General features: G+C 65.7%; 56 protein-coding genes and 4 pseudogenes (2 of these 60 running past the window's edge). 43 read left to right on the top strand and 17 right to left on the bottom strand.

Annotated features, from left to right (window positions below):
• The 6 genes from ACVWZ8_RS07950 to ACVWZ8_RS07925 all read left to right on the top strand — a co-directional run.
• Window positions 1–928, top strand: partial view of an IS1380 family transposase gene (locus ACVWZ8_RS07950; RefSeq protein WP_456503408.1) — the 3' portion only. The gene continues 479 nt to the left of window position 1, outside the view; 928 of the gene's 1407 nt are visible here — the last part of the coding sequence; its start codon lies off the left edge, out of view; the stop codon is at window positions 926–928.
• 799 nt (window positions 929–1727) lie between these two features.
• Window positions 1728–3134 carry an IS1380 family transposase gene (locus ACVWZ8_RS07945; protein ID WP_456503408.1) on the top strand — a complete coding sequence of 469 codons (1407 nt, stop codon included), beginning with the start codon at window positions 1728–1730 and terminating at the stop codon, window positions 3132–3134.
• 231 nt (window positions 3135–3365) lie between these two features.
• On the top strand, window positions 3366–3545 hold the full coding sequence (locus ACVWZ8_RS07940) for a hypothetical protein (protein ID WP_456504319.1): 180 nt from the start codon (window positions 3366–3368) through the stop codon (window positions 3543–3545).
• 259 nt (window positions 3546–3804) lie between these two features.
• Window positions 3805–5010 carry an IS110 family RNA-guided transposase gene (locus ACVWZ8_RS07935; RefSeq protein WP_456504318.1) on the top strand — a complete coding sequence of 402 codons (1206 nt, stop codon included), beginning with the start codon at window positions 3805–3807 and terminating at the stop codon, window positions 5008–5010.
• A gap of 308 nt (window positions 5011–5318) precedes the next feature.
• Window positions 5319–6506 (top strand): FAD-dependent monooxygenase, encoded by a 1188-nt coding sequence (locus ACVWZ8_RS07930; RefSeq protein ID WP_456504317.1) that lies wholly within the window; start codon window positions 5319–5321, stop codon window positions 6504–6506.
• Between the two features lie 220 nt (window positions 6507–6726).
• Window positions 6727–7029 (top strand): DUF4193 domain-containing protein, encoded by a 303-nt coding sequence (locus tag ACVWZ8_RS07925; RefSeq protein WP_211882386.1) that lies wholly within the window; start codon window positions 6727–6729, stop codon window positions 7027–7029.
• Window positions 7030–7262: 233 nt separating this feature from the next.
• Here ACVWZ8_RS07925 and ACVWZ8_RS07920 read toward each other — a convergent pair whose 3' ends face one another.
• The gene (locus ACVWZ8_RS07920) at window positions 7263–7790 is read right to left on the bottom strand and encodes a DUF421 domain-containing protein (RefSeq protein WP_211882388.1); all 528 of its coding nucleotides are present in this window, start codon (window positions 7788–7790) and stop codon (window positions 7263–7265) included.
• 271 nt (window positions 7791–8061) lie between these two features.
• Here ACVWZ8_RS07920 and ACVWZ8_RS07915 point away from each other — a divergent pair, with 271 nt between their 5' ends.
• The 8 genes and pseudogenes from ACVWZ8_RS07915 (at window position 8062) to ACVWZ8_RS07880 (ending at window position 16435) form a co-directional block, all read left to right on the top strand.
• The gene (locus ACVWZ8_RS07915) at window positions 8062–9321 is read left to right on the top strand and encodes a DUF2254 domain-containing protein (protein WP_456504316.1); all 1260 of its coding nucleotides are present in this window, start codon (window positions 8062–8064) and stop codon (window positions 9319–9321) included.
• A 660-nt stretch (window positions 9322–9981) separates the two neighbouring features.
• Window positions 9982–10125: pseudogene (locus ACVWZ8_RS07910) on the top strand (four-helix bundle copper-binding protein); the annotation flags it as partial.
• A gap of 114 nt (window positions 10126–10239) precedes the next feature.
• Complete coding sequence (locus tag ACVWZ8_RS07905) at window positions 10240–11646, top strand: IS1380 family transposase (RefSeq protein WP_456503408.1); 1407 nt, start codon at window positions 10240–10242, stop codon at window positions 11644–11646.
• Between the two features lie 146 nt (window positions 11647–11792).
• A pseudogene (locus ACVWZ8_RS07900) lies at window positions 11793–12068 on the top strand (four-helix bundle copper-binding protein); the annotation flags it as partial.
• Window positions 12069–12583: 515 nt separating this feature from the next.
• Complete coding sequence (locus tag ACVWZ8_RS07895; protein WP_456504315.1) at window positions 12584–13690, top strand: FAD-dependent monooxygenase; 1107 nt, start codon at window positions 12584–12586, stop codon at window positions 13688–13690.
• Between the two features lie 397 nt (window positions 13691–14087).
• The gene (locus ACVWZ8_RS07890; RefSeq protein ID WP_456504314.1) at window positions 14088–14576 is read left to right on the top strand and encodes a hypothetical protein; all 489 of its coding nucleotides are present in this window, start codon (window positions 14088–14090) and stop codon (window positions 14574–14576) included.
• Window positions 14573–15862 (top strand): ArsB/NhaD family transporter, encoded by a 1290-nt coding sequence (locus ACVWZ8_RS07885; RefSeq protein ID WP_456504281.1) that lies wholly within the window; start codon window positions 14573–14575, stop codon window positions 15860–15862. The genes ACVWZ8_RS07890 and ACVWZ8_RS07885 overlap by 4 nt, the downstream gene beginning before the upstream one ends.
• A 189-nt stretch (window positions 15863–16051) precedes the next feature.
• Window positions 16052–16435 carry a hypothetical protein gene (locus ACVWZ8_RS07880; protein WP_456504313.1) on the top strand — a complete coding sequence of 128 codons (384 nt, stop codon included), beginning with the start codon at window positions 16052–16054 and terminating at the stop codon, window positions 16433–16435.
• Between the two features lie 221 nt (window positions 16436–16656).
• Here the strand turns inward: ACVWZ8_RS07880 and ACVWZ8_RS07875 are convergent, their stop codons facing one another.
• Window positions 16657–18180: a SulP family inorganic anion transporter gene (locus tag ACVWZ8_RS07875; protein ID WP_456504312.1), complete on the bottom strand. Its 1524-nt coding sequence runs from the start codon at window positions 18178–18180 to the stop codon at window positions 16657–16659.
• 172 nt (window positions 18181–18352) lie between these two features.
• On the opposite strand from ACVWZ8_RS07875, the gene ACVWZ8_RS07870 reads away from it, so the two are divergent.
• The 5 genes from ACVWZ8_RS07870 (at window position 18353) to ACVWZ8_RS07850 (ending at window position 20326) form a co-directional block, all read left to right on the top strand.
• Window positions 18353–18733, top strand: a complete 381-nt coding sequence (locus ACVWZ8_RS07870) for a helix-turn-helix domain-containing protein (RefSeq protein ID WP_456504311.1) — start codon at window positions 18353–18355, stop codon at window positions 18731–18733.
• Between the two features lie 419 nt (window positions 18734–19152).
• Entirely contained in the window at window positions 19153–19425 is a 273-nt protein-coding gene (locus ACVWZ8_RS07865) for a universal stress protein (protein ID WP_456504310.1), read from the top strand.
• A 20-nt stretch (window positions 19426–19445) separates the two neighbouring features.
• A complete protein-coding gene (locus ACVWZ8_RS07860; RefSeq protein WP_456504309.1) occupies window positions 19446–19997 on the top strand; it encodes a Crp/Fnr family transcriptional regulator in 552 nt (183 codons plus the stop codon).
• A 27-nt stretch (window positions 19998–20024) separates the two neighbouring features.
• A complete protein-coding gene (locus tag ACVWZ8_RS07855) occupies window positions 20025–20225 on the top strand; it encodes a DUF427 domain-containing protein (protein WP_456504308.1) in 201 nt (66 codons plus the stop codon).
• Window positions 20135–20326, top strand: coding sequence for a DUF427 domain-containing protein (locus tag ACVWZ8_RS07850; RefSeq protein ID WP_456505919.1), 192 nt, complete (start codon window positions 20135–20137; stop codon window positions 20324–20326). The genes ACVWZ8_RS07855 and ACVWZ8_RS07850 overlap by 91 nt, the downstream gene beginning before the upstream one ends.
• Window positions 20327–21030: 704 nt before the next feature.
• Here the strand turns inward: ACVWZ8_RS07850 and ACVWZ8_RS07845 are convergent.
• Complete coding sequence (locus ACVWZ8_RS07845; RefSeq protein ID WP_456504307.1) at window positions 21031–21498, bottom strand: hypothetical protein; 468 nt, start codon at window positions 21496–21498, stop codon at window positions 21031–21033.
• Between the two features lie 955 nt (window positions 21499–22453).
• Here ACVWZ8_RS07845 and ACVWZ8_RS07840 point away from each other — a divergent pair.
• Entirely contained in the window at window positions 22454–22732 is a 279-nt protein-coding gene (locus ACVWZ8_RS07840) for a DUF3040 domain-containing protein (RefSeq protein ID WP_456504306.1), read from the top strand.
• Window positions 22733–23166: 434 nt separating this feature from the next.
• A complete protein-coding gene (locus ACVWZ8_RS07835) occupies window positions 23167–23469 on the top strand; it encodes a LapA family protein (RefSeq protein ID WP_456504305.1) in 303 nt (100 codons plus the stop codon).
• Window positions 23470–23652: 183 nt separating this feature from the next.
• Here the strand turns inward: ACVWZ8_RS07835 and ACVWZ8_RS07830 are convergent, their stop codons facing one another.
• Window positions 23653–23856 carry a cold-shock protein gene (locus ACVWZ8_RS07830; protein ID WP_427005514.1) on the bottom strand — a complete coding sequence of 68 codons (204 nt, stop codon included), beginning with the start codon at window positions 23854–23856 and terminating at the stop codon, window positions 23653–23655.
• 511 nt (window positions 23857–24367) lie between these two features.
• Here ACVWZ8_RS07830 and ACVWZ8_RS07825 point away from each other — a divergent pair.
• The 4 genes and pseudogenes from ACVWZ8_RS07825 (at window position 24368) to ACVWZ8_RS07810 (ending at window position 27684) form a co-directional block, all read left to right on the top strand.
• The gene (locus tag ACVWZ8_RS07825) at window positions 24368–24796 is read left to right on the top strand and encodes a hypothetical protein (protein WP_456504304.1); all 429 of its coding nucleotides are present in this window, start codon (window positions 24368–24370) and stop codon (window positions 24794–24796) included.
• Window positions 24797–24930: 134 nt separating this feature from the next.
• Window positions 24931–25347: pseudogene (locus ACVWZ8_RS07820) on the top strand (3-hydroxyacyl-CoA dehydrogenase family protein); the annotation flags it as partial.
• A gap of 154 nt (window positions 25348–25501) precedes the next feature.
• Window positions 25502–26881 (top strand): MFS transporter, encoded by a 1380-nt coding sequence (locus tag ACVWZ8_RS07815; protein WP_456504303.1) that lies wholly within the window; start codon window positions 25502–25504, stop codon window positions 26879–26881.
• Window positions 26882–26907: 26 nt separating this feature from the next.
• Entirely contained in the window at window positions 26908–27684 is a 777-nt protein-coding gene (locus ACVWZ8_RS07810; protein WP_426975361.1) for an SDR family NAD(P)-dependent oxidoreductase, read from the top strand.
• A gap of 63 nt (window positions 27685–27747) precedes the next feature.
• Here ACVWZ8_RS07810 and ACVWZ8_RS07805 read toward each other — a convergent pair whose 3' ends face one another.
• Window positions 27748–28437: a TetR/AcrR family transcriptional regulator gene (locus ACVWZ8_RS07805; protein ID WP_426975363.1), complete on the bottom strand. Its 690-nt coding sequence runs from the start codon at window positions 28435–28437 to the stop codon at window positions 27748–27750.
• A gap of 197 nt (window positions 28438–28634) precedes the next feature.
• On the opposite strand from ACVWZ8_RS07805, the gene ACVWZ8_RS07800 reads away from it, so the two are divergent.
• Window positions 28635–30083, top strand: a complete 1449-nt coding sequence (locus tag ACVWZ8_RS07800) for a flavin monoamine oxidase family protein (RefSeq protein WP_456504302.1) — start codon at window positions 28635–28637, stop codon at window positions 30081–30083.
• Between the two features lie 120 nt (window positions 30084–30203).
• On the top strand, window positions 30204–31730 hold the full coding sequence (locus ACVWZ8_RS07795; protein WP_456504301.1) for an APC family permease: 1527 nt from the start codon (window positions 30204–30206) through the stop codon (window positions 31728–31730).
• Between the two features lie 26 nt (window positions 31731–31756).
• On the opposite strand, the gene ACVWZ8_RS07790 is transcribed toward ACVWZ8_RS07795, so the two are convergent.
• Window positions 31757–32395, bottom strand: coding sequence for an NADPH-dependent F420 reductase (locus tag ACVWZ8_RS07790; RefSeq protein ID WP_456504300.1), 639 nt, complete (start codon window positions 32393–32395; stop codon window positions 31757–31759).
• On the bottom strand, window positions 32392–33042 hold the full coding sequence (locus tag ACVWZ8_RS07785) for a hypothetical protein (protein ID WP_456504299.1): 651 nt from the start codon (window positions 33040–33042) through the stop codon (window positions 32392–32394). Before ACVWZ8_RS07785 ends, ACVWZ8_RS07790 begins: the two co-directional genes overlap by 4 nt.
• A gap of 147 nt (window positions 33043–33189) precedes the next feature.
• Here ACVWZ8_RS07785 and ACVWZ8_RS07780 point away from each other — a divergent pair, with 147 nt between their 5' ends.
• From ACVWZ8_RS07780 to ACVWZ8_RS07770, 3 genes and pseudogenes are all read left to right on the top strand, one after another.
• Complete coding sequence (locus ACVWZ8_RS07780) at window positions 33190–33570, top strand: VOC family protein (RefSeq protein ID WP_426975368.1); 381 nt, start codon at window positions 33190–33192, stop codon at window positions 33568–33570.
• Between the two features lie 73 nt (window positions 33571–33643).
• Window positions 33644–33808, top strand: coding sequence for a type I restriction-modification system subunit M N-terminal domain-containing protein (locus tag ACVWZ8_RS07775; protein ID WP_456505918.1), 165 nt, complete (start codon window positions 33644–33646; stop codon window positions 33806–33808).
• Between the two features lie 33 nt (window positions 33809–33841).
• Window positions 33842–33952: pseudogene (locus tag ACVWZ8_RS07770) on the top strand (ISAzo13-like element transposase-related protein); the annotation flags it as partial.
• A 168-nt stretch (window positions 33953–34120) separates the two neighbouring features.
• Here ACVWZ8_RS07770 and ACVWZ8_RS07765 read toward each other — a convergent pair.
• Entirely contained in the window at window positions 34121–35425 is a 1305-nt protein-coding gene (locus ACVWZ8_RS07765) for a type II toxin-antitoxin system HipA family toxin (protein WP_456504298.1), read from the bottom strand.
• The gene (locus ACVWZ8_RS07760) at window positions 35418–35645 is read right to left on the bottom strand and encodes a helix-turn-helix domain-containing protein (protein WP_426975370.1); all 228 of its coding nucleotides are present in this window, start codon (window positions 35643–35645) and stop codon (window positions 35418–35420) included. Before ACVWZ8_RS07760 ends, ACVWZ8_RS07765 begins: the two co-directional genes overlap by 8 nt.
• A gap of 231 nt (window positions 35646–35876) precedes the next feature.
• Here ACVWZ8_RS07760 and ACVWZ8_RS07755 point away from each other — a divergent pair, with 231 nt between their 5' ends.
• Complete coding sequence (locus tag ACVWZ8_RS07755; RefSeq protein WP_456504297.1) at window positions 35877–36101, top strand: helix-turn-helix domain-containing protein; 225 nt, start codon at window positions 35877–35879, stop codon at window positions 36099–36101.
• Between the two features lie 26 nt (window positions 36102–36127).
• A complete protein-coding gene (locus ACVWZ8_RS07750) occupies window positions 36128–36904 on the top strand; it encodes a HipA N-terminal domain-containing protein (protein ID WP_456505917.1) in 777 nt (258 codons plus the stop codon).
• Here the strand turns inward: ACVWZ8_RS07750 and ACVWZ8_RS07745 are convergent.
• The gene (locus ACVWZ8_RS07745) at window positions 36901–37509 is read right to left on the bottom strand and encodes an NADPH-dependent FMN reductase (RefSeq protein WP_456504296.1); all 609 of its coding nucleotides are present in this window, start codon (window positions 37507–37509) and stop codon (window positions 36901–36903) included. The genes ACVWZ8_RS07750 and ACVWZ8_RS07745 overlap by 4 nt on opposite strands.
• 150 nt (window positions 37510–37659) lie before the next feature.
• Window positions 37660–38064, bottom strand: a complete 405-nt coding sequence (locus ACVWZ8_RS07740) for a DUF5997 family protein (protein WP_426975374.1) — start codon at window positions 38062–38064, stop codon at window positions 37660–37662.
• Window positions 38065–38144: 80 nt separating this feature from the next.
• On the opposite strand from ACVWZ8_RS07740, the gene ACVWZ8_RS07735 reads away from it, so the two are divergent.
• Window positions 38145–38906 (top strand): LysR family substrate-binding domain-containing protein, encoded by a 762-nt coding sequence (locus ACVWZ8_RS07735; protein ID WP_426975375.1) that lies wholly within the window; start codon window positions 38145–38147, stop codon window positions 38904–38906.
• 29 nt (window positions 38907–38935) lie between these two features.
• Here the strand turns inward: ACVWZ8_RS07735 and ACVWZ8_RS07730 are convergent, their stop codons facing one another.
• The gene (locus ACVWZ8_RS07730) at window positions 38936–39271 is read right to left on the bottom strand and encodes a hypothetical protein (RefSeq protein ID WP_456504295.1); all 336 of its coding nucleotides are present in this window, start codon (window positions 39269–39271) and stop codon (window positions 38936–38938) included.
• 628 nt (window positions 39272–39899) lie between these two features.
• On the opposite strand from ACVWZ8_RS07730, the gene ACVWZ8_RS07725 reads away from it, so the two are divergent.
• The 9 genes from ACVWZ8_RS07725 to mmsB all read left to right on the top strand — a co-directional run bounded on the left by ACVWZ8_RS07725 (window position 39900) and on the right by mmsB (window position 50650).
• A complete protein-coding gene (locus tag ACVWZ8_RS07725) occupies window positions 39900–40157 on the top strand; it encodes a hypothetical protein (RefSeq protein ID WP_456504294.1) in 258 nt (85 codons plus the stop codon).
• 104 nt (window positions 40158–40261) lie between these two features.
• Window positions 40262–41284, top strand: a complete 1023-nt coding sequence (locus ACVWZ8_RS07720) for a LacI family DNA-binding transcriptional regulator (RefSeq protein WP_426975378.1) — start codon at window positions 40262–40264, stop codon at window positions 41282–41284.
• A 111-nt stretch (window positions 41285–41395) separates the two neighbouring features.
• Window positions 41396–43120 (top strand): ribulokinase, encoded by a 1725-nt coding sequence (araB, locus tag ACVWZ8_RS07715; protein ID WP_456504293.1) that lies wholly within the window; start codon window positions 41396–41398, stop codon window positions 43118–43120.
• Window positions 43117–43827, top strand: coding sequence for an L-ribulose-5-phosphate 4-epimerase (locus ACVWZ8_RS07710; RefSeq protein WP_456504292.1), 711 nt, complete (start codon window positions 43117–43119; stop codon window positions 43825–43827). The genes araB and ACVWZ8_RS07710 overlap by 4 nt, the downstream gene beginning before the upstream one ends.
• A 44-nt stretch (window positions 43828–43871) precedes the next feature.
• Window positions 43872–45392: an L-arabinose isomerase gene (gene araA / locus ACVWZ8_RS07705; RefSeq protein ID WP_456504291.1), complete on the top strand. Its 1521-nt coding sequence runs from the start codon at window positions 43872–43874 to the stop codon at window positions 45390–45392.
• On the top strand, window positions 45389–46339 hold the full coding sequence (locus tag ACVWZ8_RS07700) for an aldose 1-epimerase family protein (protein WP_456504290.1): 951 nt from the start codon (window positions 45389–45391) through the stop codon (window positions 46337–46339). The genes araA and ACVWZ8_RS07700 overlap by 4 nt, the downstream gene beginning before the upstream one ends.
• Before the next feature lie 254 nt (window positions 46340–46593).
• Window positions 46594–47718 carry a multiple monosaccharide ABC transporter substrate-binding protein gene (gene chvE, locus ACVWZ8_RS07695; RefSeq protein WP_426975385.1) on the top strand — a complete coding sequence of 375 codons (1125 nt, stop codon included), beginning with the start codon at window positions 46594–46596 and terminating at the stop codon, window positions 47716–47718.
• A 107-nt stretch (window positions 47719–47825) separates the two neighbouring features.
• Window positions 47826–49355, top strand: coding sequence for a multiple monosaccharide ABC transporter ATP-binding protein (mmsA, locus tag ACVWZ8_RS07690; RefSeq protein ID WP_426975386.1), 1530 nt, complete (start codon window positions 47826–47828; stop codon window positions 49353–49355).
• 5 nt (window positions 49356–49360) lie between these two features.
• A complete protein-coding gene (gene mmsB / locus ACVWZ8_RS07685; RefSeq protein WP_426975387.1) occupies window positions 49361–50650 on the top strand; it encodes a multiple monosaccharide ABC transporter permease in 1290 nt (429 codons plus the stop codon).
• Window positions 50651–50698: 48 nt separating this feature from the next.
• Here the strand turns inward: mmsB and ACVWZ8_RS07680 are convergent, their stop codons facing one another.
• The 5 genes from ACVWZ8_RS07680 to ACVWZ8_RS07660 all read right to left on the bottom strand — a co-directional run bounded on the left by ACVWZ8_RS07680 (window position 50699) and on the right by ACVWZ8_RS07660 (window position 55410).
• Window positions 50699–51820, bottom strand: coding sequence for an NAD(P)/FAD-dependent oxidoreductase (locus ACVWZ8_RS07680; protein WP_426975388.1), 1122 nt, complete (start codon window positions 51818–51820; stop codon window positions 50699–50701).
• Between the two features lie 44 nt (window positions 51821–51864).
• Complete coding sequence (locus ACVWZ8_RS07675) at window positions 51865–52908, bottom strand: Gfo/Idh/MocA family protein (protein ID WP_456504289.1); 1044 nt, start codon at window positions 52906–52908, stop codon at window positions 51865–51867.
• Window positions 52908–53684, bottom strand: a complete 777-nt coding sequence (locus tag ACVWZ8_RS07670; RefSeq protein WP_456504288.1) for an amino acid ABC transporter ATP-binding protein — start codon at window positions 53682–53684, stop codon at window positions 52908–52910. Before ACVWZ8_RS07670 ends, ACVWZ8_RS07675 begins: the two co-directional genes overlap by 1 nt.
• Window positions 53681–54469: an amino acid ABC transporter permease gene (locus ACVWZ8_RS07665; RefSeq protein WP_426975393.1), complete on the bottom strand. Its 789-nt coding sequence runs from the start codon at window positions 54467–54469 to the stop codon at window positions 53681–53683. Before ACVWZ8_RS07665 ends, ACVWZ8_RS07670 begins: the two co-directional genes overlap by 4 nt.
• Window positions 54470–54549: 80 nt before the next feature.
• Entirely contained in the window at window positions 54550–55410 is an 861-nt protein-coding gene (locus ACVWZ8_RS07660; RefSeq protein WP_456505916.1) for an ABC transporter substrate-binding protein, read from the bottom strand.
• Window positions 55411–55594: 184 nt separating this feature from the next.
• Here ACVWZ8_RS07660 and ACVWZ8_RS07655 point away from each other — a divergent pair, with 184 nt between their 5' ends.
• Window positions 55595–55853 carry the start of a LacI family DNA-binding transcriptional regulator gene (locus tag ACVWZ8_RS07655; protein WP_426975394.1) on the top strand. The gene runs 809 nt beyond the window's last position, so 259 of the gene's 1068 nt are visible here — the first part of the coding sequence; its start codon is at window positions 55595–55597; its stop codon lies beyond the right edge, outside the window.

Genomic DNA, 55853 nt, shown 5'->3' with positions numbered 1-55853 from the left:
CGGGTACTCCGGGGTCCGCGGCCTGAACGCCCTGCTGGCCACGGTCTCCACCAAAGACACCGCCCCGGTAATCGCGGCCCAGCGGCTGCGCAAGGGCGCGGCGAACTCGGCCCGCGGAGCCAAACGCCTGATCACCGATGCCCTGTCCACGCTCAAAGGCCTCCAGACCGGAGGGCAGAGTCGCGGGCGGGTGCTCTGCCGGTTCGATTCGGCCTTCTATGGCCATGCAGCGGTTTCCGCCGCGCTGGCCGGCGGGGCCGAGGTCTCGGTGACCGTGCGCATGGACCCGGCCGTCAAACGGGCTATCGCCGGGATCCCGGAGACGGCATGGGAAATGATCGAATACACCGACGCGGTCTTCGACGAGACCACCAACACCTGGGTCTCGAAGGCTGAGGTCGCCGAAACCGTGTTCACCGCGTTCTCCTCCCGGAAAAAGGCCGAGCAGGTCACCGGCCGGCTGGTGGTGCGCCGCATCCCGGAACTGAACAAGAAAGCCAGCGACGGACAACCCACCTTGTTTGAAACCCATCGGCACCACGCGTTCTTCACCACCGTGGACGCCAAGGTTCTGGACACTGTCGCCGCGGACCAAACCCACCGCAAACACGCTCAGATCGAGCAGGTGAACGCCGATCTGAAGGACAGTGCGCTGGCTCATATGCCCTCAGGTGTTTTCGCGGCGAACTCCGCCTGGCTGGTTGCCGCGGTCATGGCCTATAACCTCACCCGCGCCGCCGGGCTCCTCGCCGCAGGCCCCTTCGGCAAGGCCCGGACCGGCACGATCCGCCGCAAACTCATCCACGTCCCGGCCCGCATCGCCACCAGCGCCCGGAAAATCCGGCTTCATCTCCCCGAAGCCTGGCCCTGGCAAACAGCATGGCAGGGCCTCTTCGAGCACCTCTACCCGCCGCCACAACCGGCCTGAACCCACACCAACCAGCCACACGGCGCAACCAGGACCACCAGTGGAACACCCCGACAGCGAGGCCGGATGATCCACCATGCCCAAACACCTCACCGCAGCCAGCCCGGAATTACGCCCGGGACCGGCTGCCGATCGGTGGATCAAGGCTAAGGCGCAAGGCACCCATGGGCCTGATCAACCGTGCCGAAGTGCTTCACGTCTGAGGCTGGTTGTTACGGGCGTAAGCCTCGAGTATCTGAAGGAGCCGATCGTGCCGCGCCCTGAGATCCACGGGCCGCCGGCCGCCGGCGCCGGGCAGGGGAGTGACCATCCATGCGGCAAAGGAGTTGTGGGGACTCGCAGTTCCAGAGCACAGTCGAAGAGCTTCAACACGACAAGGTGCAGGCTTCCGTCGGGGCGGAACTGGAAACCGGGGCAGTGAATACCGTCCCGAATGAAGACCCGGACCAGCTGCCGCATCACCGGCTCGGGGTCATTGTGGAGCCTTGCCATCCTCGCCTGCACATCTTCCAGGGACGGTAGCGTGAACTCAACCTCCAAATACCCCCAGAGTGTTTCGTCTACAAGCACCGAAATTCCGTGCGGCTGCAGGCGCCGCGGGTCAGGAGTAGGTCGGCGGGTCTACCGCCTGCTGCTGCGTCGACGGGCTGAACTGTGGCTGCTGCTGCGGTGCCTTAGCCTTGATCCACCGATGTTGATTGGGGCTACGTCGGCGTTTTAAACCGAGAATGGCCGCCTTTTCAAGGAAAATGAAGTTTGTCTAGAACTCATTTTTCACCGAAAAGAGGCCATCTCGTAGATGCAAGTTTCCCACAAACCATCCGCGGTGTCGGTTTCCTTTGACGAGCCCAATCTCGTGTCGGCTGCCGGGCTGCTGCCGGTCATGACGCTGGCCCGGGACGCCGGGCTGCACGAGCTCGCCCAGGACTGGCTGACGGTGCCGACGGATAAGGGCGCGAACGCCGGGCTGAAAGTCGCTTCCCTGGTCGCCGGGATGGTCGCCGGGGCAGACTCGATTGATGACATGACCCTGTTGCGCCACGGCGGGATGAAGCGGCTCTTCACCGCCTGCTACGCGCCCTCGACCCTGGGCTCGTTCCTGCGGTCCTTCACGTTCGGGCACGTGCGCCAACTGGACGCTGTCGCCTCCCGTTTCCTGGCCGGCCTGGGGACCCGGGCCCCGCTGCTCGGGAGCCCCGGGGCGGAGGACTTCGTGTTCGTCGATGTTGACGACACGATCATCGAGGTCCACGGCTACGCCAAGCAGGGTTCCGGCTACGGGTACTCCGGGGTCCGCGGCCTGAACGCCCTGCTGGCCACGGTCTCCACCAAAGACACCGCCCCGGTAATCGCGGCCCAGCGGCTGCGCAAGGGCGCGGCGAACTCGGCCCGCGGAGCCAAACGCCTGATCACCGATGCCCTGTCCACGCTCAAAGGCCTCCAGACCGGAGGGCAGAGTCGCGGGCGGGTGCTCTGCCGGTTCGATTCGGCCTTCTATGGCCATGCAGCGGTTTCCGCCGCGCTGGCCGGCGGGGCCGAGGTCTCGGTGACCGTGCGCATGGACCCGGCCGTCAAACGGGCTATCGCCGGGATCCCGGAGACGGCATGGGAAATGATCGAATACACCGACGCGGTCTTCGACGAGACCACCAACACCTGGGTCTCGAAGGCTGAGGTCGCCGAAACCGTGTTCACCGCGTTCTCCTCCCGGAAAAAGGCCGAGCAGGTCACCGGCCGGCTGGTGGTGCGCCGCATCCCGGAACTGAACAAGAAAGCCAGCGACGGACAACCCACCTTGTTTGAAACCCATCGGCACCACGCGTTCTTCACCACCGTGGACGCCAAGGTTCTGGACACTGTCGCCGCGGACCAAACCCACCGCAAACACGCTCAGATCGAGCAGGTGAACGCCGATCTGAAGGACAGTGCGCTGGCTCATATGCCCTCAGGTGTTTTCGCGGCGAACTCCGCCTGGCTGGTTGCCGCGGTCATGGCCTATAACCTCACCCGCGCCGCCGGGCTCCTCGCCGCAGGCCCCTTCGGCAAGGCCCGGACCGGCACGATCCGCCGCAAACTCATCCACGTCCCGGCCCGCATCGCCACCAGCGCCCGGAAAATCCGGCTTCATCTCCCCGAAGCCTGGCCCTGGCAAACAGCATGGCAGGGCCTCTTCGAGCACCTCTACCCGCCGCCACAACCGGCCTGAACCCACACCAACCAGCCACACGGCGCAACCAGGACCACCAGTGGAACACCCCGACAGCGAGGCCGGATGATCCACCATGCCCAAACACCTCACCGCAGCCAGCCCGGAATTACGCCCGGGACCGGCTGCCGATCGGTGGATCAAGGCTTAGCTTGGCCTGGCCAGTATCCGGGGAGAAAACCGCCGGGGACAGCGATCGGGAGGGCATCAATTTTGACTAGAGCACGGTAGATGCTGACGCTGACCATGATGGACCCGGCAAATGCTATTGCGAAGCCCGCGAGTGCCAAGAGCATGGATTCACTGGAGGCCGATGACCTGCCCATTGTGCCGATAAACATAAACCCGGCGAGGCCGGATCCGCCGATGGCCATGAAAGTACCGGCGAAAAAGATTCCGGCTGACCGCTGAAACGGCATGTGCTGTCCTTATGGTGTTGACGGGTAGTTTTCCGTGGCTGTTGTAGGGTCGTGGCTACCCGGGGGAGGCGGGTATGGCTTTGGTTGCTGTGGCCGGACGACTCGTGCGTGACGGCTTCGAAGGATTGGCCGCCCGCACTCTCCGCGATGACCCGACCGCTGATTGAGAGACGCGACATGATCGCCGGATAAGGACACGACGGCGCGGTTATCTGCTGGGATTTTACCCATCCGACAGACTGGAGGTTGTTTTGGTGCACGTATGGGCCGGTATCGATGCCGGCAAAGCCCATCATCACTGCGTCGTGATCGACGCCGACGGAAACCGTCTGCTCTCGCAGAAAATCCCCAACGATGAACCCGCCCTGCTCGAGCTCATCGCCGCCGTCCTGAAACTCGGCGGCGGGGACGAGGTCATCTGGGCGACGGACCTGAACCACGGCGGCCCGGCGCTGCTGATCGCCATCCTCGTCGCCCACGGCCAGAACCTTCTGTATATTCCGGGCCGGATCGTCCACCACGCCTCCAAGCTCTACCGCGGGGAAGGCAAAACGGACGCGAAAGACGCCTTCGTGATTGCTGACCAGGCCAGGATGCGCCGCGACCTGCAGCCGCTGCGGGCGGGGGATGAGATCAGCACCGGGCTGCGGATCCTCACCGCCCGGCGGGCCGATAAGTCAGCGGACCGGGTCCCGGCGATCAACCGGCTCCAGGCCCAGCTGCTCGAATACTTCCCGGCCCTGGAGCGTGCTTTTGACTACAGCCGCTCCAAAGCCGCACTGTTGCTGCTGACCAAACACCGGACCCCGGACGGGATCCGCCGCACCGGCCAAGCCAGGCTTCAGGCGTGGTTGAAGAAACACGGCGCCCGCTCATCCGCCGCTGTCGCTGCCGCTGCGGTCGATGCCGCGAAGTCGCAACACACCACCGTCCCGGCCCAGCACATCGGGGAACTGATCGTCGCCGCCCTCGCCCAGGAAATCATCACCCTGAACAAAGAACTGGCCGAGCTGGACGCCCTGATCAGCGCGAAGGTCACCGAACACCGGCACACCCGGACCTTGCTCAGCATGCCCGGCTTCGGCCCCGTCCTGGCCGCGGAGTTCCTTGGCGCTACCGGCGGGGACCTGACGGTCTTTGAAACCGCGGACCGGTTCGCCGGCGTCGCCGGACTTGCCCCCGCACCCAGGGATTCCGGCCGCATCAGCGGCAACCACCACCGCCCCAGACGCTACGACCGCAGGCTCCTGCGCGTCTTCTACCTCTCTGGCCTCTCGGCGCTTAAATCCTGCCCGGCATCACGGACCTACTACGACCGCAAACGAGGCGAAGGCAAAACCCACATCCAGGCCATGCTCTCACTGGCCCGGCGCCGCCTCAACGTCCTCTGGGCCATGCTCCGCGACGGCACCACCTACACCCGGCTCCCCGTACCGGCGCCACCATTGGCCGTCTGACCGAGTCGGTCCCGCCCCGAAATCAACGCCGCAGACTCAAGCGACACCGTTTTTCTCCACGATTTCCGAGGTATGGCCCCCTCGAGGCCGCATTGCCGGCCTGGGGTGCTAGCCCGTCCGACAAACCGGGGTCGGACCCGTGGCGGAGCGTTATCTATGGGACCGATAGATGACACCCCTGCGGAATCCTGCGCGCTGGACATCCCGCGAGGAATGAGTCAAGAATGAGCTGGCGGGTGTCTGCGAAACTCCCTGTGCTCCCGGCCGGGCTCGTTCAGCCCGGCGGATCCGATCGTTGGAGGCGGGACATGAAGGCTGTGGTTGTCGGGGCGGGCATTGCGGGCCTCGTCGCGGCCCGCCAGCTCGGTTTGGCCGGCTGGGACGTCGAGGTCCTCGAGAAATCGGCCGCTCCGCGCCCCGATGGCTACATGATGGACTTCTTTGGTCCGGGAGTGGAGGCGGCGGAGTGGATCGGCCTCTACCCGCGGCTCGCCGCGGTGGCCTACCACGTCGAGGCCGCCGAATATGTCGATGCCACAGGACGCCCCACCTCCAGCCTCGATTACGACCAGTTCGCCCGGCTTGCCGGCGGGAAGGTCCTGAGCCTGCTGCGCCCCGACATGGAACGCGCCGCCCTCGCTGCGCTCGACGACGTGGCCTCCGGCCGGGTGCGAATCCGTTACGGGGCGCCGGTTTCCCAGGTATGGAGCGGTGAGGACGGCGTGGAGGTCGCCGTCGGTGACCCGCCGGACGTGACGCTCGGCGCGGACGTCCTCGTCGGCGCCGATGGCATCCATTCCGGTGTACGAGCCCAGGTCTTCGGCCCCGAAGAGGAATACCTGCGCCCCCTGGGCATGCGTGCCGCCGCGTTCATTGTGACCGAGCCGGTCCTGAATGCCCGCTTCCGGAACCGGTTCGTCCTCACCGACAGCATCGACCGGATGGCCGGGCTCTATAGCCTCCGCTCGGACGAGGTGGCGGCATTCATGGTCTACCGGGATGCCACAGACGCGCCAGGGCACCAGCGCTCCGGGAGTCCGCGGGAGCGGCTGCGCCGCGAGTTCGCCGGCCTCGGCCACGCCGTCGACCGGCTGCTGGAGCTGTGCCCCGAGCATCCGTACGACGACGTCGTCGCACAGGTTGTCATGCCGGGCTGGCAGAGGGGGCGGACCGTTCTCGTGGGGGACGCCTGCGGGGCCGTGTCGCTCCTCGCGGGTCAGGGCGGCTCACTCGCCATCGCCGGTGCCGCGTTGCTGGGGGACGTCCTGGGACCCGTGGCTTCACCTGACGGGATCAGCGCAGCCCTCGCCGAATTCGAGCGACGCTGGAAACCGGTAGTCGAGGAGGCGCAGGCCGCCGGGAGGCGCACCGCGTCCTCGTTCCTCCCCTCCAATCGGACCCAGCGCCTCCTGCGCCGCTGGATCATACGGGTCACCCATCTGCCAGGAATCGACCGGCTCGTGGCCCGCCAGATCGTGGGCAGAATCGCCAAATAGGCCGCGCGACCGGCATCGGTCGTCCAGAAGAGCGTCGGGAATCGGCCGAGAGCTGCCTTAGTTTTCCGCGGAGCTGGAATGCTCCGCGTCGCGGTGGTGGCCCGCATCGTGCCTCAGCACAACCCGCCCTGCCGTTACTGTTCCGGAACCAAGTTGGGGAACAAGCGCCACTGCGGATTCGTTGCACTCGGGACGACAACCAGGGAACGAGGAACGGATCATGACCGCTGATTACGATGAACTGCGCGCCGACGTTAAGGAAACGCAGGATAAGTCCCTTGAGGCACTAAAGTCCGCCAACGCCCCTGACGCGCTCAGCGTGGTCCGGGAACTCGACGCACCCGATGATGCTGACGCTCTCGGCGTTCCGGGCGGCGAAATCGTAGCTGAGGAACTCACCGTTCAGGTCGTCCCCCAAGCCGCGGACGAGTTTACGTGCCACTCCTGCTTCCTGGTCCGGCACCGCTCCCAAATGGCCCGGGAACACGACGGTCACCAATATTGCCAGGAATGCGAAGGCTAACCGCCCCGTTCGGCGTTCGAGCACCAAACCTGACACCACGCCGGAGCCCGCCGATGGTGAAGGCGCTGACCATTGCCGGTTCTGTTGCTACCAGATGGCCGAGCACCACGAAGAAAGGATGACATTCAAGACCTTCTTCGGCCCGTCCAGCCGCCGGGCCAGTGCGTCAGCTCGGCGAAGCCGGCCGCTTCCCGCAGATGCGCCCGGGGCCTCGGCACTGGGCCCTTGTTCTGTCATGAACGTCCGGACCACGGAGCATGGTGGACACTATCGAGAGCAGGCCCATCGCCGAGTTTGCTCTTGGGAATGACGCTGATGGTCCCGTTGGTTTCAAGCACCACCGCTGCAATGTCGGCGAGGTCGCCGGATCCGGTGCCACGCACCGCTTGCAGCACCTCAGATTCGCTGAGACGGTTTCTGCGCAGTTGGGCATGCTGAAGTTCTCCAAAAACAACGAGTGCCACGGGCTTGGACGTCACTGCAGATCTGGCCCCGGGCACATGCGAGGACACCCACGCGACGACGAACTGCAGGCCTGCGAGCAGCGCCAACGCCGTCAGACCCTCAAAAAAGGCAACGTCAGAACTGAGCAGGATCGTCGCGAGCGTGGATCCCAAGGCGACCGTCACAATGAAATCGAACGCGTTGAGCTGCCCCAACGTCCTCTTGCCCGAAACCCGCAGGACCACCACCAGGGCAGCATACGAAACTGAACCGATGATCAGGACACGGAGAATATCCGCCCAGGAATCGAACCACATACGCTTCATGCTCCTTCGATACGGTAGTCGGCCGATATCAGGGACAGGGGAACGTCACTGACAGTACGCTGGGTATTTCCGGTTCGGTTAGCTGCAAACCAAAGGACAGTAGGCAGGGAAGCTGAATCGCCCGTCGAAAGCTGGCCTTCGGGCAGGAAGAGCAGGAGCTTATGACTGAAGTGCCTTCACTACAGGCGGACCGCTGCTGAAGAACGAGCGGGCCGCGCACTGGCTGGACGCGCTGCGGACCCAGTTATGGCCTCTCCCGGCGTTGGCGGTTGCCCTCGCCGTGGTGCTGGGTGTGGCGTTGCCTGCTCTGGATTCCGTTGTCGACGGCCAGTTGCCCGAGAATGTCGGTGTATTTCTCTTCAGCGGAGGCCCTGAAGCGGCCAGGTCGGTCCTGCAAGCCATCTCGGGGTCCCTGATTACGGTGACGTCCCTGACCTTCTCGCTCACCGTGGTCACGCTGCAGCTGGCCAGCAGCCAATTCTCGCCGCGGCTGCTGCGGACCTTCACTTCCGACCGGTTCGTGCACGGAACGCTGGCCCTCTTTCTGGCATCCTTCGCCTTCGCGCTGACGGTCCTGCGCAGCGTCCGCGACGAAAGCAACGGAAACACCGCCTTCGTACCGGAAATTTCGGTCACCCTCGCGTTCGCCCTTGCCATAGCCAGCGTCGTCGGGCTGGTGCTTTTCCTGGCGCATCTCACCCGGGAGATCCGGGTGGAAACCATGATGCGCAACGTCAACAGGGAAACCCGGGAATCCATTGACCGGGTCTTTCCCGAGGACCGGCCCGCACGCGGGCCCGAGCCCGTCCCGGCGTCCGGCGCCTTCCTCGTCGAATCCAGCTCCTCAGGCTTCCTGACTTCGCTGGATCAGGGCGCACTCCTGCAGGCCGCGGAAGATTCCGGTGCCGTGGTGCGGATAGACCGGGAACCGGGCAGCTCCCTGGTGGAGGGCGTTCCCTTCGCTACCGCCTGGCCGGCCGAACCGGGAAGAACAATAGGACACGAGGCCCGCGAGAAGCTGGCCCAAGATGTCAATGCCGCTGCGGCAACAGGGTATGAACGCACCAACGTCCAGGACGTCGGGTTCGGGTTCCGGCAACTGGTTGATGTCGCGACGCGGGCACTCTCGCCGGGCATCAACGACCCCACCACGGCAGTGCACGTCATCGGGCACCTCTCGGCCCTGCTGTGCCGGCTGGCGGGAAGGAACCCCGGCCCGGAGCACGTGACCGACGAGGACGGGCGCGTCAGGGTGGTGCTGTCACTTCCCACGCTCCGGGACCTGCTCGACATGGCGATGAACCAGCCCCGGCAATACGGCGCCGCGGACGCGGCCGTCGCGCGCCGCCTCCTGGGGCTCCTTCACGAACTTGCATGGTGCGACCGGAAGGGCCAGTACCGGACGGAGATCCAGGACCACCTGGGCCGCATGCGCCACGCCATCGGCGACGGGGATTACTCAGGCCCCGAACGAAAAAACCTGCTGGACACGGCCGACTCCATAGGAACCCAGCAGACATAGAACCGGCAACCCAACGGGGTTCTTCTGTGGCAAAAGTAATACACGTGTGACCAACCGGATGGAGATTCGAAGATAGGCTCGTAGACGTGTCCAACAGGAAGTGGGGATGGCCGCGCTGAGTTGGCCTTCGCTTGGGATGCTTCGCTGCCTCGTTTCGCTGCGAAGCGCTTTCGTGTGTTTCCTCGCGGCTCTTCTCCTCACGGGGGCCGCCTCGTACACCCACGGCAGCCGGTACGCCATCGTAGGACACAGCCCCTTTCAGTCATTGGGGGCCCAATCACCCGGCCCTGAAGGAGTTGAGGCAGGGGCTCTTCCGGCGGCAACTTCACCCGGCCCGGGTGAGATGCGGTCGTCGGCTCCTCAGGCTGTCCGCGTGGTCCATCAGGCCGGCCCGTGTAGTGACCCCGAGTCGATGGAGCGGGACTGCTGCGAACGGAGGCAGGCTCCGCGCGGCGAACCGGCCCCGCTGAAGACAGGGGCGGTGGACCCGCCCGCTTTGCTCCAGCGGCAGCCCGGTGAAGGACTTCTTTCCAGCGCTGTCCCCCCGGAGCCGGATCTTCCGGCGCTCACGGTGGTTCAGCTTTCCATCAGCAGGACGTAACACGGCTCGCCGTTGCAATGCACCACGACCTGTTGAATAGACCTGGAAAAGAGAAACCAATGACACATGTACAGTCCATGCTGGACGCCCACCCTCTGGGCACGGGAAGCATCGATAAGGCCAGACTAGTCGAATGCATCCAGGCATGCTTTGAGTGCGCCCAGACGTGCACTGCGTGCGCCGACGCGTGCCTTAGCCTTGATCCACCGATGTTGATTGGGGCTACGTCGGCGTTTTAAACCGAGAATGGCCGCCTTTTCAAGGAAAATGAAGTTTGTCTAGAACTCATTTTTCACCGAAAAGAGGCCATCTCGTAGATGCAAGTTTCCCACAAACCATCCGCGGTGTCGGTTTCCTTTGACGAGCCCAATCTCGTGTCGGCTGCCGGGCTGCTGCCGGTCATGACGCTGGCCCGGGACGCCGGGCTGCACGAGCTCGCCCAGGACTGGCTGACGGTGCCGACGGATAAGGGCGCGAACGCCGGGCTGAAAGTCGCTTCCCTGGTCGCCGGGATGGTCGCCGGGGCAGACTCGATTGATGACATGACCCTGTTGCGCCACGGCGGGATGAAGCGGCTCTTCACCGCCTGCTACGCGCCCTCGACCCTGGGCTCGTTCCTGCGGTCCTTCACGTTCGGGCACGTGCGCCAACTGGACGCTGTCGCCTCCCGTTTCCTGGCCGGCCTGGGGACCCGGGCCCCGCTGCTCGGGAGCCCCGGGGCGGAGGACTTCGTGTTCGTCGATGTTGACGACACGATCATCGAGGTCCACGGCTACGCCAAGCAGGGTTCCGGCTACGGGTACTCCGGGGTCCGCGGCCTGAACGCCCTGCTGGCCACGGTCTCCACCAAAGACACCGCCCCGGTAATCGCGGCCCAGCGGCTGCGCAAGGGCGCGGCGAACTCGGCCCGCGGAGCCAAACGCCTGATCACCGATGCCCTGTCCACGCTCAAAGGCCTCCAGACCGGAGGGCAGAGTCGCGGGCGGGTGCTCTGCCGGTTCGATTCGGCCTTCTATGGCCATGCAGCGGTTTCCGCCGCGCTGGCCGGCGGGGCCGAGGTCTCGGTGACCGTGCGCATGGACCCGGCCGTCAAACGGGCTATCGCCGGGATCCCGGAGACGGCATGGGAAATGATCGAATACACCGACGCGGTCTTCGACGAGACCACCAACACCTGGGTCTCGAAGGCTGAGGTCGCCGAAACCGTGTTCACCGCGTTCTCCTCCCGGAAAAAGGCCGAGCAGGTCACCGGCCGGCTGGTGGTGCGCCGCATCCCGGAACTGAACAAGAAAGCCAGCGACGGACAACCCACCTTGTTTGAAACCCATCGGCACCACGCGTTCTTCACCACCGTGGACGCCAAGGTTCTGGACACTGTCGCCGCGGACCAAACCCACCGCAAACACGCTCAGATCGAGCAGGTGAACGCCGATCTGAAGGACAGTGCGCTGGCTCATATGCCCTCAGGTGTTTTCGCGGCGAACTCCGCCTGGCTGGTTGCCGCGGTCATGGCCTATAACCTCACCCGCGCCGCCGGGCTCCTCGCCGCAGGCCCCTTCGGCAAGGCCCGGACCGGCACGATCCGCCGCAAACTCATCCACGTCCCGGCCCGCATCGCCACCAGCGCCCGGAAAATCCGGCTTCATCTCCCCGAAGCCTGGCCCTGGCAAACAGCATGGCAGGGCCTCTTCGAGCACCTCTACCCGCCGCCACAACCGGCCTGAACCCACACCAACCAGCCACACGGCGCAACCAGGACCACCAGTGGAACACCCCGACAGCGAGGCCGGATGATCCACCATGCCCAAACACCTCACCGCAGCCAGCCCGGAATTACGCCCGGGACCGGCTGCCGATCGGTGGATCAAGGCTTAGTGAAGAGATGGTCGCCGAGCTAACCAAATGCATCCGCACCAACCTCGACTGCGTCGACATCTGCGTGGCCACCGGAAAGATCCTGTCCCGCCATCCGGGTCACAACGCTGATATCACCCGTGCGGTGCTCCAAGCCTGCCGCACCGCATGCAGGGCCTGCGCCGATGAATGCGGGCAACACGCCTCGATGCACCGCCACTGCGAGGTGTGCGCTGGAGCCTGCCGTCGCTGTGAGCAGGCCTGCGCCGATCTCCTCGCATCGCTGGGCTGAATACGGGAGCCAGGCCATGGCACAGCTAAAGAGAGCAGCACCCGGGCGGCTCCCAGTAGATCCGCTGCTGCGGCGGATGCTGGCCACACACACTCACTGCGGGGAGGTGATGCAGTTGGTCGCCCCAGGGCAGACGCCCTCCGTTGGATTGCCGGAGGAGAAGAACGACGGCGGCCTCCTCACCTACCGGTGCGCCTGCGGTTTCAGTTTCGACCGGAGACAGGACTGACACCGGCCGTCCGCAACCCGGCGGCAGGCCGGGGGCTGAGACAAACTTCCCGGCCTGTTCAAAGGTCCTCCATCCGTGGGTGCCCGGGCATGTGAAAATTCTGGAGATAGGGCGGTCTTTCGTGTGGGTAATTGACCGGAAGCGGAGCTTTGTGGCGAGATGCCGTGGTCCTGGAGTTTACTCACGCTGAGAGGCTGCAAGTGAAGGGTTTGTCCATGCGGCTGGGGGTCGCGGATCAGGATGAGGGCTCCGGGCACCGTAGCGCCGCGGACACTAGGCTGGCGGTATGGGACAAGGCAGGGTGCTGGTCTGCGGGGCAGGGATCGCCGGCCCGACCCTGGCGTACTGGCTTGCCCGCCACGGCTTCCAGCCGACGGTGGTCGAACGCGCCCAGGGATTGCGCTCCAGCGGCAGCCCGGTGGACGTGCATTGCGGGGCCACCGAGGTGGCCCGCCGGATGGGCATCCTGCCGCGCCTGCGCGATGCCGCCACCCAGGCGCCGGGCCTGACCTTCGTGACCCCATCCGGGCGTCGGGTCGGCCCGCTGCGGCTCGGCCGGCCCCGCGGCGACGACGTCGAGATACCCCGGGCCGACCTCGCGGCGATACTTTGCGAGGCCGCGGGAGACGATGCCGAGTTCCTGTTCGGGGACTCGATCACCGCCCTGCGGGCGGATGACGGCGGCGTCGACGTCACCTTTGAGCGCGCGGCCCCGCGCCGGTTCGACCTGGTGGTCGGCGCCGACGGACTGCACTCCACGGTGAGGGCCCTGGTGTTCGGCCCCGAAACCGGTTTCGTCCGGCATCTCGGCCTGTACGTCGCCACGCTATCGCTCGGCCGCCCCGCAGCCGACCTCGGAACGGTGGTCATGTACAACCAGCCGGGCCGGTCGCTGACCATCCATCCCGTCTGCGGAACCGCCGGGGCCGGGTTCATCTTCCGAGGCCCACCCGGCCTGGACTACCGCGAGATCCAGGCCCAGCAACGGATCGTTCTCGACGCCTACACCGCGCACACCTGGCAGGTGCCTGAACTGCCCGACCTGCGCGAGCAGGTGCGCAGCGCCGACGACCTGTACTTCGACTCCGTCAGCCAAGTCCGACTGCCAAGCTGGTCCAGGGGACGGGTAACCCTGCTCGGCGACGCCGCGTCCTGCGTATCGTTGTTCGGCGACGGGTCCAACCTCGCGATGACCGGGGCCACCACCCTCGCCGAAGCCCTGGCCACCACCCCCGACGACCCCACCACCGCGCTGCGCGGCTACGAATCCCACCACCGCAAGCTGGCCAACTCCCGCCAGCGCGGCCACGTCCTGGCCGCCGCGCTGCTCGTCCCCGCGACCCGAACCGGCCTCACCGCCCGCAACCTCACCGCCCGCCTACTCCCTCGCTGACCACCGAAACCCCAGCCTCGACCGTCACAACCCGGAACCTGTCCTGTTCTGAACGGCAGTTGAGCTGCGGAAACTCACAGAAATCTCTCTCGAATCCCCGGTGCGAAACCGCTACAACAAGCGAGATCCTCACCATCCGAAACCGCGCCGTGGCGTCCGCTCCCGGGTCGTTATCCGGCCATGCGCCACCCATCTTGAGCAGGCGGCGCAGTCCCTGTTCGGCCTGCGAGCAGTTCTGGAAGGGCAGCGACAACACCACATCCAGGGGCTGTGCCTACAGAACAATGGAATGCGGCAGATGGCCGGATCGCTGAACACGAAGACAACCCCTGCCAAGCGCAGGGAATCGGTGGTTGGATGGGACTACGTTCTGTCTTCGGAGGCATGAGGAGCCGCTGTGCGCGCAGCCGACCTGCAAGTTGCTTTACCCGTTGTGCGCCGCGAGACCAATGCGGTGGAAGCCGGGCGCCTGATCGCGGACAGCGGTTTGGTGGGGCTGGTTATTGCAAACAAGCTGGGAGTTCCCACTGCCATAGTCTCGGCCGTGGACGTGCTGCGGCTCATGGTGCCCGGTTACCTTCTCGATGATGTGTCGCTGGCGGCCGTGTTCGACGAGGCCGGGGCCGCTGAGTTGTGGGAACATCTTGCCGAGCGGACCGTCGGGGAGATGCTTGACGATGAGGGCGTCGCCGTCCGCAAGATCCTGACCATCGAGTCCGACGCGACCCTGGTCGAGATCGCGGCGCGCATGGTGGATGCCCGCACCCAGATTGCCCTGGTCCGCGACTCACCCCCGGACACCCCGATGTTTGTCACGCTTCCCGCCGTCATCAAGGCCGTCCTGGCCAGCGCCGGCGGCCCTGACTCACGGAGCGAGGAGCAGTGACGGTCCAGGTCATTCTTGCTCTCGGTGTCTTTCTCACAGCGTATGTTCTGATCGCTACCGAAAAACTGCCGCGGATGACCACCGCGCTGGGCGGCGCAGCTGCAATGGTGCTGATCGGTGCCACCAATGACACGGGAATGTTTTTTTCGCCGGAGAGCGGGATCGACTGGAATGTCATCTTCCTGCTGCTGGCCATGATGATTATTGTCGGCATCCTCCGGCAGACGGGACTCTTCGAGTTCCTCGCGATCTGGGCGGCGAAGAAGGCCCGGGGCTACCCGTTCCGGATCATGGTGATCCTGGTGGTCATCACCGCCGTGCTCTCGGCACTTCTGGACAACGTCACCACAGTGCTGCTCACCGCCCCCGTCACGCTCCTGGTGTGTGAACGGCTCGCGGCACCGCCCGTTCCCTTCCTGATCGCGGAGGTGATGGCCAGCAACATCGGAGGCACGGCGACGCTGATCGGCGACCCGCCAAACATCATCATCGCCAGCCGGGGGGGCCTGACCTTCAACGACTTCATCATCAACCTCGCGCCGATCGTCGCGGTGCTCCTCGTCGTCTTCATCGGACTGTGCCGCTGGATGTTCCGCTCCGCCTTCCGTTTCCATCCGGACCGTGCCGCGCGCGTCATGGCCCTGAACGAGAAGGAGGCGCTGGGGGAGAAGTCATTGTTGATCAAATCGCTCGTGGTGGTGGGCCTGGTGCTGATCGGTTTCGTTGCCCGGCCGGTGCTGGGGCTCGCACCGTCCCTGGTCGCGATGCTCGGCGCAGGCCTCCTCATCCTGCTCGCCCGGCTTGAACCGCGAAAAGTGTTCGGGGACGTCGAATGGGAGACGCTGCTGTTCTTTGCGGGCCTGTTCATCATGATCGGTTCCCTGGTCAACCTTGGAGTCATCGACGCGGTGGGAGCGGCCGCCGCTTCTCTCATCGGGGACAACTACGACGTCGCCGCCGTCGCAATGCTCACAGGCTCGGCTTTCGCGTCCGGCATCATTGACAACATCCCCTACGTGGCCACACTCGCTCCGATTACCCATGACCTTGTGCAGGCAGGAGGCGCCGCAGCCAAGCCCCTCTGGTGGGCACTGGCTCTCGGTGCGGACCTCGGCGGCAACGCCACCGCAGTGGGAGCCAGTGCAAACGTCGTCGTCATCGGGATAGCGAAGCGCTACGACCACCCCATCTCGTTCTGGACGTTCACCAAATACGGGCTGGTGGTCACCGCCGTCACCATAGGTTTGTGCGTGCCCTACCTGCTCCTGCGGTACTACCTGTTCTGACGGCGCAGGGTTTCCTATGGTCTAGCGGATGACTATGGCCGCGGCCGCATAGCCAATGATTATCGCCAGCCCAATAAGGACAGGTCCGCCTGTCGCGGTGATGCGAGGTTGCGTCCCTCCTCCATGGTCCGGCAGCGGAAAAGAGAGAGCAAGAGCAAACGACCAGCTGTGCTTGCAACTATTCAGGCCATGGAACGCAGCCGCGTGCCCATCACGGTCGCGGAGGTTGCCCGCCGCGCCAGCGTTAGCCCTTGGCTCGTCCGGCAGGAACCGCTCATGCGCGAAGTCAGGAACGCCAAAGCCCGACTGACCAGCGGAGTACATCCCATGGCGACGGACTCAACCGGCGGCTCGCTCAGCGTCGAACGCGAGCTCCTGCGCCACGAAGACCAGCGGCTCCGCCACGAGATACGCAAGCATCGCCAACTCATTTCCGAACTGCTCGGGGACCAGATCGACGGGACGGACGCCCAATCCCAACTACTCCACGTCCAGGAACTGACAGACCAAACCGCCGCCCTGTCCCGGCAGGCTAGCGAAGCACTCCAACAGATGCATCAGTTGCAGCACTAGCTCACAGCCCTGTCCACGGACTTGGAGGCTGCCCACGCCGTTAATCGTTCCCTGATGGCAGAGCTGAACCGGAAGGAGCGGAACCAGACCGGCACCTGACCGGCAACGACGGGCCGGTGGTGTGACGGCAGACACCGCTGAGGCCGGTGAACTCAAAGGAAGCTCACGACGAAGGGACCTTCCGGGTACCCGGAGAGTGCCTTCGCCTTGCGTTGGACGGATCAGTGGCCGGCGCCGAGCTTGCCTCCGAGGCGTTCGCGCATGAGGATGCTGGCGTCGTTGAGGCCGACAATCTTCACGTCCTTGCCGTGGTGGTGGTACTTCTCCGTGATAGCGTCCAGGGCAGCGATGGTGGAGGCATCCCAGAGGTGGGAGGCGTGCATGTCGATGACCACGTGCTGCGGGTCCAGGGCGTATTCGAACTGGGTGTAGAGGTCGTTGGAGGAGGCGAAGAACAGTTCCCCGTCCACGACGTAGGTGGCTGTTTCGTGGCCGCCGCTGGTCGTGACGCTGCGCTTCACCGTGACGAAGTGCGCGACGCGGCGGGCGAACATCACCATGGCCGCGAGCACGCCGACGCCGACACCGATGGCCAGGTTGTGGGTGGCCACGGTGACGATCACGGTGGCGACCATGACCATGGTTTCGCTCTTCGGCATTGCTTTCAGGGTCCGCGGGCGGATGCTGTGCCAGTCGAACGTGGCCACGGAGACAAAGATCATCACGGCGACCAGTGCGGCCATCGGGATCAGCGAGACGATGCCGCCCAGGGCCACCACCAGGATCAGCAGGAAGATGCCGGCGAGGAAGGTGGAGATCCGGGTCCGGGCGCCGGAGGCTTTGACGTTGATCATGGTCTGGCCGATCATCGCGCAGCCGCCCATGCCGCCGAAGAACCCGGTCACGATGTTCGCGACACCCTGGCCCCAGGCCTCGCGAGTCTTGTGGGAGCGGGTGTCGGTGACATCATCGACAAGCTTCGCGGTCATCAGGGACTCCAGGAGCCCGACGAACGCCATCGCCAGGGCGAAGGGGAAGATGACCTGCAGGGTTTCGAGGCTGAACGGCACATTGGGGATGAACAGCGTCGGCAGGGAATCGGGCAGGTCCCCCTTGTCTCCCACGGTGGGGACAGCGACGGCGGCCAGGACAGTGATCAGCGTCAGGACCACGATGGCGACCAGCGGGGCCGGAACGGCCTTGGTCAGCTTCGGGAGGCCGAAGACGATCACCAGGCCAAGGGCCAGGAGCGGGTAGACGAGCCAGGGAACACTGATCAACTCAGGGACCTGGGACATAAAGATCAGGATGGCCAGGGCGTTGACAAAGCCGACCATGACTGATCGGGGAATGAACCGCATGAGCTTTGCGACCCCGGACAGGCCGAGGATGATCTGGAAGATGCCGGCGAGGATGACGGCGGCGACGAAATAGTCCACGCCGTGGGATTTCACCAGCGGGGCAATGACCAGGGCAATCGCGCCGGTCGCGGCGGAAATCATGGCCGGGCGGCCGCCGACGAAGGAAATCGTGACGGCCATCGTGAAGGACGCAAACAGACCGATCCGCGGGTCGACGCCGGCGATGATGGAGAAGGCGATGGCTTCCGGGATGAGGGCCAGCGCGACGACGAGTCCGGCGAGGACCTCGGTTTTGAGCCTCCGCGGGGACATCAGGGTTTCCCGCACGGATTGAAGCTGTTCAGGGGTGAATGCCGGGGTATTCATGGCTGGTTTTACGGCCATTGCTGGCTCCGTTCATGGTCAGCGCGCGGGAGCGGCTTCGTTTTGCTAATGAATGAGGGGCGCAACGCCGCGCCGGAAAGAGGGGGAATTAGTCTTGAAGGCCTCACCCCACCAGCTAAACCCTACCCTAACGTGATGGTAGTGTTTAAATCAGAACAGGACGGAGGCACTGATGACGGCGAAGACCAGCAGCACCAACACCATGCACATCGGTGAACTGGCCGAGAGGACCGGGCTGTCCCTGCGGACGATCCGGCACTACGACGAAGTCGGGCTGCTCCCCGCCACGGCCCGGACCGGCGGCGGCTTCAGGGTGTACACGGAGGACGATTTCGAACGCCTCATGGTCATTAAACAGATGAAGCCCCTGGGCTTCTCGCTGGAGGAAATGGCTGACATCCTTGGCATCCTGGCAACCCCGGACAGCGCAGTCTCCGAGGGATCCGGCCCGCTGGCGGAATTCCTGGACAAGGCCGTGCATCAACGGGCCAAGATGGCCCGGAACCTGGCCCAGGCTGACAAGTTCATTCAAAGGCTTAGCGGCCGGCCCTGAATAATCGTGCGTGCCGGGCCGTGATCGACTCCTCTTCGCGGCACGCACTCACCGTCGGGCCGGTCCTGGAGAGCGGTGGAAGAGCCGGATCAAGACTATACGGCCAAGGGTTTACTCCGAGTCCGGATAGGTGGACCACATGAGTGCGTGACGCCATCCCCGGAACTTCACCCTCCCCCGGCCCGGATCCCTGCCGGGGCAGCCATGATCCCGGCGATGCCTGGCACCGTGAAGCTGCACGGTGAGGACGCCCCTGAACGTCTAGCTGTCGGGACCCCGGTCCGGCGGCATCGAATGAACCCGCTTCCGATGCGGCCCATAGGGGTGCAGCGCTGAATAGTGCCTTGACCGCTCCCCCCGTCGGGCACAGACTGGCACTGGCCAAGGCCAGGGGACAGAAGATGTGCGAGGACAGACGAATGGACGCTACCGCTACATTCCTGATCGTGGTCGGTGTCGACGGTTCCGAACAGTCGCTGGCGGCCCTTCACTGGGCCGTGGACGAAGCTCGCGTGCGCCACGGAAGGGTCCGCCTCATTACCGCCTGGCACTATCCTCCTGTGCCATCAACGATAGAAGACAGCGGCAGTAACGACTCCTTTCACGCCGCTGAACGTGTCCAGGCCGACGCACTGAACGCCGTCGCTGCTGAGGGCATGCACCGGCCCGGTTGTTCCGCCGCGGGGAAATAGTGTTCAGCCAGAGCCAGCCCGTGAAGGCCCTGTTCATCCTCAAGTCGGGGCGGGTGCGTATTTTTCGGGTCGCCGAGGACGGCAAGGCCCTGACGATGGCCATCCTGGAACCGGGCGCGGTTTTCGGGGAGATGATGCTCGTGGGGCAGCGGATGTATGACAACTACGCCGAGGCCATCGAAGACTCGGCCATCTGCCAGCTCAGCGTGGATGAGGTCGAACGGTTCCTGCTCTCCGATCCCCGTATCGCGATCCGCATCTCCCGGCTTCTGGGAGAACAGGTCGTCCGCCTCGAAGAGCGCCTGACCGACCTGGCGCTGCGGCCGCTGGCCGCGCAGGTGGCGTCCACCCTGCTCAAACTCGGTGATGCCGCGGGGGCGCCGCGTTTCGGGCAGGCCCGGACCATCCGCCTGACGCACGAACAGCTCGCCGGTCTCCTGGGTGCCTCCCGGGAGGCCACCAGCAAGATCATGGGTGAGCTCACGGCCAGGAAGGCTATTCGGCAGGGCCGCGGGCGCATCGTGATCCAGGACCGCGACATCCTGCAAAAACTGGCCCGGAGCTCCTCATGATCACCGCCACGTTGGTTTCACGGGCAGGTGGTCGCCGGCTCAGAGCAGACCGTGTATTTGGAAGGCAACCACTACTTCCCCCCGGAATCCAGAGTGCCCGGCGCGCTGGAGGACAGCTGGGTCCGGACGCTGTGTTTCTGGAAAGGCATCGCCCGCGACCACCCACGTCACAGCGGGCATCGAACGCGGCTTGGTCCTACCCGCGGCCCACACCCCTGGCCCGGATGATCAAAGGCCACGTGGCCTTCGCCCCCGGCACAGGGGGTGATCGTCAGCGGCCAACGCCCCTGACCGTCTGCTTCACCGCCTTCCGGGCGCGGGACGGATAACCTAGAGTCGGGGTCAGATCCTGGGTTATCCGGGAGCGAGTTTTTGGAGAAAGGCCCGAAAGCTCTCCGGTAGCACGAACCCCTTTGCTTGGTCCTGGGTTCCGGCCCAGTCCGTGCCGGTTACCAGTCCTCCGGCCGCCACAACCTCAGATACCAACTCCGCCGGAACCGGTCCTGTCGGATCTGCCAGGAGCCTTGCCCGGGTTCGCCCGGACAACTTTTCCCACCACGACTGCTCTACCTCAAATTCGGTCATGGACAGAGCCTAAACCGTCGGAGCAAGGGCGGCCATGGTACGGGACGCCGTCGACCGGAGCCGCCCGTCCCAGCCCCGTACAGACAGTGCTTTTGCCGCTGGGCTCAGATCCGGGCATCCGACTGGGTACTGCACGCACGGTGGCGCGGGTATCCGCTGAACACGGCGGCCCGGCTCATCCGGTGTGCATGCCCCGACCGCTACGCACGGAAACCCACGATTGAGTCCTCCAAACACCGGGTTCCCAGGCTCGAAACAGCGGTCAAATTTTCTTTATGATTGCCATCTTCACCCGGGCTGCGGAGAGGCCGTGGTCGGCGAACAGGTTCACCCCGTGCAGGCAGCTGAAGGGTCCGGGAACAGGTCGGCCTCCCTCTCGTGCGGCGACCAGGTCTGTCTGTTACCCCCTGCTATCAAGGCAAGGTCGCGGCCCCGTGATCCTCAAAGTTCATGCACGCCCCTTGAGCACTCGCACTGCCGTCAGACCCAGGACAGCCCCGTACATCAAGTGACCCACCAGGGTCATCGCAGCCATGAATTCCAGAGTGAACACGGACACGCCCAGCATTAGGGGCGTGATCAGCAACCCGCCCACGCCCCACCAAACGACCCACCACAGGACCCCGTAAACCAGCCCTGTGACGGCGCCTTTGCCGTAACTGGTGAGGAACTTGCCCGCGAAGAGGACCGTCAGTCCCAGACCGACCGCGACCGAGATCATCAAATGGATGATAACCCCGGATCCGGCGGAGTCGGAGCCAACCATGGACGCGATCATGGGGAACATGCCCATCTGCGCCATCAGGAAGCCGAACACGATCCCGCCGGCGAGGCCGCCGATCACTCCGGCCAGGATCCGGCGGCCCAGCGTGGACCAGGGATGGGGATGATGCGCGGGAACGTGTGAAGAGGACACAGTAGCCTGCCTTTCATCGCTGGAAGAGCAAGCGTCGAGCGGGAACCCGGTCACGTCCCCGTCCGTGACTACTTTCTCTTCCTTACGGCGTGGACCCTGAAAAGGTGTTCGCTGCCCTGCCGACGGAGCGCCTCGCCGCTTCCGGAAAACTCAGGATAGGTTTCAGCACTCCTGGCCGCCCTTGGCCGTCGACGTATCATTCACTCGTCTGTTCCCTTTCTGCGAGGTCGAGTTTTCGCCGGGCTCCGATGACGTGGAGAACCATGAGGTCGTTCGGGGGCGTGATGACGGCGGTGACTTTAGCGATGGTGCTCCGGTCCCTCCGGGGCCGATAAACAGGTCCGGCGGATGCTCGAATCCACACGGGGTTCATTGAATTGCCGGACATCGTGGACCTGATTATGGATCGCATTGAACGTCCTCACGGTCGATGCCGGGCTTGTGTGTGTGCTCTCTACCCGCCACGCCTTCGGCGGTGAGGCCGGCGACCGCGGTGGCCTTGTCGGGGGAATGATCTGGCGAGTGCCATCACGGTCCCGTCGGGGCCCTCAGCCGGAACCTGAAACGCATGTCCTCATCGGTGAAGAGCTCGAATGTACCTGTCATCGTTATCCTCCTGGACGCGGAATGAGCCGGGCGCCGGTCTTTCTCTTCGAGTCCGGGGACGCTGCGTTCCGGGCTCTGGTCAGGGGAGGGATTCACTCCTGGCTTCTGTGACACGTGCCATACATACAGGCTTTAGCCTACGCGGACAGCAATCATGCTGGCGAGTACCCGGGGACTCCGGTGCAGTGTTCTTCGCACCTGGAGCCTTTTCGGGAGCCCAGCCGCCTCCCAGTGGGAGCGCCTGTGGATAGTGTCCGGTATCGGGCAGATAATGAACGCAAGGCACGTCGTGTGCCGGGCGGGCCTCTGCCTCTGGGCTCCGGCCCGTTTTTCGGGGGAGGAGGTTCCCATGCCGCTGTCGGATGAAGAGCGTCGTCGCCTTGAAAAGCTCGAACAGGACCTGGCCGCGACGGACCCGGACCTGGACCTCGAATTGAAGTCCGGACTACCCCGCGGCATGGCTGCCCACACTGTCTACGGTCTTCTGGCCGCGTTGGCCGGCTTCGCGCTGGTCATCGCGGGGATCATCACGCAGCTCACGATCATGGGCGCCATCGGATTCCTCATGATGGTTGCAGGCGCTCACTGGTTCCTCAACGGCTTTCGTTCCCGCCATGAGTCCGGGTAGCAGCTTGGACCTGGCCGCGCGACTTTGTAGCATCCGGCCTGCAGACCACCGTCCGCCGGATTCATCCTGGGTACCGGCCACAGCCACGTCCGTCGCGCCGAACATCCGGCTCGTTCACCCTGCGGATCTGGTGTTCCGGCCGGGCAGCGAGTCATGGCAGTCACAGTCCCGCACCGGGCGTGCCGCTGGGCGGGACCGGGCAGGGGACACAGGATTACTGGAGGAGTACTCTGTGATGTATCCGTTCGGCACGGACGGATTGCTCCCGTATTAGGGGATGAAAAAACGTGGCTGCTGATCCAACGCCGAGGCCATCAACGTGGCCGCACCCCGCCCAACGTCCGGTGAATAAGCCTGCGCCCTCGAAGCCGAAACGCCCTCCCCGGAAACCGTCCCCGGGCCAACCCGGGTCCGCGGATGTGACGCGGGCCGGGATGATCTGGGTTGCCGTCAGCGCCGGGCTGATCCTTCTGGTGTTGCTCATCATATTCATCCTGCAGAACCAGGATCGCGTGACAGTGCACTATCTTGGCGTCGCCGGCGAGCTTTCCCTGGGCATGGCGCTGTTCATCGCAGCAGTAGCGGGCGGGATCCTGGTCGCGATCGCCGGGGCAGCGCGGATCCTTCAGCTAAGAAGCCAACGCCGCCACCCGCCCGACCAGCCGTCGGCCCCGCCGGGACCCGCCACAACCAGCCGAACCGAACCCACACCCCGACCGGGGGGTCCACCGAACTAGTCGCGGCGACGCTGCAGAGTCCGGCCCGGATCCGGAGGTGCCCGCCACGGGCAGACCGGCTGATGACTCCGGCAACGTCTTCGTCCACAAGGCGGCGCCCGGTCCCTCTACGATCCGGGAAGCGGTGGACGCGGGGCCATCAGCCGTGCGGCCGGCTGGCCGACCGCACCCACAAGTTAAGTCTTAGAGCGGGCGAATGTTCTCCGCCTGCGGTCCCTTCGGGCCCTGGGCCAGATCAAACTGGACTTTCTGGTTCTCTTCCAATGAACGGTAGCCGCTGCTGGCGATCGCCGAATAATGGGCGAACACATCGGCCGAGCCATCATCATTGGCGATGAACCCGAAGCCTTTTTCAGAGTTGAACCATTTCACTGTTCCAGTTGCCATATCTGTCTTCCCCATATTCTCTGTCATCTCGGTCCTCACTGGCCGCGGAGACCCTTCTCCGCTGCCCCCAACGTACGGTGCCGGCCCGGCAGGTGCAAGCGTCCCGCCAGGGAAGCCCTGGACCGAAGCCCTGGACCGCCGCATGACCGGTCTGTACGGACTCGACGCCTCATCCCAAGCCTCGCCGGCGTACTGCCTCACCAACGGAAGGGCCTCGCTGCGCTCGGGCAGCACACGCGTTTCCCCTATTTCTTTTTTGCTGCTGCCCTGCGGATCGTACGTGCCCGCTCCACCGGCTCAACCGTGCTGCGGACGGCAGCGCAGCCGAGGGCCTGTGCTCGGCGCTTCGCTTATTTCCTCACACAATCCATCAGCAGCTTGCCCTTCGGGTTGCGCCGGCTCCGTCGGGCACAGCTACGCGATGCTCCGCCAGCAGGCAAAAAGATGGTGGGGAGAGGGGAGCCGGTACGTCAGGCACCCGCCCGGCCCGAGCGAAATGGAGCATCACCTCATGATCACAGAAGCCATGACCCGCACGGTCACGACCGACACCGCTGAACCGGTGACGGTCCCGGTCCTTCCCGCCGATGACCGGGCAGGAGACGGGTACGACTGGATGGACACCCTCGAGGGCACCGCCTGGTCGGTGCTGCCGAACTGGGGCAGCGAGGGCTGGGACGCCGGATCCTGGCCCTACATCATCTTCGCCGTCGCCCGCACCCGTGACGGGCATGGGGAACTGTTCGGCTACGGAACCTACGTCGAGGGCGACACCTCCACCTACTGGTTCCGGTCCCAGGGCGCCTGCTTCGCAGCGGTCACCGCCGAGGTGTTCTTCCACTGGGCCTCGGGCCAGTCCGACGGCCCGGACAACCTGCCCGCCACCGCCGCCGGACTGCCGGACCTGGACCGGAAGCCCTACTTGGGCTGGGCGGACTAGAAGCACCTTCGGCGTCCCGGCCACCACCGGCCGGGACACCCCACAGGCGCGCCAACATCCGTTGACAACATCATTGAGATTCCTTATGAACGCGTGAATGTGCCGACGCAACAGTACAGCGGCGCGGGCGACGCGCCGTGGTCAAGGACGTCACCGGCTTCGTGCTGAACCGGCTCCAGTACGCGCTCTTCCACGAGGCCGCCCAGCTCGTGGAGCAGGGCATCGCGACGGCGGAAGACGTGGACACGCTGGTCCGCACCACCTTCGGCTTCCGGCTGCCGTTCTTCGGGCCGTTCGCGATCGCCGACATGGCCGGCCTGGATGTCTACAACTTCTGCTACAAGTCCCTGCAGACGGATTTCCCGGAGCGCTTCGCCACCCCGAAGATCCTCACCGACCTGGTGGAGGCCGGCAAGCTGGGCACCAAGACCGGCGGCGGCTTCCTCAACGTCCCGGCCGAGCGCACCCCCGAGCTGGTCGCCTACCGCAATAAGGCCTACGTGGCCATACAGAAGCTCCTCGAAGAGCTCGGTCCGGCGCCCATTAACTGAGCCGAGCACCGGGCCGTCGGCAAGGTGCTGGACGAAGCCGCGGCTGGGCACCTCTGCTTCCCAAGTGTGGTGACTATCACGTTGCAGAGTGGTAAACCTTAAGTGTTCCGCTGCGGAACCCCGGCGGGGCTCGTTTCTCACCCCGAGGTGCACGATGACCTCCATGAATCCTGCGAATCATCTCGACGAGCTGGGCCAGCGGACACTGCGCAGGGTGCGCAACCGCCTCATGCCGCTGATCGTTCTGCTCTACTTTGTTGCGTACCTGGACCGGAACAATGTCGGTTTCGCGAAGCTGACCATGAGTCAGGACATCGGCCTGAGTGCATCGGCATATGGCCTCGGCGCAGGCACCTTCTTCCTCGGCTACGCGCTGCTGGAAATCCCGAGCAACGCCGGGATGTACAGGTTCGGCGCCCGCAAATGGATCGCCCGCATTCTCATCTCATGGGGCATTTTCGCCACGGCCATGGCGCTGGTGAACGGCGAGACCACCTTCTACATCGTCCGGTTCCTGCTGGGCGCGGCCGAGGCTGGGTTCTTCCCGGCCATCCTGTTCTTCCTGACGTTGTGGTTCCCGGCCGCTCAGCGCGTCACGGTGCTGGGCATCTTCATCCTCGCCCAGCCCGTCTCCAACGCCCTCGGCGCCCCGGTTTCAGGCCTGCTGCTGCAGATGGAAGGCGTCATGGGCCTGCACGGCTGGCAGTGGCTCTACATCATTGAAGGCATCCCGGCCATTCTCCTCGGGCTACTGACCCCGATCCTGATGACCGACCGCCCCAGCCATGCGCGTTGGCTGGCCGACGATGAGCGCGAATGGCTGACCAGGACCATGGACGCGGAGCTTGCCCACAAGCAGAAGGGCCAGCCGCACCACTTCCTGGCCGGCCTCAAGGACCCGCGGACCATCGCCTACTCAGCGCTGTACTTCGGGCTGGTCTGCGGTATCTATGGCCTCGGCCTGTGGATGCCGACCATCGTTTCCGCACTCGGCAAATTCAGTACCACGCAAGTCGGGTTCATCGTTGCCATCCCTTACACGATCGCGGCTGTTTTCGTGTACTTCTGGGGCCGGCGCTCGGACCGTACCGGTAACCGGGTCAAGCATGCGAGCATCAGCATGGTCATGGCCGCCATCGGCCTCCTGGCCGCCGGCTTCCTGGTACAGGTCAACGCGATCCTGGCACTGTTGGCCCTGACGCTGGCGGCCATGGGTATCTACTCCGCCATTGCCCCGTTCCTGGCCATGCCCTCGACGGCCCTGGTGGGCGCTGCGGCGGCAGCCGGGCTGGCCATGGTGAATTCGCTCGGTAACCTGGGCGGCTTCGTGGCTCCCTACGCCGTGGGGCTGCTCAATGACGCCACGGGAGACAATCGTACCGGCCTCGTGTTCCTGGCAGCCTGCCTCGGAATCACGGCCGTCGCCACGTATCTCTACGCACGCAAGCGCCCGGAGGGGCATGTGAAGCCGGGTACGCGAGCCGCGGTGGGTGAGGAAGCTGTAGCTGCCGACGACTTCGACATCAAGAACTGATCACGAGGCGACGGGGGCTAAGGGACATGACCCAGCAAGAAGCTTTCCCGGCTGAGCGAACCGCGGTGCTGACCGGCGCCGCCTCTCCGCGCGGCATCGGCCGGGCGACGGCCGAAATGCTCGCCAGCGGAGGCTGGGCGGTTGCGATTCTGGATATCGACGGCGACGCGGCACGGAAGGCGGCGGAGGAAATCACCGCCATCTACGGCGTCCGGGCGATCGGGGTGGGAGCGGACGTCTCCGACCCGGCAGCCGTCAACGCCGCCATCGACGATGTCGAATCCACACTGCCGGCGATCGTTGGCCTGGCCAACCTGGCAGGCATCAGCTCACCCACGGAGTTCATGGACGAGACGCTCGAGGCATGGGAGCGGGTGTTCAAGATCAACATGACCGGCACGTTCCTGGTCACCCAGCGGGTGCTCAGGGGGATGATCGAGCGCAAGCTCGGCAGGATCGTGAGCGTCTCGTCCATCTCCGCCCAGCGCGGCGGCGGCACCTACTCCAAGGTGGCTTACAGCGCCTCCAAGGCTGCCATCATCGGCTTCACACGGGCTCTGGCCCGGGAAATGGGCCAGCACGGAATCACCGTCAACTGTGTGGCTCCCGGCCCCGTGGACACCGACATCATGGGTGGAACGCTGACGGATGAGCGCAAGGCCGCCATGTCAGCCGACATCCTTGTGGGCCGGGTGGGAACCGTGCGGGACATCGCCGCGCTGATGGTGTTCCTGATGAACGGGGACGCCGGCTTCATCACGGGCGCGACCTATGACATCAACGGAGGACTGCAGATTTCCTGACCGCTGTGAATCCGGCGCCGAACAGATGGATCTCCCGCTACGCCCCCCGTGCCCCGACGGCCGCTACGCCCGCATCGCCCCGAATCCGGCGATCAGCGCCTCGAGTCCCAGGCTGAAGGCGACATCGGCCGGCCTTTCATCGCCCTGCTCCGCCAACCGGTCGACGGCGGAAGTGAAGTATGGCGTCGACTCGGCCATGCTGCCGGAATCGAAGATGTCCGCCGGCGCCGTGACGTCATAGGCGGATCCGAAGATGAAGGACTCCAGTGCCACAATCGCCGAGACGATGCGCTCCTCCGGGAAACCCGCACGGTTGAAACCGGCGCTGACGGCCTCGTACATGGCCAGCGTTTTCGGCGCATCGGTCACGGGCAGCACGGCAATGACGGGGATCAGCGGCGTGTGTTTGGAGAACACCTCGCGGTAACTCCAGGCCCAGTCCCGCACGGCCTGGTCCCAGGGCTCAGCCTCGAAGGCCGAGACATCCACGAACGAGGTCAGGTGGTCCTGGACGAGGACCAGCACGTCCCGTTTGGAGGAGACGTGGTTATATAGCGCCGACGGCGCCACGTTCAGCGTCCGCGCGAGGGCGGCCATGGTGAAGCCGTCGTAGCCGCTTTTTCCGATCAGCTGGAGGGCTGCCGAGGTGATGCCGGCCTGGTCAAGGACGGCAGCGGCAGGCCGGCCCGCCCGGCGGCGCGGTTTGGCGTCGGGACGGTGGGGGTCTGCGGGGGCGCTGGTGGCTGCCGGCATTCCGGGCCTTTCTGCTGGCGGTGTGCGGGTGATGTTCAGGGCGTGACTCCATTGTGCCCTCACTGCGGCTCGTTTCCGCCAGCGTAATTATTTCCCTGAACTCTTCCCCGGCACGGAAGAAGGGTCTATAGTCGACACTAAATGAACGGCATTCATTTAGTGGGCCGCATCACTGTAGCGGCCGCAGAGAGGACATCATGCTGGAACTTGACCGCGACGTCATCATCGTCGGAGCCGGCCCCGCGGGGCTCACGGCCGCCCGCGAACTGAAGAAAGCCGGCCTGAGTGTGGCCGTACTGGAGGCGCGGGACCGTGTCGGCGGCCGGACCTGGACTGACACCATTGACGGCGCCATGCTCGAAATCGGCGGCCAGTGGGTTTCCCCGGACCAGACTGAGCTGCTCGCGCTGCTTGAGGAGCTCGGCCTGAAGACCTACTCCCGCTACCGCGAAGGCCAGTCCGTCTACATCGGCGCTGACGGCAAGCGCACCAAGTACACGGGGGACACCTTCCCGGTCAGCGGGACCACCGCCGCGGAAATGGACAAGCTCACCAGGCTGCTGGACACGCTCGCGGCGGAAATCGGCCCCACCGAACCCTGGGCCCACCCCAAGGCCCGTCAGCTGGACACCATCTCCTTCCACCACTGGCTGCGGCAAAACTCCTCCGACGAGGAAGCCTGCAACAACATCGGCCTCTTCATCGCCGGCGGCATGCTGACCAAGCCCGCCCACGCCTTCTCCGCGCTGCAGGCCGTGCTGATGGCGGCTTCCGCCGGATCGTTCACGCACCTCACCGACGAGGACTTCATCCTCGACAAGCGGGTCATCGGCGGCATGCAGCAGGTGTCCCTGCTGCAGGCAGCCGAACTGGGCGACGACGTCGTCCTCGGCAGTCCGGTGCGCACGATCACCTGGGAGCCATCCTCCACAGGAGGAAACGGTGGAGGAGACGGCGCCGGCGGAAACGGTACCGGCGGGAACGGTGCCGGAAACAGCTACCGGGTGACCGCCGTTTCCGAACGGGCCACGGTGAACGCGCGCTTCGTGATCATGGCCGTGCCGCCGAACCTGTACTCCCGAGTTTCCTTCAACCCGCCGCTGCCGCGCCGCCAGCACCAGATGCACCAGCACCAGTCGCTCGGGCTGGTCATCAAGGTCCACGCCGTCTACAGCACGCCGTTCTGGCGGGAGGACGGCCTCTCCGGAACCTGCTTCGGCGCGGACGCGCTGGTCCAGGAGGTCTACGACAACACCAACCATGAGGACCCGCGCGGCACCCTGGTCGGCTTCATCTCGGATGAAAAAGCCGACGCCGTGTTCGAGCTCACCGCGGAGGACCGCCGCCGCGCCGTCCTTGAATCGATCGCCGGATTCCTCGGCCCGAAGGCCCTCGAGCCCGAGGTCTACTACGAGTCGGACTGGGGATCCGAGGAGTGGACGCGCGGAGCCTACGCCTCCAGCTACGACCTGGGCGGCCTGCACCGCTACGGCAAGGACCAGCACGCACCCGTGGGGCCGATCTACTGGTCCTCCTCCGATCTCGCCGCCGAGGGCTACCAGCATGTCGACGGCGCGGTGCGGATGGGACGCCGGACCGCGGCACGGATCGTCACCGCCGCGGACCGTGCGTCCGTCACGCCCTAGAAATCCGGCCGCCCGAATCCGGCGCGCCCTGCCGGAGCCGATGATCGTTGTCCCCAGCGACCATCGGCTCCGGCACCCGACCCATTCAACGTCGAATGACACCTCCGGAGAGGCACAGAAATGACCACCGAACACGCGGCGTCCCAGACCTCGCAGCACGAACAGCACAAAGGGCTGAGCGCCAAGGGACTCAAGGCCGGATCGGTGGGGCTGATCGGCGCCGTCGTCATCGGCGTATCCTGCATCGCTCCCGCCTACACCCTGACGGCGGCGCTGGGCCCCACCGTGTCCGAAGTCGGGGTCCAGCTCCCGGCGATCTTCCTCGTGGGTTTCGTCCCCATGCTGCTTGTGGCCTTCGGCTACCGCGAGCTGAACAATGCAATGCCCGACGCCGGAACCTCCTTCACCTGGGCGTCCCGGGCCTTCGGTCCGTGGATCGGCTGGATGGGCGGCTGGGGCCTGATCGCGGCAACCATCATCGTGCTGTCCAACCTGGCAGCCGTGGCGGTGGACTTCTTCTACCTCATGCTGGCGCAGCTGTTCGGGAACCCGGAACTGGCTGACCTCACCATCAACCTGCCGCTGAACATCGCCACGACGCTGGTGTTCATAGCGCTGGCCTGCTGGATCTCCTACCGCGGCATGGAAACCACCAAGGGCGTTCAGTACGTCCTGGTCGCCTTCCAGCTCCTGGTGCTGGGCTGGTTCGCCGTCGCCGCCTTCAGCCACGTCGCCAACGGCACGGCCTTCGACGCCACCGCCATCTCCCCGGACTGGTTCAACCCGTTCGCGGTCGGATCCTTCTCCTCCTTCGCCGCCGGCGTCTCGCTGTCCATCTTCATTTACTGGGGCTGGGACGTCACCCTGACCATGAACGAGGAAACCCGGAACCCGGAGAAGACGCCGGGCCGCGCCGCCACCGTCACCGTGCTGGTCATCGTGGTCACCTACATGACCGTCGCGCTCTCCACCCTGGCCTTCGCGGGCATCGGTGAAGAAGGGCTCGGGGCCGGAAACCCGGAGAACCAGGGCAGCATCTTCGCCGTCCTCGCCGGCCCGGTCATGGGGCCGTTCGCCATCCTGATGTCCCTGGCCATCCTCAGCAGCTCGGCCGCGTCCCTGCAGTCCACCTTTGTTTCTCCGGCCCGGACGCTGCTCGCCATGGGCCACTACAAGGCGCTGCCGCACAAGTTCGGCAAGGTCAGCCCGCGCTACAAGTCCCCGAGCTACGCCACGGTTGCGGCTGCCGTTGCCGCCGCAGCCTTTTACGTCATCACCCGGACCACCTCCGAGAACGCACTCTGGGACACCATCACCGCCCTGGGCATGATGATCTGCTTCTACTACGGCATCACCGCCCTGGCCTGCGTCTGGTTCTTCCGGGCCGAGGCGTTCAGCGGCGCGCGGGCGTTCTTCTTCAAGTTCCTCTCGCCCCTCGTGGGCGGCATCATCCTGCTGGTGATGTTCTTCAAGACCGCCTACGACTCGATGGATCCGGAGTACGGTTCCGGTTCATCCGTCGGCGGCCTGGGCCTCGTCTTCATCCTCGGTATGGGGGTGATCCTGCTGGGCGTAGTGCTCATGCTGGTCATGTACAAGATCCGGCCCGAGTTCTTCAAGGGGCAGGTCCTCGCCAAGGGAAACTGACCCGGAAGTCCGCCCGCGCGGACGGCTCAGTCGATGATCTTCAATCCGGTGCCCCAGTTGAAGCTCTCATAGGCGGGGTTGAGTTGCAGTCCCATTACTAGCAGCTCGAAGCCTTCCAGCTCCCGGGCGTGGTGCAGTCCGCCGACCTGGAGCGGCCGCAAACCCGCCGCAGCGGCGAACGCCGCGACCTCATTGCGGGCTTCCTCGGAGTCGGAAGCGATGAAGACGTCCAGCTGCTGGCCACTGGTCCTGCCCGCCGCCAGGGGCCCGGCGAACGTGGTGTTGAACGCCTTCACCACGGTGGCACCGGGCAGCAGGGCGGCGATTTCCTCGGCAGCGGAGGAGCCCGGGGCGACGACCAGCGAGTCAAAGGTGTCCGTGTTAATGGGATTGCTGATTTCGATCACAATCTTGCCGCTCAGGGTGTCGCCGTAGTGGGTGGCGACTTCCTTGGCCGGACCGAAGTAAAGGGCAAGCACCACAAGGTCTCCGTCCGGCATTTCGTTCAACCCGCCGGAGGTAGTGCCGCCGCCAAGTTCAGCAGCGAGCTTGGCGGCGTTCTCCGGCGTGCGGTCCAGGATCTGGACCGCACGTCCGGCGGCCACGGCGCGTGTTCCGATGGCGCTTGCCATGTTGCCGCTGCCGATGATGGTCATGTCTGTCATCGTGTTCCCTCCGCTGAAAAGTGCCGGGTGTTGGGGAAGAAGCCGGGGTTGGAGAAGGAGGGGGCGGAGTAGGCGGGTGCGCCGGCCGCGCGCTCCGCTTCGGCCAAGGCACGCTCAAGCCGGTCGACGGCCGGGCCGTAACGGGCATCGTTTCCGCCGCGCAGCTGCTCGGCCGCCTTCATCGCCCGGATGAGGGCTGCCGTCTCCGGCCGGGCCGGGTCGCTCATGCCGGGGTAGTCGATGCAGTAACCGGGGTCCAGTTCGTAGCGCTGCCAGCGGGCGAGGGCGCTGCGGTGCCGGGCGGCGGCTGCTTCGTTGGCCTCAAGGGTTTCCCGGACGGACCGCCGGGCTTCCTGCCAGCTGAACAGCCGCGGCGTCCACCGGTAGGCGGCCCCGGCGGTGCCCGCGGCAAGAAGTCCGAGCATCAGCCCGGCCCACGGCGAGGCAAGGGACGGAACAATCACGGCTGGTGCCACCACGGCGAGCCCGGCGAAGCCGTCCCAGAACACCGCATCCGGCAGCCCGGCGTCGGAGGCCAGATGCTTTCGGGCCAGATAAACAGAGCCTGCCACCGCAGCGACGACGACGGCGGCCAGCGCAAGCAGTTGCCAGGCCGGGAGCAGGTTGGTTTCGAAGAGAGCCGGCATTCCAAACACCTCCAGGGAAGCTGCCCGGGGCGGGCGCAGTTCCGCTGATTCAATTGGAGTCCCTGGCGGGCGGGGCGTCAATGGTCCGTGGCGGTCCGGTGCTCGGCAGGTTCACACACGGGGGTGTCCCGGCGTAGCCTAGGGCCCATGCGACTGAAAATGTGCAGTATTCACGTCAAGGATCCCGCCGCGGCGCACGAGTTCTACACCGGGATCCTGGGTTTCGAGAGCCTCATGGCCATGCCGGAGCAGAACCTCTACATCGTCAAGGACCCCGGGACCGACGGCGGCACGGTCGGACTGCTGCTGGAACCCAGCGACAATCCGATCGGAGCGGCATACATGAACGGGCTGCACGACGCCGGGATGCCCGCGATCGTGCTGGGCGTTCCGGACGTCCGGGCCGAATACCAGCGGCTCACGGCCAAGGGCGTGATGTTCCAGGGCGAACCGAGCGATGGCCCCGGTGGCACGTCCGCTGTGATGGACGACGGCTGCGGCAACTTCGTCCAGCTGCACCAGGACTGACTGGTTCATCAGCTGGGGACCCGGCGCGCGACGTCGGCCCTGCCCACTAAGCTCGATCTGTGATTACCGGTGAATAAAGTCCCAAGTCGACAAGGTCTGGAATGCGTTCTGGAGCGGCGGCATCTCCAACCCGCTGGAGATCATCGAGCAGATCACGTATCTGCTCTTCCTCAAGAGGCTTGACGAGCGCCACACGCGGCAGGAGAAGAAGGCCAACATGCTGGGCCAGCCACTCTGATGTCCGAGGAAACCCAGCCGGACGGAATCCCTCCCACCGGGGACCAGCAAGTGGAACAAGATTGAACACCGTCTGTTCTCCCACATCTCCATGAACTTGCGCGGTCGCCCCTTGACCGGCCAAGAAGTCATCGTCGAGACCATCCAAAACGACCCGCCCGAGCCACGCTGAGTAAAATCATCACAGGCTCTTAGAGCCCGAGGTCTTTTTCAACGGTGACCCAGTTGTGGGCGATCGCCTTCTGCGTGGCTGAGAGGGTCACGTTTTGCGAGCAGACGGCCTTGTTCAGGCGGGCCCGATGGCGGTCTCCGGTCAGCGCGGAGGCATGGGTGGGACCTGCGCCAGCACGGCCAGCGACGGCGGTTCAGCACTGACCGCGGCCCGGCGCCCGTCGAGCAGGTTCCGTGCCTGGTTGGCTATGTAGAGCGGCAGCCGGCTGCTGGCCTGCCCCTGGTCGGCATCTTCGACGGCGTAGCGCAGCTGCTCGAGCGTGTCGTTGACGACCCGGAGAGCGATGCCGGGCTCCACGCCCCAGGACGTGCCCTCGGCAAGGAGATCATCCCGGGTGATGTCGGGCTGGTAGGCCTTCCCCGCGATCCGCATGGACACGTTCAGATTCCCGCCGACGGCCAGGGTGTGGGCGGAGACGTCGTACAGCGGGGCCAAAGTGATTCCGCCGCCGGGGTGGTGGAGGGTGGAGAAATTCTTCGCGTGCGCGTCGGTGTTGCCGATGGCGGTGTTGAAGGCCGTGTATGCGAGCAGCGCCTCCCTGTCATCGGTCCCGGTGCCGAGGATGCTGCGGCGGCGGGGCAGCAGGGCGGCGACGTTGCGCAGGTTCGCGGCCGGGTTGACGCCTTCGAACTTGCTGTCGGTGCGCCAGGGCAGGCCGAGGGCCTGAGCGGCGTCTTCCTGGTGGATCCGTTCCACCGTGCCGTCGGGCTGGACCGTTCGGTCGAAGCGTTCGATGACGAGGACGAGCCGCTCCCCGAAGCGCCGGGTAGTGGAGGCATAGCTGGTCAGCCCGCAGCGCCGGGAAAGATCCAGGCAGTACGCCTCGGCGTACAGGGCCGGCTCGGCCCCGGCACCGACCGGCTTGATGATGTGGGTGGACGCCGCGCCGTCGATGCCGGCGTGCCAGGTCCCGTCAAGGAGCGCGAGGGTTGTCTTGGGCTGGTAGCCGGCCAGGGAGCCGCCGCCACCGATGACGCCGAGGTTGTAGTCGTTGATGCGGTCCAGCCGCTCGGCGACCTGGGCATCGGTGAGCGGCTCATAGCGTTCCACGGGTTCGTCGGGGGCTCCGCCGATACGGATGGCACCTGCGACGTCGCGACCGGCGTAGCCGACCAGGGCGAAGACGTCATTGGCGGCGGCGCCGGCCTGTTTGGCCAGGTTGGTCAGCCCGGTGCCTTCGGGCAGGAGCCCGCCGAAGAAGGCGGTCGCCGCCGCCGGGGAGGAGGGGCGGGGCCCAAGCGGCAGGTTCCTGGACAGGATCCGGGAGCCGACGCCGAAACGGTCCATGGCCGCGGCGGAGGTCTCGAAGGTGACGGCGTCCGGGCCGGAGCGGACCATCTGCCCGATGACGGTGCCGTAGAGGTGGACGTCCAGGGCCTCAGCCACGGTCGGTGCCCTCACGGAAGGCCAGCTCGATGCCGAGCTTATCCATGACAGCGAAGAACTTGTCGTTGAGGACTTTGGGCTTGCCGGTCTCCAGCTCGGACAGGTATCGCTGGCTGACGTCGAGCCGTTTGGCCAGATCCGTCTGGGAGAGCCCGTTGCGGGTCCGGATGCCGTAGACCATCAGACCCAGGTCGGACATTGACTTCATAACGCCGTGCACAGTGCCTCCTTGATGAGCTAGAGGTAATAAGCCTCCGGCTATTACCTATTCGTAATCGTACCATTGCCATTACGAATAGGTAATGACCGCCCAGCCGTGAAGGACCGGGTTTGCTGCTCTGAAGCACCCACGTCAATGATTCCGGCTGAGCCTGTCGCCGTACGCCAACAAATGCCAAAGTAGGCGTACGGCAACATTTTGAAATGTCGCCGTACGCCGACAGGAGGCGAAATGTATACAGTCCGTGAGGCTGGACCCTGGGTCCGCGAACTCCGTGAGGAGCGAGGCTGGTCACAGGCAAAACTGGGCCGCCGTGCAAACGTTTCGCGGACCTTCGTCATCGATCTCGAGTCCGGTAAGGCCACCGTGGAGACGTCCAAATTCATGGACGTCTTCCATGCCCTGGGGTTCGAGCTGGCCATACGCAACCGTGAGACCGGCAACGTCCGGTGGTAAGTAGTACCCGCGCACTCGACGTCTTCATGGACGGGACGGTGTGTGGTCGCGTAGAGCAGACGCAAGCAGGCAATCGGACGTTCCGGTACCGTCCCGAGTATCAGGTCATGCAGGATGCCACTCCGCTGTCGCTGTCCATGCCGCTGGCCGCTGCCTCGCACAAGAAGCGGGCGGTGCTGCCGTTCCTGCAGGGTTTACTACCGGACAGCGACGGAGCCATGCGCACCATCGCACGGCGCTTCGGAGTGCCGGCGTCGAACCCGGTTGCCATTCTTGAGCACATTGGCGCAGATGTTGCCGGTGCCCTCCAGTTCATGCCACCGGATACCGGGGCTTCCGATGGAGTCCCTGCCCGGGATGTGGTCCGTCCAGTCACCACGTCCGAGGTTGCCGACATGTTGGATCATGTAGTCGCCGAATACGCGGACGGAACGCCCTACGACGACGCAGCAGGGCTGTTCAGCCTGGCGGGCGCGCCGGCTAAAATTGCCCTTCACCGGTTTCCCGACGGCGGTTGGGGAGTCCCGGCGGATGCCACCCCGACAACCCACATCCTGAAACCATCGACAGGGAACTTCAGCCGGCTCGACGTCGTCGAGCAGCTCACCATGGGAGCTGCCGCTTTTCTGGGACTGGAGGTGGCGGCTTCCGAACTCTTGCGGATCGGGGCATGGGACGTATTTGTCACGCAACGCCATGACCGTGAGCTCGCAGGCGGAATGTGGCGGCCCATCCAGTCCCGCTCATCCGCACCCTCCGGGCGATCGAAAGCCATGCACGCGTGGGTTAGGCCGGGCCCCTAGCGGTTCACTTTGTCCTTGTCCGGGTGCTCGTCGCCGATATGGCCGGGCGCATTGGCGGCCAGGACCCGCTCTATGAAGGAGCTGTACTCCTCCATGTAGTGGCGCAGCAACTGAGCCGTGGTTTCGTCCTTGACGTCGCCGTCCTCGCCGTAGACCTCCGGGACGAAGCGGATGTAAGCCTCCGGCGCATTGAGTTGCGGCGCATCGAGGAAGCTCAGTACGCTGCGGAACGAGGACTGCATCACGGCCGTGCCGATGCCGCCAGGGGAGGCGCCGATGATCCCGGTGGGCTTGCGGGCGAACGAGTTGGTGCCCCAGGGCCGGGATCCCCAGTCGATGGCGTTCTTGAGCGCTCCTGGGATGGACCGGTTGTACTCGGGAGAGACGAACAGGATGCCGTCGGAACCGGCGACCGCATCCTTGAGGGCCTGCCCTTCGGCAGGAAAGTCCGCGTCATAATCCGGGTTGTACAACGGCAGGTCCTTGATGGGAATTTCCGTGAACTCCAGGTCCGCGGGTGCAAGCCGGATCAGGGCCTTGGACAGGGTCCGGTTGATGGAATTGCTCGAAAGGCTCCCGACAAAATATCCGATCTTGAAGGCCATGGCCTGATTCCTTCCCGATGCTCCGCCGGTCGCTGGTGGATTGAGAAATGAAGATGGGGATGGGGATCGGGCCGGCGGTCCCGACTCATTCCGCGAGCATAGTCCTGCGTCCGCGGGATGAAAATAGGGGCCGGATCAGATAGCCCGCCGCTACTCGGCCGCGGCGCGGGCCTTCTTGGCGTCCTTCTTCGCGGCCTCGTCCTTGACCCGCTGGGCCTCGGCACGGACGGCAGCGTGGGTGGAGCGCTCGGCCACCAGCCATGCGGGGGGAGCCTGCAGCAGCGCGGTGATCTCCGCCGTCGTGAGCGCTTCCTCGACGCCACCGCGGGCCAGGCCGGCGATGGACACGTTCAGCTTCTGCGCGACCACCGGGCGGGGGTGCGGGCCATTGCGGCGCAGTTCGGCCAGCCACTCCGGCGGGTTCGCCTGGAGCTCGGCGAAATCGGCGCGGGTGATAACCGAATCCTGGAACTCCTGGGGTGTTGCGGGCAGGTAGATGCCAAGTTTCTTGGCAACGGTGGCCGGCTTCATGGACTGGGAGTTTGCAGAGGTCATACTTCAAGAGTATCCGGCGCGGCGGTGGCGCGGCACCAGACGGCGGAACCCGACGCCGGCTCTGGCGGTACTGTGAACTTGTGTCCGCAGACGATGAATCCCCCCCAGCCCCTGAAGAATCCGCCGCCGAAACCGCCGCCCCGGCCGAAGCAGCGCCACGGGAGCTGCGCTTCGCCTACGTCCCGGGCGTGACTCCCGGCAAGTGGATCCGGCGCTGGGAAGAGCGGATGCCGGATGTTCCGCTGCACTCCTTTATGTCCGACGACGGCGCCCAGCTTGCGGTGCTGCGCGACGGTTCCGCGGACCTGAGCTTCGTGCGCCTTCCCGTGGAACGCGAGGGCCTGAGCGTCATCCCGCTGTATGAGGAACAGCCCGTGGTGGTGGCGCCGAAGGGCCACGAAATTTCGGTGTTTGAGGAAGTTGCGCTGGCGGACCTGGCCGCGGAGACCCTGCTGGATGTGCAGGAACTCGGCGGACCGGAGATGGCCCTGCACGTGGTGGCATCCGGCGCCGGCCTGGCCATCCTGCCGATGTCCGTGGCGCGCCACTTCAACGTCAAGGACACCGTGGCCCGGAAGCTCACGGGGGCGCCCACCACGGAGATTGCCGTGGCGTGGCCCAGCGACTCCACGGACGAGGTGATCGAGGAGTTCATCGGGATTGTCCGCGGCCGCACCGCGGCGAGCTCCCGGCAGCCCTCGGCCCAGCAGGAAAAGCCCAAGCGCGAACCGAAGCCGGACCGGCGCGGGACCGGGGTCAAGAAACCGAAGGTGGCGCAGCGGTACGCGCCGAATCCGGACAAGGGCCGCGGCAAGGGGTCACGTAAGAAGGGCAAGCGCTGACCGCGGATTCCTGGACGTTGCTGCCGCTCCTATGCTGCGCAGGCGTCCCGGAGGGCACTCACGGACTCGGCCGGCACCTGGTCGCCGGATTCGGCAATCTGCCGCAGCGGCGTGGTGATGTCCGAGGGCGCGCCGGCGGTCTCCGCCCCGGCGACGAGTCCGCCGAGGAGTTCCTTGTCCTTGACGCTGACGAGGCCGTCCTCCACAAGGGTGCAGACCTGCTTCTTAACTTCGCCGCCGGCTGCGGTGGCAACCTGGGAAGCGCCGTCGCTGACTGCCTTGTTGGCGGCGTCCTGCGCCTGGCCGCAGCCGGTCAGGGCGATCACGAGCGAGGCGGCGGACAGGGCGGCAAGGCGAAGTTTCATTCATCCAGCCTAACAAGCGGTTTCCGGTAGACCTGCACGGAGCAGGCGGGCGCCGGTCGCGGAGCCGCCTGCTCGGTCGGTGCCGGCGGGCCTAGGGTGAAACCATGTGAACGGACTTCACCCCGATGAACTGCCATCCCGCGATGATTATGGCAGTTTGAGTTGGGTCCGGTTCTGCAGTCACCGTCTCCTACCGCCTCGCCCAGACCCTCCAACAAACCACATAGTCCGCACAAACGAAGACCTCTTCAGCGCCAATTGGCGCCGCTCGTTCTCTTTTTCGTGACTGCACCCACCCAAACAAACGGCCCGGTCGATTCCTCGCTGGGATTCGATCCGGACCGTTCGGTGTTTGCTAGAGGGCCAGCCTAATGGCTGATCTCGCCTTCCGTCCGGCCTGTTCGCTCATCACACGCCCTTGGTATGCGTCACCGTGTTGTTCCCGTACAGCCTTCGGATTCGTCAGATTCCGGGTCCCGGGTCGAGATGCATCACTGTCCGACACAACTATTGGCGGCGTCCCAGCCACTCCTGGTTGCGATTCCAGCCTCGTCGTGACATGGGTCCCGATGAGACTGCGATTTACCTCCATCGTGGGCTCAAATCAGATTGACACTCTCACGAGGGGGTGGACAACCTTGCCCCGCAGTCATTCTTCACCGTGGCCTCGGTGAATCCGCCCATCATCCAGTTCACGTCGGTGGGCAGGAAGGACTCTCTGCGGAACGTCGTCGCCACGGGTGAGTTCATTGTGAACCCGGCCCCAGAGACCGCCGGCCCGGACCCACGACGGTCCGGGCCGGCATTCCACGTCACGGCGGACGAAGATGACCGGAGGACGGCAGGAATGCCCCCGTTCCGGACCCCGGAAATGCGCTACCGTTAGCGCTAACAGAACGGCAGCCGGCCGCGGGGGGCCATGGCCGGTCCGGCGCCCTCCTGTAGCTTGATTTCACGCGGATCGGCCGCATACGGAGGAAGGTGCCTCGCATGGGGAACAACAGTGACCGGCGGCTGCCGCGCCTCGAGGACGTTGCAGCGCGGGCCAAGGTTTCCCACCAGACGGTGTCGCGGGTGATCAACAACCACCCGAATGTCAGCGCGGCAACCAGGGCGCGGGTCGAGGCGGCGATTGCCGAACTCGGCTACCGGCGCAACACGGCCGCCAGGAGCCTCGTGACCCGGCGCACCCAGACCATCGGCGTCCTCGCCTCCGAACTCGGGCAGTATGGCCCGGCGAATACGCTGCTGGGAGTCCAGCAGGCCGCCCGGGAGGCAGGGTATTTCGTGAGCATTGCCGCGATCAAGGGGGCCGGTCCTGAGGTCATTTCCGATGCGGTGCGCCACCTCACGGACCAGGGCGCGGATGGGTTGATTGTCATAGTGCCGCACGACGGGACGCTTCAGGCGCTCGAACGCCTGAACCTGGATGTCCCGGTGATCGTAGTCGGCGGAGCCGGGGAAGGGCGGTTGAGCGGTGCGATGGTCGACCAGAAGCTGGGGGCGCGGCTGGCCGTCGCCCATCTGATCAGGCTTGGCCACCAGCGGATCGGCCATGTCTCGGGTCCGCTCGGCTGGATCGATGGCCAAGGCCGTGTTGACGGGTGGCGCGAGGAGCTGGCGGAAGCCGGCCTCAGCGACGACCTTCTGGTGGAGGGTGACTGGAGCGCGGGCAGCGGGTACCGGATCGGGCAGCAGCTGGCAGAACAGCGCAGCGCCACGGCGGTGTTCGTCAGCAACGACCAGATGGCGCTGGGCGTGCTGCGGGCGTTCGGCGAGAAGGGCATCCGCGTGCCGGAAGATGTCTCGCTGGTCGGCTTCGACGACCAGCCCGAATCCGCCTACTTCATGCCGCCGCTGACCACCGTGCGCCAGGACTTCGAGGAACTCGGAAAACGCTGCATGGACCTGATGCGCGCCCAGATCGAGGACGGTGCGGCCGGCGGCGCCCTGGTGGTCAAACCTGAGCTCGTCGTGCGCGCCAGCACCGCGGCCGGGCCGCGGCTCCCCTAAGGGCCGGAGCCGTAGTTCGAGCAACGCGTATGCCGGAGCTTCTTGACAGCAGGTTTGTTAGCGCTAACAATAAAGGGGTTCGCAACGCTGCGGAACCTATTGGAGGATTTGATGGACGTCTCAGTGGACGGAACCGAAAACTTTGTCATCGGCGTGGACTACGGCACGCTCTCCGGGCGGGCCGTCGTCGTCCGGGTCCGGGACGGCAAGGAACTGGGCAGCGGCGTCTTCGACTACCCGCATGCCGTGGTCACCGGCGAGCTTCCGGAGGACACGGCGGGCGCTGCCGGCATCCGGCTTCCCGGCGAATGGGCCCTCCAGGTTCCCAACGACTACCGGGAGGTCCTGCGCCACGCCGTCCCCGCCGCGATCGCCGACGCCGGAATCGACCCGGCCGCGGTCGTCGGAATCGCCACCGACTTCACCGCCTGCACCATGGTTCCGGTCAAGGCGGACGGAACCCCGCTGAACGAACTCGCCGGGCTCGCCAGCCGGCCGCACGCCTACGTGAAGCTGTGGCGGCACCACGCCGCGCAGCCGCAGGCGGACCGGATCAACGCCCTGGCGGCCGAACGCGGCGAAAGCTGGCTCCCGCGCTATGGCGGGCTGATCTCCTCCGAATGGGAATTCGCCAAAGGACTGCAGCTGCTTGAAGAAGACCCGGAAACCTACGCCGCGATGGACCGCTGGGTGGAAGCCGCCGACTGGATCGTCTGGCAGCTCTGCGGCAACTACGTCCGCAACGCCTGCACGGCCGGCTACAAGGGGATCTACCAGGACGGCCGCTACCCCTCGGAGGACTTCCTTGCCGCCCTGAACCCGCAGTTCAAGGACTTCGTCAGCACCAAGCTGGAGCACACCATCGGCCGGCTGGGCGACGCCGCGGGCCGGCTGACCGCCGAAGCCGCCGCCTGGACCGGACTGCCTGAGGGGATCGCCGTCGCGGTGGGAAACGTGGACGCCCACGTCACCGCCCCGGCGGCCAGGGCCGTGGAGCCAGGACAGCTCGTGGCCATCATGGGTACCTCCACCTGCCACGTTCTGAACGGAACCGAGCTGCGCGAAGTGCCGGGCATGTGCGGCGTGGTGGACGGCGGGATTGTGGAGGGGATGTGGGGGTACGAGGCGGGGCAGAGCGGCGTGGGCGACATCTTCGGCTGGTTCACCAGGTACGGCGTCCCGCCGGAATACCATCAGGCCGCCGCCGCCCGCGGGCTCGGCATCCACGAATACCTGACCGGACTCGCCGCAGGCCAGGCCATCGGCGGGCACGGCCTCATTGCCCTCGACTGGCACTCCGGGAACCGTTCGGTGCTGGTGGACCACGAACTGTCCGGCCTCGTGCTCGGACAGACCCTCGCCACCCGGCCCGAGGACACCTACCGGGCCCTGCTGGAAGCCACGGCCTTCGGCACCCGGACCATCGTGGACGCCTTCCGCGACTCGGGAGTGCCGGTGAAGGAGTTCATCGTCGCCGGCGGGCTGTTGAAAAACGAGCTCCTGATGCAGATCTACGCCGACGTCACGGGACTGCAGCTCTCCACCATCGGCTCCAGCCAAGGCCCGGCCCTCGGCTCGGCCATCCACGCCGCCGTGGCGGCCGGCCGGTACCAAGACATCCGGGCCGCCGCCGCCGCCATGGGCTCCGAACCCGGAGCCGTGTTCACCCCCATCCCGGAGAACGTTGCCGCCTACGAGGAACTGTTCCAGGAGTACCGCACGCTCCACGACCACTTCGGCAGGGGAGCGAACGAGGTCATGCACCGGCTCAAGGCCATCCAGCGCAATGCGGTCCGGCCCCTTCTCGCCCCCATCCCGGAAGGAGCCTCCGCATGAGCGCGCTGCTGGAATCCATCGCACGGCTCCGCCGCGAGGTCTGTTCACTGCATGCAGAGCTCACGCACTACCAGCTGGTGGTCTGGACCGCGGGAAACGTGTCCGCGCGCGTGCCCGGCTACGACCTGATGGTCATCAAACCGTCCGGGGTTTCCTACGCCGGGCTGAGCCCCGAGCTCATGGTGGTCACGGACCTCTACGGCACGCCGGTCAGCGGGCTTTCCGCCGAGGCCGACGGCGGCGCCGCGGAATGGGGAAACCCCGATCTCACGCCGTCCTCGGACACCGCGGCGCATGCCTACGTCTACCGCAACATGCCCGAGGTCGGCGGAGTGGTCCACACCCATTCCACCTACGCCACCGCCTGGGCCGCCCGGGGCGAGCCCATCCCGTGCGTGCTCACCATGATGGGCGACGAGTTCGGCGGCCCCATCCCGGTGGGTCCCTTCGCGCTGATCGGGGACGACTCGATCGGCCGCGGCATCGTGGACACCCTGGCCCACTCCACCTCGCCGGCCGTGCTGATGCAGAACCACGGACCCTTCACCGTGGGCAAGGATGCCCGCTCGGCGGTGAAAGCCGCCGTCATGTGCGAGGAAGTGGCCCGGACAGTCCATATTTCCCGCCAGCTCGGCGAGCCCCTGCCGATCGACCCCGCCCAGATCGACTCTCTCTACGCCCGCTACCAGAACGTCTACGGCCGCTAGGCCCACCACCGCCAGCCCTCCCCACCACGTCCGCAGGAGAAAACATGTCCAACGCCAACAACACGTCCCTTGAGCAGTACGAGGTCTGGTTCCTCACCGGCAGCCAGCACCTCTACGGCGAGGACGTCCTCAAGCAGGTGGCCGCGCAGTCACAGGAGATTGCCCGGCAGCTCAACGGCTCGTCCGACGTCCCGGTGAAAATCGTCTGGAAACCCGTGCTCACGGACTCGGACGCCATCCGCCGCACCGCCCTGGAAGCGAATTCCGACGACGCCGTGATCGGCGTGACCGCCTGGATGCACACCTTCTCCCCGGCCAAGATGTGGATCCAGGGCCTGGACCTGCTCCGCAAACCGCTCCTGCACCTGCACACCCAGGCCAACGTCGAACTGCCGTGGGCGGACATCGACTTCGACTTCATGAACCTGAACCAGGCCGCGCACGGCGACCGCGAGTTCGGCTACATCCAGTCGCGCCTCGGCATTCCGCGCAAGACCGTCGTCGGGCACGTGTCCAACCCCGAGGTGTCCCGCCAGGTCGGATCCTGGCAGCGCGCGTCCGCCGGCTGGGCTGCCGTCCGGACCCTGAAGCTCACCCGTTTCGGCGACAACATGCGCAACGTCGCCGTCACCGAAGGGGACAAGACCGAAGCGGAACTGCGCTTCGGCGTCTCGGTGAACACCTGGTCCGTCAACGAACTCGCCGACGCCGTGCACGGCGCGCCGGAGACCGACGTCGACGTCCTCGTCGCCGAATATGAGCGGCTCTACGACGTGGCCCCGGAACTCCGGGCCGGCGGAGCGCGCCATGAGTCGCTGCGCTACAGCGCACGGATCGAACTGGGCCTGCGCAGCTTCCTGGAGGCCAACGGCTCCGCGGCATTCACCACCTCCTTCGAGGACCTCGGCGCACTCCGCCAGCTGCCGGGCATGGCCGTCCAGCGGCTCATGGCCGACGGCTACGGCTTCGGCGCCGAGGGCGACTGGAAGACCGCCATCCTGGTCCGGGCCGCCAAGGTCATGGGCGCCGGGCTCCCCGGCGGCGCCTCCCTCATGGAGGACTACACGTACCACCTCGTCCCGGGCCAGGAGAAAATCCTGGGCGCCCATATGCTCGAGGTCTGCCCGTCCCTGACCGCCACAAAGCCCCGCGTGGAAATCCACCCGCTCGGCATCGGCGGCAAGGAAGACCCGGTCCGCATGGTCTTCGACACCGACGCCGGCCCCGGCGTCGTGGTGGCGCTGTCCGACATGCGCGACCGCTTCCGCCTCGTGGCGAACGCCGTCGACGTCGTGGACCTTGACGAGCCGTTGCCCAACCTGCCGGTGGCCCGCGCGCTCTGGTCGCCCAAGCCGGACTTCACCACCTCCGCGGCCGCCTGGCTGACGGCCGGGGCCGCCCACCACACCGTCCTGACCACCGCCGTCGGCATGGACGTCTTCGAGGACTTCGCCGAGATCGCCCGCACGGAGCTGCTGACCATTGACGTAGGCACCACGATCCGGGGGTTCAAGAAGGAACTGGCCTGGAACGCCGCCTACTACAAGCTGGCAAGCGGGCTGTGACCGGGGCCGAATACGGGCTCCGGCACGGGGAGTACACCGCGGTCATCGCCGCCCGGGGAGCGGCGGTGCGGGAACTGCGGCACCGGGGCCGGGACCTCGTCGTCCCGTTCCCCGCCGGCGGGCCCAACCCGGACTACCGCGGCGTCGTCGTCGCGCCCTGGCCGAACCGGATTCCCGACGGGAAGTACACCTTTGGCGGGGTGGACTACCAGGTGCCGGTCAACGAGCCCGGCCGGCAGTGCGCCCTGCACGGCTTCACCCCGGAGCTGGACTGGAGGCTGGAGTCCCGGACGGAATCCGCCGTGGCGCTCTCCTGCGCCATCGAGCCGACGCCGGGCTACCCCTTCGCGTTGTCGATCACCGCCTGCTACCGGCTGGACGGCGACGGACTGCACACGACCGTCACGGCAGCCAATGTGGGGGAGCGGACCGCGCCCTACGGGGTCTGCCCGCACCCCTACCTGCTGGCAGGACCTGCGCCGCTGGACGAATGGAGCCTGGAGATACCGGCGGACTCCTTCCTCGAGGTCACGCCGGACCGGCTGCTGCCGGTCGCCGTCCGGCCCGTTGAAGGACACGAATACGACTTCCGCGCCGCCCGCGTCATCGGTTCCACGGAGATCGACCATGCCTTCACCGACATTGTTTTCGACGACGACGACGACGACGACGACGACGGCGACGGCGACGGCGACGGCGACGGCGACGGGCAGGCACGCGTCGTGGTCCGGGACCCGGGCGGGACCGGCGTCGGCATGGCCTGGGACCGCAGCTGCGCCTGGCTGCAGCTCTACACCGGGGACACGGAACCGCCGCTGCCCACCCGGCTGGGGCTCGCCGTCGAACCGATGAGCTGCCCGCCGGACGCCTTCAACACCGGCACGGACCTCGTGCGGCTCGAACCCGGAGCCTCGCACGGCGCGTCCTGGTGCATCTTCGCCGCCTGACCTCCTGACCTCCCGCCGTCGGCCCGAAGGAGAATAAACGCCGAATGTGCGTTGACTCACATGTTTCTAGAAGCTATCTTTGACCATATTGTTAGCGATAACAATCAGCCGCAGTTCCCTTGCCGGCTGAACCCCCGTTCCATTCAGACCTCCGCAATCCTCCCGCTGTTACCGCCCCGCAGGGGGCACAATGACGTGCAGGGCTGCGATCAGGAGCAACTTCGCGGCCCACGGGTCCGCGGAAGGAGAAAATTGTGAAGATCAGGAAACTCCTGGGCGCCGTTGCGGTTGTCCTCGCTGTGACCGTCGGGGCCACCGGCTGCGGCAGCCGGCCCGGTACGGCCGCCCCGTCCGCCAGCGCCGATGCTGCCGGCTCCCTCGTCGGGATCTCGATGCCGACGCAGACCTCGGAACGGTGGATCGCCGACGGCAAGAACGTCTCGGACTCCGTGACGAAGCTCGGCTACAAGACCGACCTGCAGTACGCCAATGACGACATCCCCACGCAGGTGGCGCAGATCGAGAACATGCTCACCAAGGGCGCCAAGGCCCTCATCGTCGCGGCCATCGACGGCACCACGCTGACCGACGTCCTCGCCAAGGCGAAGGAACAGAACGTCAAGGTCATTGCCTACGACCGGCTCATCAACGGCACGCCGAATGTCGACTTCTACACCACCTTCGACAACTACACGGTGGGCGTGCAGCAGGCCACTTCGCTGCTGACCGGCCTGGGCCTCGTTGACGCCAGCGGCAACAAGGTCGCAGGCAAGGGCCCCTTCAATGTGGAGCTCTTCGCCGGCAGCCCGGATGACAACAACGCCAACTTCTTCTGGACCGGCGCCATGGACACCCTCAAGCCGTACCTGGACGCCGGAACCCTGAAGGTGCCCAGCGGCCAGACCAAGTTTGAGCAGGCCGCCATCCTGCGCTGGCAGGCCCCCGTGGCCCAGAAGCGCATGGAGGACATCCTCACCGCCGCCTACAGCTCCGGCACCAAGCTCGACGGCGTTCTCTCCCCGTATGACGGCCTGTCTATCGGCATCATCTCGGCCCTGACCAGCACCGGCGGCTACGCCAAGGGAAGCCTGCCGATCGTTACCGGCCAGGACGCCGAAAAGGGTTCGGTGAAGTCCATCATCGCCGGCGAGCAGTACTCCACGATCTTCAAGGACACCCGGCAGCTGGGAGCCCAGGCAGTGAAGATGGTCGACGCCCTCCTGAAGGGCCAGGAGCCCGAGGTCAACGACACCAAGACCTACAACAACAAGGTCAAGGTGGTCCCCGCGTACCTGCTCAAGTCCGTCATCATCACGAATGAGAACTACAAGAAGGAACTCATCGACTCCGGTTACTACACCGAGGCCGACGTCAAGTAGTCACGTCGAAGGGTGGCGGTCCGCCGTCTAGCCCGGGCCGCCACCCTTCCCGTAGACCCCTGCAGCCGCAGGACGTCTCAGGTACTACCAGTCAGTGAGAATTGGCGATGAACACACCCATTCTTCAAATGCGAGGAATCACCAAGACCTTCCCGGGCGTGAAGGCCCTCCAGGACGTCACCCTGCAGGTGAACCGCGGCGAAGTCCACGCGATCTGTGGTGAAAACGGCGCCGGGAAATCCACCCTGATGAAGGTGCTGTCCGGCGTCTACCCGCACAGCTCCTTCGACGGCGAGATCCTCTTCGAAAACGAACCCTGCAACTTCTCCAGCATCAGCGACAGCGAGAGGCGCGGAATCGTGATCATCCACCAGGAGCTGGCACTGAGCCCGTATCTCTCCATCGCCGAGAACATCTACCTCGGCAACGAACAGGCCAAGCGCGGCTGGGTGGACTGGCGCAAGACCAACCTGGAGGCCGCGAAACTCCTGGCCCGGGTGGGCCTGAGCGAAAACCCGGTCACCCCCGTCCAGCACATCAGCGTGGGCAAGCAGCAGCTCGTGGAAATCGCCAAGGCGCTCTCGAAGCAAGTCAAGCTCCTCATCCTCGACGAACCGACGGCGGCCCTCAACGACGAGGACTCGGGCCACCTGCTGGACCTGATCCTGCACCTCAAGGGCCAGGGCGTCACCTGCATCATCATCAGCCACAAGCTCAACGAAATCCGCAAGGTCGCGGATGCCGTCACCATCATCCGCGACGGCAAGACCATCGAAACCCTCCGCCTGGGCGACGGCGAGATCACCCAGGAACGCATTATCCGCGGAATGGTGGGCCGGGACCTGGAAAGCCTGTACCCGGACCGGGACCCCCAGATCGGCGAGGAAGTCCTGCGGATCGAGGACTGGTCCGTCCGGCACCCGCAGGACCACAGCAGGATGGTGGTCAACAACGCCAGCCTCAACGTCCGCAAGGGGGAAGTGGTGGGGCTGGCCGGACTGATGGGCGCCGGCAGGACGGAGCTGGCCATGAGCGTCTTCGGGCGCAGCTACGGCACGGCAACCTCCGGCAGGGTCTTCAAGTACGGCACGGAAATCAACACCGGCACCGTCTCCGCCGCCATCAAGCATGGCATCGCCTACGCCACCGAGGACCGCAAGCTCTATGGCCTGAACCTCATCGAGGACATCAAGCGGAACATCTCCATGGCCGCGCTCCGCAAGCTGGTCAAGGGCGGCTGGGTGGACAAGAACCAGGAAACCGTCGTGGCCAACGACTACCGGAAGAACATGAACATCAAGGCCCCGTCGGTCGCCGCCATCACGGGCAAGTTGTCCGGCGGAAACCAGCAGAAGGTGGTGCTGAGCAAGTGGATGTTCTCCGACCCGGACGTGCTGATCCTCGACGAACCCACCCGCGGGATCGACGTCGGCGCGAAGTTTGAGATCTACACGATCATCGCGAAGCTGGCCGCGGAAGGAAAGGCGGTCATTGTGATCTCCTCCGAACTGCCCGAGCTGCTGGGCATCTGCGACAGGATCTACACCCTGTCCGCCGGGCACATCACCGGCGAGGTCCCGATCGCCGAAGCATCGCAGGAAACCCTCATGCATTACATGACCAAAGAGAAGGAATAGCGAACATGTCCGCCCTCCGAGAATCCCTGGGCTTCCTGACAAGCCGCCTCCGCCAGGTTGGCATCTTTGTCGCCCTGATCCTGATCGTCCTGCTGTTCCAGATCCTGACGGACGGGATCCTGCTGGAGCCGCAGAATGTCACCAACCTGGTGGTCCAGAACAGCTACATCCTGATCCTGGCCATCGGCATGGTCATGGTGATCATCGCCGGCCACATCGACCTGTCCGTCGGATCGATCGCCGGCTTCATCGGCGCAGTCGCCGGTGTCATGATCGTGCACTGGGGATGGGCCTGGTGGCTCGCCATCCCCGCCTGCCTGCTGGTCGGCGCGCTCGTGGGTGCCTGGCAGGGCTACTGGATCGCATACGTCGGCATTCCCGCCTTCATCGTCACCCTCGCCGGGATGCTGATTTTCCGCGGCCTGACGCTGATCACCCTCAAGAATCAGCAGATTACGCCGTTCCCGGCCGAACTCCGGGCGCTGGGCGGCGGCTTCCTGCCGGACATTTCCGGCGGCACCTCGGTGCTGGAGTGGCTGACGGTCATCCTGGGGGTCGGCGCCACCCTGGCGCTGGTGATCCAGGCGGTCAAGGAACGCCGGATCCGGAAGAAGTTCGAACTCGAGAATGAGCCGATGGCCTGGTTCGCCACCAAGACCGCGTTCATTGCCCTGCTCATGCTGACCATCACCTTCCTCCTCGCCAGCTACCGGGGCACCCCGATCGTCCTGATTGTGCTCGCGGTCCTGGTGATCGTCTACACGGCGCTGATGAACAACAGCGTCTTCGGCCGGCACACCTACGCGATCGGCGGCAACCTGCACGCGGCGGAGCTGTCCGGCATCAAGACCAAGGCCGTCACGTTCCGGCTGTTCGTGAACATGGGCGTCCTCGCCGCACTTGCCGGCCTCGTGTTCACGGCCCGGCTCAACTCCGCCCAGCCGGCCGGCGGCACCGGGTTCGAACTGGACTCCATCGCTGCGGCGTTCATCGGCGGCGCGGCGGTCCAGGGCGGCGTCGGCACCGTGGCCGGGGCCATGATCGGCGGCCTGATCATGGGTGTGCTCAACAACGGCATGTCCATCCTGGGCCTAGGCACCGACTACCAGCAGCTCATCAAGGGCCTCGTGCTGCTCCTCGCCGTCGGTTTCGACATCTTCAACAAGAACCGCAGCGGCAAGGGCGGCGGGGCCACGTTCGGCAAGCGCCTCAAGCTGAGAACCCCTCCCGCGGCCGGTGCCGACGCCGGGAAGCCGGCGGATGAGCGCGCGGTCCCGGTAGCGGCCGGGAAGTAACAAAGCTGCGGGAGTGGCGGCTTCGGCCGCCGCTCCCGCAGTCGTCTGTCAGAGGAACCGTTCCGGCCGGAACGTGGCCAGCATCGGGTGCCGGGACCCGCTCAGGATCTCGGCGGCCAGGAGCTCTCCCGCAATAAGTCCGAGCGTGGCGCCGGAGTGCGTGAAGGCGACGAAGCAGCCGGGAACCTTCGGCAATTCGCCGAAGACGGGCTCGCCGTCACCCGGGATCGGCTTGTAGCCGATCTTCCAGGAAGCCGGCTTGAGCTCCGGGTTGCCCGCGATGAGTTTGGCGGCCTCGTCCGCCAGTTCCTGGACGGTTTCATCGGGAATGCCGAACGTGCCGTCCCCGTGATCGGTGATGCGTTCCTCGTACCAGTCGTGATCCAGAGCCAGAGTGCTTCCCGGGTTGGGCCGGACGGCCGCCCGGGGGGTGTTCATGACGGCTGTGACCGCGGGCTCGACGGGCTTCGTGATGACCAGCATGGACACCGGCGAGGCATTGGGGATCTCGACCCCCAGGGGTGCCACCACAGCCGGTGTCGCGGCGCCGCAGGCGACCAGGACCACGTCGGCGTCGTACACGGTCCCGGAGGCTACTTCGACCCCGGCTGCCCGTCCGTCCCTGACCACCACGGAGGCTCGTCCTGCATTGAGGATCAGTTCGCCGCCGAGCTCGTGGAACTCGGCCATCAGGAAGTCCACGAGATCCGGGAGGCTCACCCAGCCCTCGCCCGGGTTGAAGATCGCGTTTTCCGGGACGGCCGTGGCATCGACACCCGGCGTGAATGCTGCGATTTCTTCCGGTGCGAGGAGCTTGGAGTCATAGCCCTTGTTCTGCTCGTAGGCGTGGCGGGTTTCTGTGGCGCCGGCTTGCCCTGCGGCGTTCCACATGAGGCCGCCGTCGAACCGCAGCCACTCCCTCGCGGGATCCGAGGCGAACAGCGTCCGGTACCGGTCCATTCCTGCAACGCGGAGCTGGTGGTAGGGCGTGGACCGTTCGCCGGCGGAATTCAACCAGGACAGGGAACGGCCGGTGGCCCCGCTGGCGAGGCCGGCTTCACTCAGAAGCAGCACCGAGGCGCCGCCGCGGAGCAGGTGGACGGCTGTGGAAACGCCAAGGATTCCGCCGCCAATAACGGCAACACGCTTGGCGGAGACTGCGGAGTTCATGGGGACTCTCTTTCATAGAGTGCGGCCCGCGGGGACGGCTTAGGTCAGGCGAGGGCGTGGACTTCTTCAATGATTTTCAGGACTTCAATGGACTGGACCGGGTCCACAGGCAGCGGCCCGTCACCGCGGAGGGCTGCAGAAAGGAGCCCATAAAACAGCGGATAGCAGCCCCGCTCGGCCGGGACCGGCGTGGTCCCGCCGTCGATGCCCAAAGCGCCCCAGGCGCTTTCGGGTTCGACCCCGTAACGGGGATCGGCGGGCAGCACGCCGGCGTCGAGGGCCGGCTCCTGGCCGTCCAGTCCCCATTTGGTGTAGCCGGCTGCAGAGCCCAGGACGTGGAACCGGTGCCCCACCTGGGCGGCTGCGCCGTTCATCCAGAGCCGGGACCGGACCCCGGACTCGTGCAGCAGGGAAACGAACGCCTCCTGGTCTGCCGCCGAACCGTCAGGACCGCGCTGCGTGGTTTCCCCGTAGCTTCGGGCCACGGGTCCGAACAGCTGAAGGGCCTGATCGATCAGGTGGGCGCCGAGGTCGTGAAGGATTCCCCCTCCCTCGGCGAGGGTGGCGGAGTCCCGCCAGTTGCCGAAGCCTTCCGGGCGCCACCATTCGAACCGGGATTCAAAGCTCCGGACCTCGCCCAGCACGCCGGTTTCGAGGAGCTTTCTCAGGGTCAGGAAATCGGCGTCCCAGCGGCGGTTCTGGAAGACCGTCAGCCCGACGCCGGCGTCGGCGGCCCTCGAGACAAGCTCCTCACCGTCGGCCGACGTGGTGACGAATGGCTTGTCCACCACCACATGCAGGCCGTGGGCGATTGCCGTCGAGGCGAGGTCGAAGTGCGTAGACGGCGGGGTACCCAGGACCACAAGGTCGAGATCGCCGGCCAGCGTGAACAGGGCCTCCGGCGTCGGGACAATCCGTGACCGCGGGTACCGTGATGCCGCCGCGGCGGCGCGTTCCGGATCCGCCGTCACGATCACATCGAGCGAATAGGCCGGGTCCGCGGCGAGCAGGGGGGCGTGGAAGACGCGGCCGGAGATGCCGAAGCCGACGACAGCGGTGCGGATGGGTCCGGGCGCAACGGTCCGCATCAGAGCACCTCGGAGAGGAAGCGCTGGAGCCGTTCACTCTGCGGGTTGTCAAAGAGATCGGCCGGCGATCCTGATTCGACGACTTCACCTTCGTCCATGAAGACCACCTGGTCTGCCACCCTGCGGGCGAAGCCCATCTCATGGGTGACCACCACCATGGTCATGCCGCGCTTGGCGAGCGATGCCATCAGGTTCAGTACACCCTTGACCAGTTCCGGGTCCAGGGCACTGGTGGCTTCGTCGAAGAGCATCACTTCCGGTTCCATGGCCAGCGCCCGCGCGATGGCGACGCGCTGCTGCTGCCCGCCGGAGAGATCACGCGGCCGGTGGTCTGCCCGTTCCGCGAGGCCCACCTCGGCGAGCCGGCGCCGGGCGCGTTCCATCGCCTCGGACTTGGGCATGCCTTTGACGCTCCACAGGGCCAGCGCCACGTTCTCCAGCGCTGTGTGGTCCGGAAAGAGGTTGAAGTGCTGGAACACCATGCCGATCCGCCGACGCAGGGTGTCCGGCTTCACGTCCAAAGCGCTTTCCCCGGCCAGGAGCACGTCGCCGCTCTTGGGTTCGTGGAGACGGTTGACGCCGCGCAGCAAGGTGGACTTGCCGGAACCGGACGGCCCGATCACGCAGGTGGTGGTGCCCGGTGCGACGGCGAGGCTGACGTTGCGCAGCACTTCGATCTCCCCAAAGGCCATGGTGAGGTTCTTGAGCTCAAGGCTGGAGCCTTGAAACGTCTCGATGTCTGCGAGGGTGCTGTTGATGCTGGCGCTGGCGCTCATGTGTTGCTCCCGGTGGTCAGCGGCGAGGCCGCGTCGAGTTCCTTGATTTCGTTCAGGCCGCTGCTGGGGGCCGACGGGCGCCGCTTCCCAGTACGGAAGCGGTTGTCGAAATAATTCACCAGATGGGTGAGCGGCACGGTGATGACGAGATAGAAGATTCCGGCCATGACCAGCGGGGAGAGGTTGCCCGAGAGTACTGCGGCGTCCTGGCCGACGCGGAACAGCTCGCGTTCGGAGACCAGCAGCCCCAGGAAGTAGACCAGCGAGGAATCCTTGACGATGGCGATGAACTGGTTGACCAGGGCGGGCAGGACCCGCCGGATGCCCTGCGGAACCACCACCAGGGCCATGGACTTGGCATAGCTCATGCCCAGGGCGCGGCAGGCCTCGCCCTGACCCTTGTCCACGCTGAGGATGCCGGCCCGGAAGATTTCGCCGATGTAGGCGCTGGCGATCAGGCTGAGGGCGATGATCCCCAAGGGGTAGGGGGACGGTCCAAAGATCGACTGGCTCAGGCGGGCGAACCCCTGGCCGATCAGCAGGATGGTGAGGATGGCGGGGAGCCCGCGGAACAAGTCCGTGTAGACCCGGGCCGGGACGCGCAGCCACCGGGAGGGGGAGATCCCCATGACGGCGACAATCATGCCAAGCACCACGCCGATCACTGTGGCGGCAATGGAGATGATCAGGGTGTTCAGAAGACCGACACCCAGAAGTTGGGGGAGGACTTCGGCCATTGCGCCGAAGTCGAAGAAGGTGCGGATGATGGTGGTGAACCAGTCCATGGTTGCTCTCAGACGTAGTTAGCTGGTGGAACGCCGGGCGGACCGCCGGTTGTGGTCCGCCCGGCCGCAAGCCGGGAGGCTTACTTGCTGGGTGCCGGGGTAGCCGTCTGTTCGGCCTTCGGCAGGTACTGTTCGGGCATCGGGGAACCGGGGAACCACTTCTGGTAGAGCTTCTTCCATGTACCGTCTTCCATGGCGGCGGCCAGGCCCTTGTTGAGGGCGTCCGTTAAGGCGGTCTTCCCCTTGGCTACGGCGAATCCGGCGGGAGCGTCGAACGAGGGGATGTCGGCGGCGCTGACCAGGCCGAACTGCTCCTGGTAGGCCTTGGCGGCCTCGTAGTCCAGGAAGTGCGCGTCCACGGAGCCGCTGTTGACCGCGGAGATCGCGGTGTTGTTGTCCGGGAAGCGCACCAGGCTCGCGGACGTGAAGTTCATGACCGCGTAGGCCTCCTGCAGTGTTCCCTGCACGACGCCGAGACGCTTCCCGCCAAGCCCTTCGGCGTTGCTGATGCCTGAGGTCTTTGTGGTGATGACCGTCAAATAGCCGGCAAGGTACCCATCGGAGAAGTCGACCGTCTGTTTGCGCTTGTCCGTGATGCCGATGGCGGCGACGCCGGCATCAAACTGGCCGTTGGCGACGGCGGCAAGCAACCCGGAGAAGTCCTGTCCCGTGAAGACCACCTTGTCGACGCCAGCGCGGTGGGCGACGTCTTTGAAGAGTTCGACGTCGAAGCCGGTGAAGTTTCCCTGGGCGTCTGCGAACGCGTAGGGCTTGGAATCGCCCAGGCTGGCGACGCGGATGGAGCCGGGCTCTATCAGGCCGTACGGGTTTTCCGCTGGCGAGGAGGAAGCGGAGGTGGACCCCCCGCAGCCGGAAAGGGCCAGGACCGCGGCAACGGCAGCGGCGATGAGCACCCCTGGGCGCAGGTTCGTTCGTGTGATCACAGCGTTTTCCAATCGTGGGGGAGTGGGGCAGGCGGCCGGTGGAACCGCCTCACGGGGATTGTCGATGCGACTCTTGCTGAGTCCGGTCTCAGTCCCTAGGATTGAGACCGGACTCACATCGATTGATAGAAATGTAATCGAAGCCACATGGGGCGTCAAGAGTCCGCCAGGAAAGGTCGTAATGAGTAGTGATGCTTCCCGTCGCCGTGACGTCACAGTCGCCGACGTCGCCAAAGCCGCCCAGGTTTCGAAGGCCCAGGCGGCCCGCGCCCTGGGCAACTATGGCGCGGTCAGCGAGGATGTGCGCGAACGTGTCCTGGCCGCCGCCGAGGAGCTGGAGTACCGGCCCAACGAGCTCGCCCGCAGCATGAACACGGGGAAATCGAACACCATCGGGGTGGTGGTCGGCGACATTGAAAACCCCCATTTCGGCCTGGCCA

The organism is Arthrobacter sp. UYCu723 (assembly GCF_054059215.1).
Note: the sequence above shows the minus strand (reverse complement) of the source record. Positions and strands in the feature narration are given on the sequence as shown.

What these genes read in the sequence shown, in the direction of transcription:
- ACVWZ8_RS07945 (WP_456503408.1), top strand. Translation starts at nt 1,728, where the DNA reads ATGCAAGTTTCCCACAAACCATCCGCGGTGTCGGTTTCCTTTGACGAG.
- ACVWZ8_RS07940 (WP_456504319.1), top strand. Translation starts at nt 3,366, where the DNA reads ATGCTGACGCTGACCATGATGGACCCGGCAAATGCTATTGCGAAGCCC.
- ACVWZ8_RS07930 (WP_456504317.1), top strand. Translation starts at nt 5,319, where the DNA reads ATGAAGGCTGTGGTTGTCGGGGCGGGCATTGCGGGCCTCGTCGCGGCC.
- ACVWZ8_RS07925 (WP_211882386.1), top strand. Translation starts at nt 6,727, where the DNA reads ATGACCGCTGATTACGATGAACTGCGCGCCGACGTTAAGGAAACGCAG.
- ACVWZ8_RS07920 (WP_211882388.1), bottom strand. Translation starts at nt 7,790, where the DNA reads ATGTGGTTCGATTCCTGGGCGGATATTCTCCGTGTCCTGATCATCGGT.
- ACVWZ8_RS07905 (WP_456503408.1), top strand. Translation starts at nt 10,240, where the DNA reads ATGCAAGTTTCCCACAAACCATCCGCGGTGTCGGTTTCCTTTGACGAG.
- ACVWZ8_RS07895 (WP_456504315.1), top strand. Translation starts at nt 12,584, where the DNA reads ATGGGACAAGGCAGGGTGCTGGTCTGCGGGGCAGGGATCGCCGGCCCG.
- ACVWZ8_RS07880 (WP_456504313.1), top strand. Translation starts at nt 16,052, where the DNA reads ATGGAACGCAGCCGCGTGCCCATCACGGTCGCGGAGGTTGCCCGCCGC.
- ACVWZ8_RS07875 (WP_456504312.1), bottom strand. Translation starts at nt 18,180, where the DNA reads ATGGCCGTAAAACCAGCCATGAATACCCCGGCATTCACCCCTGAACAG.
- ACVWZ8_RS07870 (WP_456504311.1), top strand. Translation starts at nt 18,353, where the DNA reads ATGACGGCGAAGACCAGCAGCACCAACACCATGCACATCGGTGAACTG.
- ACVWZ8_RS07865 (WP_456504310.1), top strand. Translation starts at nt 19,153, where the DNA reads ATGGACGCTACCGCTACATTCCTGATCGTGGTCGGTGTCGACGGTTCC.
- ACVWZ8_RS07840 (WP_456504306.1), top strand. Translation starts at nt 22,454, where the DNA reads ATGCCGCTGTCGGATGAAGAGCGTCGTCGCCTTGAAAAGCTCGAACAG.
- ACVWZ8_RS07835 (WP_456504305.1), top strand. Translation starts at nt 23,167, where the DNA reads ATGATCTGGGTTGCCGTCAGCGCCGGGCTGATCCTTCTGGTGTTGCTC.
- ACVWZ8_RS07830 (WP_427005514.1), bottom strand. Translation starts at nt 23,856, where the DNA reads ATGGCAACTGGAACAGTGAAATGGTTCAACTCTGAAAAAGGCTTCGGG.
- ACVWZ8_RS07825 (WP_456504304.1), top strand. Translation starts at nt 24,368, where the DNA reads ATGATCACAGAAGCCATGACCCGCACGGTCACGACCGACACCGCTGAA.
- ACVWZ8_RS07815 (WP_456504303.1), top strand. Translation starts at nt 25,502, where the DNA reads ATGACCTCCATGAATCCTGCGAATCATCTCGACGAGCTGGGCCAGCGG.
- ACVWZ8_RS07810 (WP_426975361.1), top strand. Translation starts at nt 26,908, where the DNA reads ATGACCCAGCAAGAAGCTTTCCCGGCTGAGCGAACCGCGGTGCTGACC.
- ACVWZ8_RS07805 (WP_426975363.1), bottom strand. Translation starts at nt 28,437, where the DNA reads ATGCCGGCAGCCACCAGCGCCCCCGCAGACCCCCACCGTCCCGACGCC.
- ACVWZ8_RS07800 (WP_456504302.1), top strand. Translation starts at nt 28,635, where the DNA reads ATGCTGGAACTTGACCGCGACGTCATCATCGTCGGAGCCGGCCCCGCG.
- ACVWZ8_RS07795 (WP_456504301.1), top strand. Translation starts at nt 30,204, where the DNA reads ATGACCACCGAACACGCGGCGTCCCAGACCTCGCAGCACGAACAGCAC.
- ACVWZ8_RS07790 (WP_456504300.1), bottom strand. Translation starts at nt 32,395, where the DNA reads ATGACAGACATGACCATCATCGGCAGCGGCAACATGGCAAGCGCCATC.
- ACVWZ8_RS07785 (WP_456504299.1), bottom strand. Translation starts at nt 33,042, where the DNA reads ATGCCGGCTCTCTTCGAAACCAACCTGCTCCCGGCCTGGCAACTGCTT.
- ACVWZ8_RS07780 (WP_426975368.1), top strand. Translation starts at nt 33,190, where the DNA reads ATGCGACTGAAAATGTGCAGTATTCACGTCAAGGATCCCGCCGCGGCG.
- ACVWZ8_RS07755 (WP_456504297.1), top strand. Translation starts at nt 35,877, where the DNA reads ATGTATACAGTCCGTGAGGCTGGACCCTGGGTCCGCGAACTCCGTGAG.
- ACVWZ8_RS07750 (WP_456505917.1), top strand. Translation starts at nt 36,128, where the DNA reads ATGGACGGGACGGTGTGTGGTCGCGTAGAGCAGACGCAAGCAGGCAAT.
- ACVWZ8_RS07745 (WP_456504296.1), bottom strand. Translation starts at nt 37,509, where the DNA reads ATGGCCTTCAAGATCGGATATTTTGTCGGGAGCCTTTCGAGCAATTCC.
- ACVWZ8_RS07740 (WP_426975374.1), bottom strand. Translation starts at nt 38,064, where the DNA reads ATGACCTCTGCAAACTCCCAGTCCATGAAGCCGGCCACCGTTGCCAAG.
- ACVWZ8_RS07730 (WP_456504295.1), bottom strand. Translation starts at nt 39,271, where the DNA reads ATGAAACTTCGCCTTGCCGCCCTGTCCGCCGCCTCGCTCGTGATCGCC.
- ACVWZ8_RS07720 (WP_426975378.1), top strand. Translation starts at nt 40,262, where the DNA reads ATGGGGAACAACAGTGACCGGCGGCTGCCGCGCCTCGAGGACGTTGCA.
- araB (WP_456504293.1), top strand. Translation starts at nt 41,396, where the DNA reads ATGGACGTCTCAGTGGACGGAACCGAAAACTTTGTCATCGGCGTGGAC.
- ACVWZ8_RS07710 (WP_456504292.1), top strand. Translation starts at nt 43,117, where the DNA reads ATGAGCGCGCTGCTGGAATCCATCGCACGGCTCCGCCGCGAGGTCTGT.
- araA (WP_456504291.1), top strand. Translation starts at nt 43,872, where the DNA reads ATGTCCAACGCCAACAACACGTCCCTTGAGCAGTACGAGGTCTGGTTC.
- mmsA (WP_426975386.1), top strand. Translation starts at nt 47,826, where the DNA reads ATGAACACACCCATTCTTCAAATGCGAGGAATCACCAAGACCTTCCCG.
- mmsB (WP_426975387.1), top strand. Translation starts at nt 49,361, where the DNA reads ATGTCCGCCCTCCGAGAATCCCTGGGCTTCCTGACAAGCCGCCTCCGC.
- ACVWZ8_RS07680 (WP_426975388.1), bottom strand. Translation starts at nt 51,820, where the DNA reads ATGAACTCCGCAGTCTCCGCCAAGCGTGTTGCCGTTATTGGCGGCGGA.
- ACVWZ8_RS07675 (WP_456504289.1), bottom strand. Translation starts at nt 52,908, where the DNA reads ATGCGGACCGTTGCGCCCGGACCCATCCGCACCGCTGTCGTCGGCTTC.
- ACVWZ8_RS07670 (WP_456504288.1), bottom strand. Translation starts at nt 53,684, where the DNA reads ATGAGCGCCAGCGCCAGCATCAACAGCACCCTCGCAGACATCGAGACG.
- ACVWZ8_RS07665 (WP_426975393.1), bottom strand. Translation starts at nt 54,469, where the DNA reads ATGGACTGGTTCACCACCATCATCCGCACCTTCTTCGACTTCGGCGCA.